The organism is Aeromonas sp. s5, assembly GCF_040907865.1.
GTDB lineage: Bacteria > Pseudomonadota > Gammaproteobacteria > Enterobacterales > Aeromonadaceae > Aeromonas > Aeromonas dhakensis.
Genome location: NZ_JBFOCO010000014.1, coordinates 54,927 through 109,660, shown reverse-complemented (window position 1 = coordinate 109,660; position 54,734 = coordinate 54,927). Strand labels below are relative to the sequence as shown.

The following is a 54,734-nucleotide window of genomic DNA, read 5'->3' as shown; positions in this document are numbered from 1 at the left end:
AGGGGACGGCTGTGGTCGTAAGCTTGCGTGACTGTCGTCATATCCTTATGTTTCCCATCGTCTTTTTAGTTATTGTTCCCCATCCTTGCAGGGGACACGCTCACTACCGAGGGTATGCTTTTGCATCCCGACCTGTAAATCGCACAATTCGCAACACTGTCTTGCAGCTTTTTGGTGCAGCAAGGCGAGGGTGGGCACCGCGCCCGGGGCGAATGACAACCAAGGTGTGCCGGCTGGCCGCCAGTGCCCGGCCACCGGATTGCTGGAGATATCATGACGAAGACCAAGGTGCTGCTCTCCTGGAGCAGCGGCAAGGACAGCGCCTGGGCGCTGCACACATTGCGGCAGGATCCTGCCATCGAGGTGGTGGGGCTGTTCACCACCCTCAACCAGGCGTTCGAGCGGGTGGCCATGCACGGGGTGCGCAAGCAGTTGCTGCTGGCGCAGGCCGAGTGCGTGGGATTGCCGCTGACCACCATCGACCTGCCCTGGCCCTGCAGCAATGAGGATTACGCCCGCATCATGACCGACTTCATCGCCGACGTGGTGGCGCAAGGGATCCGCCACATGGCGTTCGGCGATCTCTTTCTCGAAGACGTGCGTGCCTATCGGGAGCGGCAGCTGGCGGGGACGGGGATCACGCCGTTGTTTCCGCTGTGGGGCAGCAAGACAGGCGAGCTGGCGCACCAGATGATGGCGGCAGGGCTCAGGGCCAGGATCAGCACCCTGGATCCGCGCAAGCTGCCTGCCACCCTCGGCGGGCATGAGTTTGATGCGGCCTTGCTGGCGGCGCTGCCCGACGGGGTGGACCCGTGCGGCGAGAACGGCGAGTTTCATACCCTGGCCTGGGATGGCCCCATGTTCCGCCAACCGCTGGCCATCCGGACCGGCGAGACGGTGGAGCGGGACGGCTTCGTCTTCACCGATCTGCTGCCCGCCACCACCTAGTCGCGGTTGGCCTCCCGCTCGCCCTTGTCGTCGTTGTAGCGCAGGGCGATCTCGTGGAACTGCTGGTGGATGGAGGCAAAGGCGTCCGTGATGTCGGGGTCGAAGTGGTTGCCCCGCCCCGCCAGTATGATGGGCACCACCTCCTGGTGGGACATGGCGGCCTTGTAGCAGCGCTTGCTGATGAGGGCGTCGTACACGTCGGCCAGCGCCATCAGCCGGGCCGAGAGGGGGATCTCGTCGCCGATCAGACCGTAGGGATAACCGGTGCCGTCCCACTTCTCGTGGTGGTAGCAGGCGATCTCCTTGGCCAGCCGCAGGAATTCCACCTCCACCCCGAGCGCCTCCTCGGCGTGGACGATGGCCTCCTTGCCGAGGATGGAGTGGTGCTTCATCTGGGCAAACTCCTCTTCATCCAGCTTGCCGGGTTTGAGCAGGATGCGGTCCGGTACGCCGACCTTGCCGATGTCGTGCAGGGGGGCCGACTTGAACAGCAGATCTATGGTCTTGGGGGTCAGCTCGGCATGGAAGCGGGGGTGATCGCAGAGGGTCTCCGCCAGCAGCCGCACATAGTGCTGGGTACGCAATATGTGGTTGCCGGTCTCGTTGTCGCGGGTTTCGGCCAGCGAGGCGAGTGAGTGGATGGTGATGTTCTGGATCAGCTCGTTCTCCCGGGTGCGCCGCTCCACCTCCTGCTCCAGATAGGCGTTCTGATCGTGCAGCAGATCCCGCGCTGTTTTCAGCTCCAGGTGGTTTCTGACCCTGGCCAGCACGATGGCGGGGGAGATCGGCTTGTGGATGTAGTCGACGGCCCCGAGTGCCAGGCCGTGCGCCTCCGCGCTCTCCTCCACCTGGGCGGTCAGGAAGATCACCGGGATCTCCCGCGCCTGCGGCATCTCCTGCAGTGCCTGCATCACCTGGTAGCCATCCATCTGGGGCATCACCACGTCGAGCAGGATCAAGTCCACCCGGGGGCCGGTCGATAGGATCTCCAGCGCCCGCTGGCCGCTGATGGCTATCTTGACCCGATAGTGGGGGCTGAGCAGGGCGCTGAGCAGGGAGAGGTTCTCCGGCGTGTCGTCGACCACCAGCAGGGTGGGTTTGGTATCTGGATCCAGCAAGTTGAGCATGATGGTGCCCTCACTCTTGGTTGAACAGATCGGGTCTGAGGGCCCGGACTTGTTGCAGATGAGCCAGTGCATCGTCGAAACGAAAACGGCTCATGGCCTCACCGATGGCTGGCGCTCTCTCCCCCAGCAGGGGAGTGAGCCGGGCCTGATGGCGCTGAAACAGGGTGAAGGCTTCGGCATCATCCTCCAGCAGCAGCCCGGTGAGCCGGTTCAGCAGGGGAGCGGTATCGATCTTCTCCTGTTCTGGCTGCTCGGGTACTTCGTCTGGCAGCAACTGCAGCAGCCCCTGCGCCAGTTGTGCTTGCAGTTGCAGCCCCTGTTCTACCAGTGGCAGCAGAGCGGCAGCCTCGTCGCCCCGGGTGATGGCGTTTTCCAGTGTGGCCGCGATCTCCTGCAATGATTCGGCGCCCAGGGTGGCCGCTATTCCCTTGAGGGTATGGGCATGCCGGTGTGCCTCTTCCCGTTCGTCTGCCTGCAAAGCGGTCAGCAGGCTTGCCATGGGTTGCGTACCCTGCTGGGCGAAGCGCAGCAGCAGATCCTGATACCAGCCCCAGTTGTTCATCAGCCGCTGCAAGGCCCGCTCGGCATTGAGCCCGAGCTCGCACAGCTGTGGCAGCAACGACGATGCCGGGGGCGGTTGCGACGTTTTGAATCTGGCCCCGACCTCGCGGCTGAAGGAGGTTGCCCAGCGTTGCAGGGCGTCATAGAGCTTGTCGGGATCGATAGGCTTGGCGATGTGATCGTCCATGCCGGCGGCGAGGCAGCGCTCGCGATCGCCGGCCATGACGTTGGCGGTCATCGCCAGGATCGGAATGTGTTGCCCGGTTCCCTCCTGCTGGCGCAGTTGCCGGGTGGCGGCCAGCCCATCCATCACCGGCATTTGCATGTCCATCAGGATCAGGTCGTAGAGGGCCTTGGTCGCCATATCCAGGGCGATGGCACCATTGCTGGCCACGCTCACTTTGGCGCCGACCGCCTGCAGCAGCTCCAGCGCCACCTGTTGATTGAGCTCGTTGTCTTCCGCCAGCAGGATCCGCAGACCGTCGAAGCGATAGTGATGGGTCGCCTGATGCTTGAAGGAGAGGGTCGCGGCCTGTTGCCCGAACAGGCCGATGACGGTATCGAACAGCACGGAGGCGCAGACCGGCTTGACCAGTACCCGATCAAAACCGGCAGCATCGGCCTCGCGAAAGATCTCCTCGCGCCCGTAGCCGGTCACCATGACCCGGTAGGGGCGCCGGCCCGCACCTCGGGCGATGAGACGACGCCCCGTCTCGATGCCGTCCAGTCCCGGCATGCGCCAGTCCAGCAGCACCACCTCATAGGGGGTTCCCTGCTGCTCGGCATCCGCGATCATCTGCAGGGCTTGTTGGCCGGACTCTGCAGTGTCCACCACAAAGCTCATGCCGCGCAGCAGGGCGGCCAGTATGGTACGGGCACTGGCGCTGTCGTCGGCCACCAGCATGCGGCGGCCGCGTAGATCCAGGCTCGGCAGATAGCGGGATCTGCGCCTGCCGCGGCCGAGCCTGGCGGTGAACCAGAAGGTGCTGCCCTGGCCCGGCTCGCTCTGCACGCCCACCTCGCCCCCCATCAGGCCCGCCAGCTTGCGGCAAATGGCAAGGCCAAGCCCGGTGCCGCCGTACTTGCGGGTGGTGGAGCTGTCCGCCTGCTGGAAGGACTGGAACAGCCGCTGCTGCTGCTCCTGGCTCATGCCGATCCCGGTATCCTGCACCGAGCAGTGCAGCAGCACCTCCTGCGGCAGCTTCTCCAGACAGCGGACCTTGACCAGGATCTCTCCCTGCTCGGTGAACTTGACCGCGTTGTTGGCGTAGTTGATGAGGATCTGGCCGAGACGCAGGGGATCGCCATAGAGCAGGGTGTCGAGCTGGTGGTCGACCTCGAACAACAGCTCTATGCCCTTGGCTTCTGCCTTTTCACCCACCAGGGTGGCGAGGTTTTCCAGCACGTGGTCGAGATCGAACTCGATCCGTTCCAGATCCAGCTTGCCCGCCTCGATCTTCGAGAAATCCAGGATGTCGTTGATGATGCCGAGCAGGTGCTGCGCGGCACGCTGGATCTTGCTGACATAGTCGAGCTGCTGCGGATCGAGCCGGGTCTGCAGGGCGAGGTGGGACATGCCGAGGATGGCGTTCATGGGGGTGCGGATCTCGTGGCTCATGTTGGCGAGAAATTCGCTTTTGGCCCGGGTCGCGCTCTCCGCCAGTTCATAGGCCTGCTCCAGCTCCTGGTTCTTGGCCTGCATCACTGCAAACAGCTCTTCCCGAGTCGGTTCGGCGAACTGCTGCTGCATCTGTTGTTGCCGCCCGGCATCTGGCCAGTGCGGCAACCGGCAGACCAGGGCGAGGAGATTGTCGGCGTGCACCTCCAGCCGGATGCTGCCCGGATGCATGTCGGCAGGGGCGGGGGAGAGCGGGACATCGGCCGTGAGGGTGAGCCATAGCTCCTGCGCCTCTGGTTCCAGCCACAGCTGCAGTTGCAGTGGATCCGAGGTCGTCATCAGCTGGCGCACCAGCTCTGAGGTTGCCCCTGCCAGCGGGGCAACGAAGGTCGGCGATTTGTCGAGGCAGGTGAGCACCTGGATCACCTTGCGCCGGGCGGTGAGGGCCGCCGCAGGGCCGGACAACAGGGTTTCACCGATCAGTTGCCGCATCTACTTCTCCTCTGCCGGCAGCACGCGCAACACGATGCAGCTGGCATCGTCGGTGCTGCGGCCGCTGTGGGCGATGACCTGGTGGGCCAGCGTGGCGGGCTCGGCGGCAAGATCCAGTGCGCCGTCGCGCAGGTTGAGGGATTCGCTGATGCCGTCCGAGTAGAGCATCACCACGTCTCCGGCGACGAGGGGCTGGCGCTGCAGCAGGGGGGTGGGGAAACGCTCTCCCAGCACCCCGTCGCGGGAGATGCCGCGCCAGGGGTCGTGACCGCGCAGACAGATGCGAGTATTGCCGATGCCGGCATAGCTCAGCTCACCCCGCTCGCCGTTGACCAGCGCCACGCCGGCGGCGGCGCCCCGGGTACCGATGCAGCGCTGGTGCAGCAGTTGCAGCAGACGGGCGGGTTCCTGTTCACGGGTCTGCTGCAACGTCGCCTCCAATATCTGTACCAGCTGGTTGGCAGAGGCGCCGTGACCGCTCACGTCGATCAGGACCAGCGACACCCCCTCGGGCCCCGGCCGGATGAACGCCAGATCGCCGGAGACCCGCTCCGGGTAGCAGGGGCGGTTCTCGCTGGCCCATGCCAGGCCAAGGCCGGCATGCTGCTGCCCCGTGCACGAGAGGGGAGAAACCGGCCTTGGCTCCACGGGGGCCGCACCCAGCCACTTGCGGGCCTGTACCAGGGTACCCCCCTCCGGCGGGGTGCTGATGGTGAGTTCAGACATCATGCGCTGCACGCCGGGCAGACCCAGCCCCAGGGTACCCGAGGTGCTGTAGTGCTCTTGCATGGCTTGATGTATGTCGGGGATGCCGGGGCCCTGATCGCGGGCGATGATGTCGATGCAGGGGCGCCCTCTGGGATGGTGGAGGGTGAGGGTGATCTCCCCCCGTTCGGCATACTTCAGGATGTTGCTGCCAAGCTCGGAGACCACGGTGGAGAGCATGGTGCGATCCACCTCGGAGAGGTCGGCGATGAAGGGGAGGCGACGCACCGCCATCACCGTCAGGTGCAGATCGATGTCGTGACGCAATGGGTAGCGGGCCTGCTGGGTGCTCAGCTCCTGCTCCATGGTGCCTACTCCTCGCCCTTGAGGGTACGGGCATGGGCGAAGGCGTCGTCCATGTCGAGAAAGCAGCGCAGCGGACCCGGCTTGGCGTCGGCCAGTGCCAGGAAGGCGGCGATCCCCGCATTCAGCCCCACCAGCAGGCAGACGGCTCCCAGCAGGCGGCACACCTCGGCCAGTTTGCGAACCTGCCGAAACTCGTGGTGATCGAGCAGCATGACCCCGGAGAAGTCGAGCAGCACCGCGTGCTGGCGCCCCTGCACCAGCCGCAGGGAGAGTGCCTGCGTCAGTTGCTGCATGCCTTCGTCACCGAGGTCTGGCCGCATGCTGACGACGATGCAACCAGCCACGTCGGCGATGCCCAGATCGTTGTTGAGCAACATGGGCGGCGCTCCTAGAGGGTGGATCCGACCCGCTTGAGGGCTATCTCGAACGCATCCCGCAGGGTCGCAGTAGTACGGATGTCACCGACCGAGACACCCAGTTCCACCATGGTACGGGCGATGGCTGGCGAGACGCCGGAGATGATGGCCTCGCACCCCATGAACTGGGTGGCCTTGGTGATCTTGATCAGCTGATTGGCGACCCCGGTGTCCACGGTGGCGACCCCGGCGATGTCCAGCACGAAGACCCGGGCCCGGGTCTCGGCTATCTTGGTCAGCGACTTGTTCATCACGTCGGCGGTGCGCATGGAGTCGATGATCCCCACCAGCGGCAACAGCAGGATCCCGTCCCAGATGGGGGTCACCGGGGTCGACATCTCCTGCAGCGACTTGTGCAGCTCCTCGCGTACCCTGGCGGCCTCTTCGGCCTCCTCCATGGCGCGCTTGAGCTGGTGATGCTGCTCCACCTGAGCCGTGATGTCGGTGGCAAACTTGACGATCTTGCTGGGTTTGCCGGTCAGATCCAGCACCGGGTTGTAGGATCCCTGGATCCAGACCTCCTGCCCCTGCTTGCCGATCCGGCAGAACTCTCCCGCCAGGTATTCGCCGCGGCGCAGGGTCTCCCAGAAGGCGCCATAATCGGCCGACTGGGCATAATCAGGGTCAACCAGCAGCCTGTGGTGTTTGCCTTTCAGCTCATCCAGCTGATAACCCACGATCTCGAGAAAGCGCGGGTTGGCATCGAGAATGGTGCCATCCAGCGAGAACTCCACCTTGCCCATGACCCGGCTCAGGGCGTTGAGCTGCCCCTCGAAGTTGGCGTTGAGCTGTTTCTGCTCGGTCAGGTCCATGCTGTATTCGATGATCCGGCTCAGCGCGCCCTGCTCGTCCAGCAGGGGGCTACAACTGCCCCGCAGCCAGATGTCCCGGCCGTGCCGATCCAGCCGGTGAAACTCTCCCTCCTGCTCCCTGCCCGCCTTCAACGCCTCCCAGTGGGCGGTATGAGCAGGCGAGTCGAGCACGTCGTGCGGCAACAGCATGGCGTAATGCTGGCCCTTGAGCTCGCTTAGCTGATAGCCCATGATGGCGAGAAAACGCGGGTTGGCGTCCAGGATCTGCCCGTCAGGAGAGAGTTCGAGTCTGGCCATCAGCTGGTCGATGGCATCGAGCCTGGCCTGGGGTGAAGAGGGAGTCGCTGTGTTCGGGTGGGCAACGGCGGTGTGCACGTCCATGGCATCTCCAATAAAAGGCGCAATTGACTTGAATGTCACTAGAAAGCGTACAGCAGTTATAGCCCACCGGGGCGAGAGCGTGGGACAAGAAGTGCCGAAAGAACCTGTCTGCGGGTGGGCCCTGGGCCTGGGGGCTTCGTCATGAACCTCCTGTATCGCGACTACCCCCAGGGGGCACTCACGTCCCTTCACTGTCACGACGGCCCGCAGTTTTGCTACCTGCATCGGGGCGGCGGCGTGATCAGCAGTCAGGCGACAGGCGTGCTGCTGGTGGCGGGTCAGCTCTGTCTGATCCCGGCCGGACTTGCCCATGAGTTCAGGGTGCTGCGCCACTCCCAACTCAGTCTGGTCTATCTGGATGACCTGGATGGAGGAGGCGAGTTGACGACCCGCCAGGTGAGCCCGCTGCTGGCCGGCCTGTTCGAGCGGTTGGCAGACATGGCGGAGCCGGGCCTCAGGGATGCCTATCTGACGGTACTGGCAGCCGAACTGAGACAAACGCCGGCGGCGGCCGGATTCATGCTGAGCGCGACGTTGGACGTGCGGCTGCTGCGGGTGCTGGAGCGGGTCTGCAGGCGCCCTTCCATCGAATACGGGTTGGCGGAGCTGGCTGCCGATTCAGGTGCCTCGGTGCGCACCCTCAACCGGCTGTTCAGTCAGCAATTGGGCTGCAGCTTTCGACAATGGCGGCAACAGGTGGTGATGGGGCGAGCCCGCCAGTTGCAGCAACAGGGCCAGCCGCTGTCGCGGATAGCCCTTGAACTGGGGTACGGGGATTTCAGCGCCTTTTCTCACGCCTTCAATCGTTGCTTGCGGGAACCGACGGGGCCGTGAGACGGGAGCCGAGATCCCGGTCGGTCGGCTCCCCCGCCAGCAGGCAGGTCAGCTCATCGGTGTGACTCAGGCGCTCGCCCTGAAAGGTAAACAGGGCGCTCACCTTGCACTCGACCCGTGCGCCGTCGTGACGCCAGGCCCGCACCCGATGCAGGGAGTGCACCCGGTTTCCCTCTGCCAGCAGCGAAACAAAACGGATCTCGCAGCGGGCCAGGCTCTGGCGCAGGGCCAGCAGGTGTTGTTCGAAGGCGGCGCGATCCAGCCGCTGCTCATCCACCAGCTGGACATAGTCCGGGCAGAACCAGTGATCGAGTTCGGCCGGGGTGAAATCGGGGTCGCAGATGACCCGGTTGAGGCAGGCTTGCAGCCGTTGCTTGTAATCCATGATGGGCTCCTGAGTGGATGGGAGCGGCCAGTATGGGGCCTGTGGTCTGCTTCGGCCTTGGCGTCTACGCCATCCTGTTTGGCGATTGCGCCAAGATGGGGGCTTGCGGTAGTGATGCGTGCCACCTGGCCCTGTTTTGTGGCTGGTTTCACGGTTTTCGGTGGCGGCATGGGGCAGGATCGGCCCCCTGTTTCCTTCATGTGACGAGTCGTATCATGTCCGCATTGCCCCGTTTTGCCCTGCTTGCCTCCCTGGTTGCCGCCAGCCTGACCCTGCCTGCCGTGGCCGTCGAAGCTCCGGCCAGCCCTGTCGGTGTCACTGCGGTGACCCTGTCCCAGCAGGCGCCCATTCACTGGGTGTCGGTGGCGCAGATTGCCAGGAGCCTGGATGGGTTGCCGCCGATGGCGGTCGGTTTTGACATCGACGACACCCTGCTCTTCTCCAGCCCGGGGTTTTATCGCGGCAAGCAGGAGTTCTCCCCCAACGACGAGAGCTACCTGAAGAACCCCGCCTTCTGGGAGAAGATGAACAACGGTTGGGACGCCTTCAGCGTGCCGAAAGAGGTGGGCAAGGCGCTCATCGCCATGCACCTCCAGCGCGGCGATCACATCTATTTCGTTACCGGCCGTTCGGCCACCAGGACCGAGACCGTCAGCCAGACCCTGCAGCAGACCATGAACATTCCGGCCGACCAGCTCAACCCGGTGATCTTCGCCGGTGACCAGCCGGGCCAGAACACCAAGGTGCAGTGGCTCAAGGAGAAGCAGATGAAGGTCTTCTACGGCGATGCCGATGGCGACATCAAGGCCGCGCAGGAGATCGGTATTCGCGGCATCCGGCTGCTGCGCGCGGCCAACTCCACCTACCGGCCGCTGCCGCTGGCTGGCGCGTTAGGGGAGGAGGTGATCGTCAACTCCCAGTACTGATGTTCATCCCTGCATGAGAAAAGGGGCCGGATCCTGTCAGGATCCGGCCCCTTTTTTGGGTGTCTAGCGGGCGGCGAAGGTGTTGCAGCTGGCGGGCTTGCCGCTGTCAAAGCCGCGCTTGAACCAGGCGTAGCGCTGGGCCGAGCTGCCGTGGGTGAAGCTGTCCGGGATCACCCGGCCCTGGCTCTGCTGCTGCAGACGATCGTCGCCGATGGCCTGGGCGGCGTTGAGCGCCTCCTCCAGATCACCGGTTTCCAGCACCTGTTCCCGCTCCATGTAGTGGCCCCAGACACCGGCAAAACAGTCGGCCTGCAACTCGAGTTTGACCGATAGCTTGTTCTGCTCGGCCCGGCTCAGCCCCTGCTGCTGTTCACGCATCTTGCGCTCGATGCCGAGCAGGTTCTGCACGTGGTGGCCCACCTCGTGCGCCACCACGTAGCCCTGGGCGAAGTCGCCGTCGGCTCCCAGCTTGTCGCGCATCTCCTGATAGAAGGAGAGATCGATGTAGACGGTGCGATCCGCCGGGCAGTAGAAAGGCCCCATCACCGACTGACCCTGGCCGCAGCCGGTACGGGTTGCACCGCGATAGAGCACCAGTTTGGGGGCCTGATAGCGGTTGCCGCTCTGCTGGAAGATCTCGCCCCAGGCATCCTCGGTGGAGGCGAGCATCACCGAAGTGAACCTGGCGAGGGGATCCTTGGCCGGCTGAGACATCTCCTGACGCTGGGGCGGGGTCTGGGATGCCGGCTCGTTGAGCAGGGGGGAGAGATCCACCCCGTAATAGCCGGCCACCATGACCACCACCAGCAGGATCAGACGCCCCTTGCCGCCGATGGGGAGCCCGCCACCGCCCCCCTGCTGGCGTCTGTCTTCCACATTGTTGCTCTCGCGGCGATCTTGCCAGCGCATATGCTTGCTCCCCTGCTGTCCGGTGGCAGTAATGATAATGGCTGGCGGGACGGCTTGCCTAACGGGAGCAGGCCGGCGGTCGGGTTGCCGCCGGCGGGCAAGAAGGTTTATTCGGCCCAGGGCATCTCGGGCAGGGAGTCCAGAAACTGGCCGTAGCGCTCGAGGTTGAAGGGGCCCTGATCCGCTTCCATCGCCATCAGCTCGGCCCCCAGGGCGCAGGCGATATACTGCAGCGCCTCCTCGCGCGGGGTGCCCTTCATCACCAGCCGCATCAGGGTAGCCTTGACCTGCAGCGGGTGGCCGTCGCTGAGCTGGTTGTCGACCATCTCCAGCAGGGTTTGCTCGTCGAAGAACTCGGTGGGTTCGCTCATGTGCTGTGCCTCGTCATGTCATAAGGGATGCCAGTATAGCGATATAGCTATTAACACATTGAAATATTTCGATAAAAACATTTCGGTATGGGCTGTTTTTGTTACTCATAATTAATGTGGGTTTGCGGTCTGCAAACGACAAGCATCATAAAATCGCATGGACGGATACCAATATGCCCACCATAGACTCGCTGTTATCCAAGCCCCAGAACCTGCCCAACGTGCCCGAAGTCATGCGCGAACTGGTGCAGACCTTCAATGAGAAAGAACCGGATATCCTGTTGATTGCCAAGAAGATCAACAAGGATCCGGTGATCTCCGCCAAGCTGCTGCGGCTGGCCAACTCCGCCAAGTTTGGTGGCAGTCGCCAGGTCGCCACCGTCAACGAGGCCGTGGTGCGGCTCGGGGTCGACGTGGTGCGCAACATGGTGTTCGCCTGCGGCCTGACCGGCTCCATCGGTGCCGTGCCCGGCATCGAGCTCAAGCATTTCTGGGGCAAGGTGTTCGACGTGGCCGAACTGGCCAGGCGGCTGGCCAAGCTCAAGGGCATGAAGGGGGAAGAGGTGTTCACCTGCGCCCTGCTCTACGACATGGGGCGGCTCATCATGCACGTGGGGCTGCCGGAGAACATGGTGAACCACATCAAGGATCTGGAACCCAGCAAGGGACGCGCCAAGGCCGAGGAGCTGGTGGTTGGCTTCAACTACGCCCAGGCCGGGGCCGAGATGGCCAGGCGCTGGCAATTCCCCCTGAGCATCTGCCATGCGGTTGAGTACCACTACAACCCCTTGCTGGCCAAGGAGTTCTCTGCCGAGGCTGCGATCATCCATCTGGCCATCGTGTTGGCGGCCCAGTCCGATGTGGGGGAGGCGGCACCACCCGAGTGGCCAACCCAGGTGGCCGAGCGGCTCGGCCTCTCGTGGCCAGATTGCGCCGCCGTGTTCGTCGCGCTGCGCGAGCAGGGCAACGGCTATGCCGGCTTGCTGGCGGCCTGACGCTACCCATTTCATCTAACAGGGCCGCACCGCGGCCCTTTTTCATGGTGACGGCCTTGCCAATGAGCGGTTGCGGGGGCAGTCTTGGGGCCTGTCTCTTCTAAGCGAGCCCTTGCCATGATCCTCTCCGAGCGCCTGGAACTGCGTGAACTGGCGGTTGCCGATGCCCCCTTCATTCTCGAACTGCTCAACGATCCCGACTTTCACCGCTACATCGGCGAGCGGGGTATCCGCACCCTGCAGGATGCTGAAAACTACATCCAGCAGGGGCCGGCGGTCAGCTATGCCCGTCACGGTCACGGTCTCTACCTGGTGGCAAGGCGCAGCGACGGCGCCAAGCTCGGCATCTGCGGCCTGATCAAGCGCGATACCCTGCCTTGTGAAGACATAGGCTACGCCTTCCTGCCCGCCTGGCGCGGTCAGGGTTATGGCATCGAAGCGGCGCAGGCGGTGCTGCAGGATGGTCGGGAGCGGCTCGGCATCGAGCGAGTGGTAGCCATCGTCACCCCGGGCAACGCGCGTTCGGTGGCGCTGCTGGCCAAGCTGGGGTTGGTGCAGAGCCGGTTGGTCAAACTGGCCGAGGATGCGGATGAGTGTCTGTTGCTAGAGGCTGAAGGGGTAGAGGCTTGCCCGATCTGAGGGGCTGCGGCATGGCTGGCAGGATATCAGCAGAGCCGGGGGAGTGAGGCAAAGAGGCCGCCGTGAGTTGCGGCCTGTCTGCATCGGGCGCTGCCGGTGGGCAGGCAGGATCAGTTGAGCTCTTCGATGGAGAACTCGCCGGCAATGCCGTCACAGGAGACGGCGAAGCCGCCGCTGAAACGGGTGCTGAACTGGATCAGAAACGCATCATAGTCGTGCTCTTGCACGGGCAGGTTGATGGGCTTGCTGCGACGCAGGGGTTTGCGAGTTTGTACGCTTTTCATCATGGTATTTCTCTATATAAATTAAGTGTTTGCTCCTTGTATTGGCAAATGTCAGGTCGATGGGCGCGGCCAGCCGTAGGCTGACGGGCGCGCAGGAATACCCAGCCCGGTTCAGGGGCGTCTGCACTTTCAAGGAATGCGCCAAGGACCACGCGGATGCATGATGCTACTTGGGAGTGGGCAGATCGGGTCTGCACCGTGAGAGCCGGGCAACGCAGGCAGACAGCCTGAACGGTTCTCAGGGCGAGTAAATCAGAAGAAGGTTATGCGGGTACTGACAGGATTCATCGTGAGGTGAAGCATTGCAGGGCAAACATAAACAGGGCTGATTAACTAGCCGGCGCGCATTCTCTCCTCGATATGCGTAAAAAGCAAACAGTTATTTGCAGTTTTTCCTTCAAGGCCGTCTGGCGGCCACAAAAAGGGCTCCCTAAGGAGCCCTTTTTTCATCATCCGTTGATCTCAGCCGATGGCTCAGTAGTCGCCGCAGGCCTTCTTGGCAGCGGTGATCATGGGGGTGATGGTCATGCCCTGTACCACGATGGAGAACATCACCACCGAGTAGGTCATCACCAGGATGACCTGCCGCAGGTCGACGCCGTGCTCCGGCAGCATCATGACGCCGGACGGCAGTGCCAGCGCCATCGCCATGGCCAGACCGCCGCGCAGACCGCCCCAGGTGAGGATCCGCACCGAGAACTTGTTGTAGCTGCGGAACTTGCGGAAGGCCACATAGGGCAGCGACACGCTGATGAAGCGTGCGGCGAGGCAGAGCGGCACCGCGATGACCAGCAGGATCCAGTCTTGCCAGGCCAGATCCAGCAGCACCAGCGCCAGACCGATCAGCAGGAACAGCAGGGCGTTGAGGAACTGGTCCATCAACTCCCAGAAGTGATCCAGGTGATGGCTGCTCTGTTCGGAGAAGCCGCTGTGACGGGTCCAGTTGCCGATCATGATGCCGGTCACCACCATGGCCAGAGCGCCGGAGACGCCGATCATGTTGGCGAAGGCGAAGCCGGCGGTCGGGATGCAGAGGGTCAGCAGCAGCTCCAGCGAGCCGTCATCGGTGGCGCTGATCATCACGTGAGCGATGAGACCCAGCACGGCACCGAACAGGATGCCGCCGAGGGCCTCATGCAGGAACAGGCCGGCCACGCTGCCGAAGGTGGGCTCGACGCCGCCAAAGGCCACGGCAAACACGGTGGCGAAGATGACGAGGCCAACACCGTCGTTGAACAGCGACTCCCCCTCGATCTGGATGGCGATCTGGGGTGGTGCCTTCATCTTCTTGACGATGGCCAGCACGGCGATGGGGTCGGTGGGGGAGATCAGGGCACCGAACAACATGCAGTAGACCAGCGGCACGTCCCAACCCAGCAGCTTGGCGATGAACCAGAAGCCATAGCCGATGAGGAAGGTGGAGAGCAGGGTCGCCAATATGGCCAGAATGGTGATTTCCCACTTCTGGCTGCGCAGGGCTTTCAGGTTGATCCCGAGACCACCGGCGAACAGCAGGAAGCCCAGGATCCCCTTCAGCAGGAAATTCTGGAAGTCGATGCTCTCCATGGTCTTGACGGCCAGGGGTTCCAGATTGAACCAGCCCAGCTTACCGAACAGCACCATCAGCGCGGAGATCAGCATGGAGCCCGCAGTGATGGCGATGGTGGTCTGGATCTTCACAACATACTGATTGGCAAAGGCGATAAAGATCGCCAACGCTGCCAGGAAGCAGAGTGTGTAGTAGACGCTCATAGTTATTTTTCTCTTTAGTAAACAGCAAGCACGTATCCCTATTGAGGACGGGCATAGGGTACTCTTGGGTCACATGTTACTCATTACCCATTTGTGAGTATATAGAGCGCCAATATAGACAGATAGACGGCTAGATTTCCATTTGATTTGTTTGCTGTTAGGATGCTGTTTACGCAGTTGCATGGATGTAAGAGGAACGAGCGGTGTCGAACAAAAAGTCGGATGTGACAAACAAGCTGGAAGCCTGCCTCAGGGAGCGGATCCTGATCATCGACGGGGCCATGGGCACCATGATCCAGGGCTACAAGCTCGGTGAGGCGGACTACCGGGGGGAGCGGTTTGCCGACTGGCATACCGACATCAAGGGCAACAACGATCTGCTGGTGCTGAGTCGCCCCTCTGTCATTCGCGAGATCCACGATCAGTACTGTGCCGCCGGCGCCGACATCCTCGAGACCAACACCTTCAACGCCACCCGCATCGCCATGGCCGACTACGAGATGGAAGATCTCTCGGCCGAGATCAACCGCGAGGCGGCCCGGCTGGCCCGCGCCGTGGCGGATGAGTGGACGGCGAAAGAGCCCCACAAGCCGCGCTTCGTGGCAGGCGTCCTGGGGCCCACCAACCGCACCGCCTCCATCTCGCCGGACGTGAACGACCCCGGCAAGCGCAACGTTACCTATGACCAGCTGGTGGCCGCCTACACCGAATCGACCCATGCCCTCATTGAGGGCGGTGCCGACATCATCCTGATCGAGACCATCTTCGATACCCTCAACGCCAAGGCGGCCGCCTTCGCGGTGGACCTGGTGTTCGAGGAGTTGGGCTACAGCTTGCCGGTGATGATCTCCGGCACCATCACGGACGCCTCCGGCCGTACCCTCTCCGGCCAGACCACCGAAGCCTTCTATCATTCGCTGCGCCACGTCAGACCCGTCTCCTTCGGTCTCAACTGCGCGCTGGGGCCCGACGAGCTGCGCCAATACGTGGAGGAGCTCTCCCGCATCAGCGAAACCTTCGTGAGTGCCCACCCCAACGCCGGGTTGCCCAATGCGTTTGGCGAGTACGACCTCGATGCCGCCGAGATGGCGGAGCATATCCGCGAGTGGGCCCAAAGCGGCTTTCTCAACCTGGTGGGCGGCTGCTGCGGCACCACCCCGGCCCACATCCGCGCCATGGCGGACGCCGTGGCGGGTATCAAGCCGCGGGTCCTGCCGGACCTGCCGGTGGCTTGCCGTCTGTCGGGCCTGGAGCCCCTCATCATCACCCCTGAATCCATGTTCGTGAACGTGGGTGAGCGCACCAACGTCACCGGCTCGGCCAAGTTCAAGCGGCTCATCAAGGAGGGTCTCTATGACGAGGCCCTGGATGTCGCCAAGCAGCAGGTGGAGAACGGCGCCCAGATCATCGACATCAACATGGACGAGGGGATGCTGGACGCCGAGGCGGCCATGGTGCGCTTCTTGAACCTCATCGCCGGCGAGCCGGACATCGCCCGGGTGCCGGTGATGATCGACTCCTCCAAGTGGGAAGTGCTGGAGGCCGGTCTCAAGTGCGTGCAGGGCAAGCCGGTGGTCAACTCCATCTCCATGAAGGAGGGGGTGGACAAGTTCATCGAGCAGGCGAAACTGCTGCGCCGCTACGGCGCCGCCGTCATCGTGATGGCGTTCGACGAGGTGGGGCAGGCCGATACCCGCGCCCGCAAGTTCGAAATCTGTCAGCGCGCCTACCGCATCCTGGTGGATCAGGTGGGCTTCCCGCCGGAAGACATCATCTTCGACCCCAACATCTTCGCGGTGGCGACCGGCATCGACGAGCACAACAACTACGCGGTGGACTTCATCGACGCGGTGAAGGACATCAAGGAGAACCTGCCCCACGCCATGATCTCCGGCGGCGTCTCCAACGTCTCCTTCTCGTTTAGGGGCAACGAGCCGGTGCGCGAGGCGATCCACGCCGTCTTCCTCTACCACGCCATCAAGAACGGCATGGACATGGGGATCGTCAACGCCGGCCAGCTCGCCATCTATGAAGACATCCCGGCCGAGCTGAAAGAGAAGGTCGAGGCGGTGGTGCTCAACCTCAATGACAACGCCACCGAGGAGCTGCTGGCCATCGCCGAGAAGTATCGCGGTGCCGGCGCCCAGGCCGAGGATCCGCGGGAGCAGGAGTGGCGCAGCTGGCCGGTGGGCAAGCGGCTCGAACACGCCCTGGTGAAAGGCATCACCGACTTTATCGAGGAGGACACCGAAGAGGCGCGCGCCGGGGCCGAGCGGCCGCTGCACGTCATCGAGGGGCCGCTGATGGACGGCATGAATGTGGTGGGCGATCTGTTCGGCGCCGGCAAGATGTTCCTGCCCCAGGTGGTGAAGTCGGCCCGGGTGATGAAGCGGGCGGTGGCCTACCTGCAACCCTACATCGAGGCGGAGAAGTCCGGCGGCTCCAGCAACGGCAAGATCGTGCTGGCCACCGTCAAGGGCGACGTGCACGACATCGGCAAGAACATCGTCGGCGTGGTGCTGCAGTGCAACAACTTCGAGATCATCGATCTCGGGGTCATGGTGCCTTGCGAGACCATCCTCAAGACGGCGCGGGAGGTGGGGGCTGACATTATAGGTCTGTCGGGCCTCATCACCCCGTCGCTGGACGAGATGGTGCATGTGGCGAAAGAGATGGAGCGCCAGGGCTTCAAGCTGCCGCTCTTGATCGGCGGTGCCACCACCTCCAAGGCGCACACCGCGGTGAAGATAGAGCAGAACTACTCCGAGCCCGTGGTCTATGTCTCCAACGCCTCCCGCGCGGTGGGGGTGGCCCAGAGCCTGTTGAGCGAGGATCTCAAGGAGGCGTTTGTCGCCCGCATCGACAAGGAGTACGAGATCGCCCGCGAGCAGCACGCCCGCAAGCAGCCGCGCTCGCGCCCCATCACGCTGGCGGAAGCCCGCGCCAACCGCCATCAGCTGGACTGGGTGGGGTATGAGCCACCGGCGCCCCGGGAGCTCGGCGTACAGAAGTTCGAGAATGTGCCCATCTCGGTGCTACGCCCCTACATCGACTGGACGCCGTTTTTCCTCAGCTGGGAGCTGGCGGGCAAGTTCCCCCGCATCCTGGAAGATGAAGTGGTGGGGGAGGAGGCAACGCGCCTCTTTGCCGACGCCAACGCCATGCTGGATCAGCTGGAAAAGGATCAGAGCGTGCGCTGCGCCGGCATCGTCGGCCTGTTCCCCGCCAACGCCGTGGGGGACTGCATCGAGGTCTACACCGACGAGTCGCGCACTGAAGTGAAAAAAGTGCTGCACCACCTGCGCCAGCAGAGCGAGAAGCAGGGCTTTCCCAACTACTGTCTGGCGGACTATGTGGCGCCGAAGGAGAGCGGCAAGCCCGACTGGATCGGCGCCTTTGCGGTGACCGGCGGCATCGGTGAAGAAGCCATCGCCAAGGCCTACAAGGCGGATCACGACGACTACAACGCCATCCTCATTCAGGCGGTGTGCGACCGTCTGGCAGAGGCCTTTGCCGAGTACCTGCATGAACAGGTGCGCAAAGTGCACTGGGGCTATGCCCCGGACGAGGCGCTCTCCAACGAGGAGCTGATCCGCGAGAATTACCAGGGCATCCGCCCGGCCCCCGGCTACCCGGCCTGCCCGGAGCACACCGAGAAGGGGAGCATCTGGGAGCTGCTGGACGTGGAACAGGCCATCGGCATGCAGCTCACCGAGTCCTACGCCATGTGGCCGGGGGCGGCGGTGTCGGGCTGGTACTTCTCCCACCCCGACAGCAAGTACTTCGCGGTGGCCCAGATCCAGCGGGACCAGGTGGAGGACTACGCCGTGCGCAAAGGGATGACCCTGGCAGAGGCCGAACGCTGGCTGGGGCCGAACCTGCACTGAGGCGTCGGCCTGATTGATCCTCGCTGAAGGAGGCGGCATCCAGACCCGGGAGACAGACCAGTCTGGTGCCGTCGTTTGACAAGCGGGTGACAGCGGGATGGCAGCGCACGTTTCTGTGTGGTTTGTCTTGTTGTCAGGAGAAACAATTGGCGTTGTCTTGGCGCTGTGGCACTTTATACTCTCCCGCCCCATCCTGCCCAGGCACTGCCTTCTAGCGGAATTGTCATGAAGATCGCCATTTTATCCCGTGAGCCGAAAAACTACTCCACCCGCCGTCTGGTCGAGGTGGCGCAGGCGCGCGGTCATCAGGTCGAGGTGCTCGACACCCTGCGCTGTTACATGAACATCGCCTCCCACAACCCCTCCATCCATTACGAAGGACGGGAGCTGGAGAGCTATGATGCGGTGATCCCGCGCATCGGGGCCAGCATCACCTTCTACGGCACCGCCGTGCTGCGCCAGTTCGAGATGATGAACACCATGGCGCTCAACAGCTCGGTGGCCATCTCCCGCTCCCGCGACAAGCTGCGGGCCATGCAACTGCTCTCCCGCCACGGCATCGGCCTGCCGGTGACCGGCTATGCCCACAGCACCCACGACGTGCCCGACCTCATCACCATGGTGGGCGGTGCGCCCCTGGTGGTGAAGCTGCTGGAGGGAACCCAGGGGATCGGCGTGGTGCTGTGCGAAACCCAGAAGGCCGCCGAGAGCGTGATCGAGGCCTTCATCCAGACCAACAACAACATCCTGGTGCAGGAGTACATCCGCGAGGCCAACGGCGCCGACATCCGCTGTCTGGTGGTCAACGGCAAGGTGGTGGCGGCCATGCGTCGCCAGGCCCAGCCGGGGGAGTTTCGCTCAAATCTGCATCGGGGCGGCACCGCCGAGGCGATCAAGATAAGCCCGGAAGAGCGGGCCACCGCGGTGCAGGCCGCCAAGATCATGGGGCTGGACGTAGCCGGGGTGGATATCCTGCGCAGTGCCCGCGGCCCGCTGGTGCTGGAGGTCAACTCCTCCCCCGGCCTGCAAGGGGTGGAAGCGGCCTCCGGCAAGGACGTGGCCGGCAAGATCATCGAGTTTCTCGAGCTCAAGGCGAGTCGCAAGCACAAGCCGGCGGAGTGACGCCAGGCTTGCCGCCAACGCATTGCAAACAGGGCGCCTTCGGGCGCCCTGTTGCTATCTGGCTGGTGGGCAGCGGTCTTGCCGAGGAGTGTCTGTTGTCTCCCTTCTCCCCTTGCGGGAGAAGGGCCGGGGATGAGGGGGCTATGCCTTCGTGGGTTCGCTGGTGATCATCACCAATCGGGCACTGAAGATGCCCTCTTCCAGCCGGGTCTCTATCTGCCAGCCCAGCTTCTCGCAGATGCGCTGGATGATGGTGAGGCCGCAGCCGTAGCCGAGGATCTGATCCGGCGCGGCGGCAGTGGGGTTGCTGATGGTGAGCAGGGGGCCGGCCAGCTCGATGTCGATGTGCCCCTCGGCGTAGCTGAGGGCATTCTTCAGCAGGTTGCCGAGCGCAATGGCGAGCAGGGAGAGGGGGGCCAGTGCCTCGCTCTCATCGTCCAGCTGTAGCCGGATATCCAGCTCCTCCCGCTGCAGCAGCGGGGCAAGACGGGCCAGCTCCCGGCGTATGAGCGGCGCCACCTGCTGGGGCGGGCGCTCCACCTCGTCCTTGCGGCCCAGCAGCAGAAAGGTCTCGGTGAGTAGCGCCATCTCATCGGCGGCAGCGCGGATGCGGGTGGTGGCGCGGGCGGCGGGGGCGGGCAGATCGCTCACCTTGCCGAGCAGGGCGGCCGAGCCCTGGATCACCATGTTGGGGGTGCGCAGCTCGTGACTGGCGAAGCGGCTGAACTCCTGCTCGCGGGCAAACACGGCAGCCACCTCCTGCTTGCCGGCCAGCAGTGCCAGCTCTATGTCCCTGAGCTCCTGCCAGGGGGCATCGGGCACGAAGTCCGCCTGATCCGGGGTGAGGTGAGCAACCCGCTGTTGCAGCCGTTGCAGCGGCCGGGTGATGTGGCGCACCAGCCAGATGCCGAAGCCGATGCAGCCGAGCAGCAGGGTCAGCCCGATCAGCCGGGTCGCCAGGTGCAGCTGATCCTCGTAGGGATCCAGGTAGTCGTCGGCGTCGTCGTTGAACACCAGGTAGAGCAGCCCCTCACCGGACGGGTGGGGCCGCACCAGGAAGTGCTTGTCCTCGTCCCCCAGCACGTGTTCGTAGAAGCCAGGACTCCGGTAGGGTTTGAGCCAGACCGGCAGGCGGCCGGCCTCGGTCCAGTAGCTGGAGAACTGGCGCGGACTGGGGGCGGGGGCCGCCATGCCGAGCCGCAACCAGTCGTCGCTGTAGCGGGTCACCTCCGCCTCCAGCCAGTGACGCAGGCTGAGTTCCTCCATCTTGTCCTCGGCCACCACCATCAGCAGGCTGATGATGATCAGCAGCAGCAGGCCGGCACCGCTCAGGGTGAGGATCAGGCGACGGCGCAGGCTGGGCAGGCTCATGACGGCCTCCCTGTGGGCAGGTTCAGGCAGCGCTGGCGGCCCATCATGGGGTCACCAGTCGATAGCCCTGGCCGTGCAGGGTTTCCAGCATGGGGGCAGGGAAGGGCTTGTCGAGGGCGTTGCGCAGGGCATAGATGTGGCTGCGCAGGGCGTCGGAGTCCGGCTCCTCGTCGCCCCAGACGGTGTCGAGCACCTCCTGGCGGGTGACCAGAGCGGGGGCCCGGCGGGCCAGCAGGGTGAGGATCTGGAACGGGATCTTGCCGAGCTTGAGCTCCACCCCGGCCCGGGTGGCGCGGCCGCTGGCGGGATCCAGGGTCAGCTCGCCCACGCACAGCGCTCCCATGTCGCTGCGGGGGCCGCGCAGGGCCAGCGCCTGCAGCCGCACTTCCAGCTCCTCCATGGCGAACGGCTTGACCAGGTAGTCGTCGCCGCCGGCCTTGAAGCCCGCCAGCTTGTCATCCAGGCTGTCGCGGGCGGTGAGAAACAGCACTGGGGTTGGGATCCCCTGCTCCCGCAGGCGGGCCACCGTGCTGAGACCGTCGAGGCGCGGCATCATGACGTCCATGATGATGACGTCGAAGCGCTGCTCGGCCAGCAACTGCAGGGCCGCCTGGCCGTGGTAGGCGCAGTCCAGCCGGTGGCCAGCCAGCTCCAGATAATCCATGATGGTTTCCGCGACCTGGGGATTGTCTTCCACCACCAGTATTTTCATGCTTTGATCTCCTGGTTCCGACCGCCATTTCACGGTCATCTCACACCGGATGAGGCATCCTGTGTGGCAGTGTAACCCCGAGGATCCCCGATGAAGAAGTCTCTCTGCACTCTCCTGCTGCTGATCTTGCTGCCATTCGGCGCTGCGCAGTCGGCGGAGTTCAAATTGACCGGCCGCACCACCTGGCAGCTGGGCCAGCTGATGGTCAACGGCATCCCCTTTGTGCTCGACGAACAGACCCGTTTCAAGGACGGGCTGAGAGAGGACGATCTCGGCGGTACCTGGGTCGACCTGGAAGGGGTGGTCGAGGGCGAACTGCGGCTTATTCGGGAGGTCGAGAAGCTGGAGGAGGATGACGAGATGGATCTGGAAGGGCCGGTGGAGCAGGGGCGGATCTGGGGTTATGTCACCTCGGACGACAGTCTGGCTCCGTTCGAAGGACGCTGGCTGGAGCTGGAGTGCAAGTTTGACGGCATGCGCCTGAGCCGCTGCCGAGAGGATGACTGAGTCAGGCCGGCGTGGCCATGGCGGAAAAATGGTACAGCTGGGTCCATAGTTAAACCTCGCACGGTTTGACCATGGGCCTTTTGCTATGACACGTACTTCCCTCCTGCTGCTGGCACTGCCGCTCTGCGCTTTGGCCGCCGATGGCGAACTCTGGCTGGTGGAGCTGGAACACAACGATGGCCTGCGCCTGCAGTTTCAGGGGGCTGAGGTGGAGCTGGGGAGCGCCCCGGTCTGGCGGCTTGGTGAGCCGTGGCAGCACCCCTTGCGGCCGGGTGATCACCTGGCCCTGCAGGTGACTGATGGGGTGGCTACCCGGATTGAGCTGTTGGCGGCCGGATCTCCGGCGATATCAGGCCGTTGGCAGCGGGCAGAGGATCGTCTGCGATCCTTCGATGGTCGGCACCTGGTGCTGGCTACACTCGGCACCTTTTCGCTCGACCGCAATGTGCGTTGGATCAACGGTTCGGCTACCGACTTGCACGAGGGTAGTGCGCTGGTGCTGCTGCGTTCTGCAGATGGAATTTTACGTGAGATAACCATAATTAATCCGGAAGAGTAATTCAGGAACTTCTTATTTAATAAACGCCGTCATGTCCTAGATTGATATTAAATTATCCCACCAGAACAATTATGATTAATCCCTCAATAAAGTTACCGCTCTAATTATTTTCCCGCCTTATATATATTTTGTTTGTCATGGATGAATTTTGGTGGTTTATTTTGTCTGTGGCGGGGCTCATTGGAGTTCATGCCTGTCAAAATGAAAGGTGTTATTTCTGCATAATAAAAACTATCGTCTGTCTGAAAGAGGAATAAATGATGAATAAAATAATAACAGCCAATCTGGCGCTGTTGGCATCTTCATTGATGCTCGTCCAGGCCCAGGCGGCTGAGCCAGTCTATCCTGACCAGGTCAAATGGTTCGGTCTGGGGGAGGGGGTCTGTGCCAGCGACTATCGCCCCCTTACCCGTGATGAAGCCATGAGCATCAAGGGCAATCTGGTCAGCCGTATGGGACAGTGGCAGATTACCGGGCTGGCCAATCGCTGGGTGATCATGGGACCTGGATATAATGGAGAAATAAAACAGGGAACGGCGGGTGAAACATGGTGTTACCCCAACTCCCCTATCTCTGGAGAAATTCCTTCCCTCTCCGCATGGAATATTCCGGCAGGTGATGAAGTCGATGTTCAATGGCGAATGGTGCATGACAAAGATTATTTCATCAAACCTGTGAGTTATCTTGCCCACTATTTGGGATACGCCTGGGTGGGCGGGAATCATAGCCCCTATGTCGGGGAAGATATGGATGTGACCAGGCTCAGCGATGGCTGGTTGATAAAGGGAAATAATGATGGTGGTTGCTCTGGATACCGTTGTGGGGAGAAAAGTTCCATCAAGGTGAGCAACTTCTCGTACACGCTGGAGCCGGATTCCTTCAGTCATGGCCAGGTTACCGAGAGTGGCAAACAGCTGATCAAGACCATCACCGCCAATGCGACCAACTACACGGATCTGCCTCAGCAGGTGGTAGTTACCCTTAAGTATGACAAGGCCACCAACTGGTCCAAGACGGATACCTACAGTCTCAGCGAGAAGGTCGGCATCAAGAAGACGTTCCAGATCCCGCAGGTTTCCAGCACTGAATACTCGGTCGAGATTTCTTCAACCCAGAGCTGGGCCGAGCAGAAGGGGGGAGCGACCACCGAGACCGTGTCGGTCGAGGCTCGTCCCACTGTGCCACCCCACTCCAGCGTGCCGGTGCGCGTCGCTCTCTACAAGTCCAACATCTCCTACCCCTATGAGTTCAAGGCCGAGGTGAATTATGACCTGACCATGAAGGGGTTCCTGCGCTGGGGAGGCAATGCCTGGTACACCCATCCGACCAATCGTCCGACCTGGGAACATACCTTTGCCGTTGGCCCGTTCCGCGACAAGGCCAGCAGCATCCGTTATCAGTGGGACAAACGCTACATCCCGGGTGAAGTGAAGTGGTGGGACTGGAACTGGACCATCGGCGAGTATGGCCTGTCGACCATGCAGAGCAACCTTGGCCGCGTGTTGCGTCCGACCCGTTCGGCCGTGACCGGCGACTTCTATGCCGAAAGCCAGTTTGCCGGCGATATCGAGATTGGGCAGCCCCAGACTCGCGCCGCAGCGGCTGTTCAGCAACGAAGCGCTTCTGCCGAAGGGGTGGCTCTCACCGCCCTGGAACTGGATCAGGGCACGCTCGCCAGCGAAGGCTTTGGCAATGTGACCCTGACCATAGCACCGACTCATTAATAGATCTGGCTGACTACTAATGGAGGGGACTGCCCTTTTATTGACTCCCTAATATTTTGTTCCTGTAGAAGGGGGCCATTGTGGTCCCTTTCTCCATTCTCTATGATGCCGCTTTCTTTTTTCACAGGAACAGCGAGATGTCTTCCCAACTGCTTGGATCCCTGGGGGGATTGCTCCCCTTCAGTGCCTACTTTCTGTTAGCGATAACACTGCTGGCGATCTTCGTTCGCCTTTATACATGGCTGACTCCACACCATGAATTCGCCCTGATTCGAGCTGGCAATCCGGCGGCCGCTACTGCCTTTGGTGGGGCTCTCATCGGCTTTGCCCTGCCGCTTTCCAGCGCTATCAGTCACTCCCTCTCCCTGAGTGATTGCGCCATCTGGGGGGCGATCGCCCTGCTGGTACAGGTTGCCGCATTTTGGCTGATGAGACTGTGGCTTATTGACCTGAGTGAGAGGATCTCCCGCGGGGAGATGGCTGGCGCCATTCTGGTGGCTTCCGCATCCCTGTCGGTGGGGCTGCTCAATGCCGCTTGTATGACCTATTGAGAGGGGCCAATGAAAAATAGCAACAAGCGTAGTAGTCGAGTCGCACTGGTAATGATGGTGCCTACAGCCTCTTTTTGGCTACAAGGATGTAATGAGCGTCCTGAACTAGCCTATGTCTACTCTTCGGCCGAGGCATGTGCCGTAGCCCCAGGCAACGATCCGGCTCGGTGCCTGGTCGCTTTTGATGAAGCTCGCAGTCGCCATTTGCTGCGGGCACCCCGTTATCCTGACCGGGCCGAGTGTGAGGTGGACTTCGGCGTGGGAGGCTGTGAGGACAACGTACCACGTATGAGAGGGTTTCTAGCCAGCGGTGTCGCTCTGGGAACAGACCCCATCCCTGGGATCCCGACCCAGCCGCTCTATCAGCGTATTGATGAACCCTACGCTCTGCGTACGGCTCAGGGAACACGTCTGCCTGCTGGTAGCGCTCTTGTTAGGGTCTGCAAGAGTGCAATTGCGCTGGAGCCGGCCCTGCAGGTGCGGCGGGGAGGCTTCGGGGGAGAGGCTGCCCGACGGGCAAACTACTGTCAGAGCAATGGGGGTTAAACATGGAGCGCATTGCCCTGCCCGAGCGCCCGGACTGGCGTGAGCGAGCCGCAGATCTTGGCTTCGAGTTTCATACCTTCGATGGCGAGCCCTACTGGGACGAAAGCGCCTGCTACCGTTTTAGCTTGCGGCAGATAGAAGAGGGTCTGGAGACGCCCACCGAGGAATTGCATCAGATGGCTCTCTCGCTGGTATCGAAGATAGTCGTCAGCGAGGAGTTGCTGACCCGGCTCGATATACCAGAATACTGTTGGCCTGCTCTTGAGGAATCTTGGCGACGTCAGGATCCCCATATTTATGGCCGACTGGATCTCGCCTATGACGGACATGGGCCCGCCAAGCTGTTGGAACTTAACTACGATACTCCTACCTCCCTTTATGAGTCTGGTTTTTTCCAGTGGATCTGGCTGGAAGATCAGGTGCGTCGGGGGGTGTTGCCGACCGGGGTCGATCAGTTCAATTCTTTGCAGGAGAAGCTGCACAGCGCTTTCGCGGCGTATAGCAATGGTAGGCCCCTGCACTTCACCTGCGTAGGTGAGAATCTAGAGGACAAGGGAAACCTCGACTACCTCATCGATATCGCTCTACAAACAGGTTGTGATGCCCGTTTTGTCGATCTGGAGGATATCGGTGAGGTGCGGGGGCAACTGGTGGATCTCGGCAACGAGCCCATCCACGAGATTTTCAAACTTTACCCTTGGGAGTTTATGGTGCGCGAACCGTTTGGCCAGACTCTGCTCACCAGCCAGACCCGCTTTATCGAACCAGCCTGGAAAATGATCCTCTCCAACAAGGGGGTACTACCTCTGTTGTGGCAGGATTTCCCCGACCACCCCAATTTACTCCCCGCTTTTTTTGACGAACAACCCACCAGTCTGATGGCGCCGGGCTGGGTGCGTAAACCCCTCTACTCCAGAGAAGGAGCCAATATTGAGCTGGTGGATCATGATGGAGCGTGCTTGCACGAGCCCGGCCCTTACGATGATTCGGGCTATGTGCGCCAAGCCTTCCACCCCTTGCCTTGTTTTGCCGGCAGTTACACCTTGGTCGGCAGTTGGGTGGTGGGCAATGAAGCCGCAGGCATAGGCATCCGTGAGGACGCCACCTTGATCACGAAGGACAGTTCCCGCTTCCTGCCCCATATCATCCTCGACTAGGTGATTTGTTCCATTGCGAGAACACTGGTCGGGCTTGTTAAAGGCTTGTGCTTTCCATTTCCCCACTTATACTGGCGCCATCTTGTCGGAGTGCTGACCGTCGAACGACGCTAAGCTGAGACCGTTAATTCGGGATCCGTGGAACCTGATCAGGTTAAGACCTGCGAAGGGAAACAAGGGTAACTTGCGGGTTACCGCGCCGGGGAAGGAGCATCTTCCCGCCAGCCAGAGGCAGACCGCATCTGACTGGTACAGGCGCACAGGGGGAGGCTGTCCCGTCCGGTTGTCCATCAGGCGCCGGGTTTCCAGACTAGGGAAACACCGGGATAGCAGAACTGGGAAGATCCATGCCCGACTCACTCCCCCGAGCACATCCCGCCGCAAGTTCATCTTCTCCTCGAACTCCAGACAAGCAAACACCCATAACTTCAACCAGTTAATGTGAGTTTTGCTATGTCTACCAATGTTTCTGATACCACCAAATCCAGCCGCCGCGAGCAGCGCTCCAGCGCCCAGACCTTTATCGACAACCTCAAGGGGATGGCTCACCCCAACTCCCGCCGCATCTTTATTGAAGGTTCTCGCCCCGACATCCGGGTGCCCCTGCGTGAAATCCAGCTGGCCGATACCTTCGTCGGCGGCACCAAGGAAGCCCCCCAGTTCGAGCCCAACGAGCCGGTGCCGGTCTACGACACTTCGGGTCCCTATGGGGAAGAGGCCGCCCCCATCGACGTGCGCCGCGGCCTGCCGCGCCTGCGCGAGGAGTGGGTGCTGGAGCGCGCTGACACCGAGGCGCTGGAAGGGCTGAGCTCCACCTTCACCCAGGAGCGCCTGGCCGACGAGGGGCTGGATCACCTGCGGTTCGAACACCTGCCGAGCGCTCGCCGCGCCAAGCCGGGCCGCCGGGTCACCCAGCTGCACTACGCCCGCGCCGGCATCGTCACCCCCGAGATGGAATTTATCGCCCTGCGCGAGAACATGGGCCGCGAGCGGGTTCGCTCAGAACTCTTGCGCACCCAGCATCCGGGTCAGGGCTTTGGCGCCAGACTGCCCCAGAACATCACCCCTGAGTTCGTGCGCGATGAAGTGGCCGCCGGCCGCGCCATCATCCCCAGCAACATCAACCACCCGGAAGCGGAGCCCATGATCATCGGCCGCAACTTCCTGGTGAAGATCAACGCCAACATCGGCAACTCGGCGGTCACCTCCAGCATCGAGGAGGAAGTGGAGAAGCTGGTGTGGTCGACCCGCTGGGGCGCCGACACCGTGATGGATCTCTCCACCGGCCGCTACATCCACGAGACCCGCGAGTGGATCCTGCGCAACAGCCCGGTGCCCATCGGTACCGTGCCCATCTACCAGGCGCTGGAGAAGACGGGCGGCATCGCCGAGGATCTCACCTGGGAGCTGTTCCGCGACACCCTGCTCGAACAAGCCGAGCAGGGGGTGGACTACTTCACCATCCATGCCGGCGTCTTGCTGCGCTTCGTGCCCATGACCGCCAAGCGCCTCACCGGCATCGTCTCCCGCGGCGGCAGCATCATGGCCAAGTGGTGCCTCTCCCACCACAAGGAGAACTTCCTCTACGAGCACTTCCGCGAGATCTGCGAGATCTGCGCCGCCTACGACGTCAGCCTGTCGCTGGGTGACGGCCTGCGTCCGGGCTCCGTCTATGACGCCAACGACGAGGCCCAGTTCGCCGAGCTGCGCACCCTGGGCGAGCTCACCAAAATTGCCTGGGAATACGACGTGCAGGTGATGATCGAGGGCCCCGGCCACGTGCCCATGCACATGATCGAGCGCAACATGACCGAGCAGCTTGAGCACTGCCACGAGGCCCCCTTCTATACCCTGGGCCCGCTCACCACCGATATCGCCCCGGGCTACGATCACTTCACCTCCGGCATCGGCGCCGCGCTTATCGGCTGGTACGGCTGCGCCATGCTCTGCTACGTGACCCCCAAGGAGCACCTGGGCCTGCCGAACAAGGAGGACGTGAAGCAGGGGCTCATCACCTACAAGATCGCCGCCCACGCAGCTGACCTTGCCAAGGGCCACCCGGGCGCCCAGATCCGCGACAACGCCATGTCCAAGGCGCGCTTCGAGTTCCGCTGGGAGGATCAGTTCAATCTGGCGCTGGATCCCGACACCGCCCGTGCCTATCACGACGAGACCCTGCCCCAGGAGTCCGGCAAGGTGGCCCACTTCTGCTCCATGTGCGGGCCCAAGTTCTGCTCCATGAAGATCACCCAGGACGTGCGCGACTACGCCGCCAAGCTGGAAGCCGTAGAGATCAAGCTGGTCGGTATGGATGGCCAGCAGGAGCGGGTCGTGGCCGAGGTGGAGAGCGGCATGGCGCGGATGGCGGAAACCTTCAAGGAGACCGGCGGCGAGATCTACCACCAGGCGGCGACCCTGAAGCAGGCCGCAGGGGAGGAGGCGTGAGCAGCGAGCACGGGGCTGTCAGCCCCGCCGACCTGTCCGCGGTGACGCAGGCCCGCCCCGTGGTCTGGACCATAGCTGGTTCAGACTCCGGCGGCGGGGCCGGCATTCAGGCCGATCTGCATACGATGCACGACCTTGGCGTGCACGGCTGCTCCGTCATCTCCGCCATCACAGCCCAGAACTCGGTGGCGGTGAAGATGGTCGACCCCGTGCTGATGCAGACCTTCACCGCCCAGATCGACGCCTTGGGGCTGGATCTGCCGCCCGCCGCCATCAAAATCGGCCTGCTGCCGACCCGGCTGCACGTGGAGGTGCTGGCCCGCAGGTTGTCGACCGTCGAGGCTCCCTTCGTGGTCTACGACCCGGTGGCCATCGCCAGCACCGGTACCCCCATGGCGGAGCCCGGCATGCTGGTGGCGGTGCGCGAGCACCTGCTGCCGCGCCTCTCCTTGATCACCCCCAACGGCCCCGAGCTGGAAGCCCTGACCGGCCTGCCCGCCACCAGCCCCGAGCTGGTGCGCCTCGCCGCACGGCGCCTGCGCGAACTCGGCGCCCGCGCCGTGCTGGTCAAGGGGGGGCATCTGGAGTGGGGCGGGGATCTCTGCCTGGACTACTACCAGGATGAGACCCGCGAATTCTGGCTGGCCGCGCCGCGCCTGAATACCCGCCACGGCCATGGCACCGGCTGCTGTTACGCCAGCGCCATCGCCGCCGTGGTGGCGCAGGATTATCCGGTGGAGGACGCCATCACCCTGGCGCGCGCCTACCTGCAACAGGGGTTGGCGGCGGCGCAGGGAGTGGGGGCAGGCCCGGGACCCATCGCCCATCTCGGCTGGCCCGCCGATCTGGCCCACTTCCCCCGTGCCGTATTGGTAGGATCAAAGCTCGATCGCCGTTTCGGCCTTTATGAGACAAGCGGTGCCCGCCTGCCGCAGGGCTCCTTTGCGCCGACCGAACAGAGCCTCGGCCTCTATCCGGTGGTGGATTCGGTCAAGTGGCTCAAGCGCCTGCTGGGGGCCGGGGTCAAGACCATACAGCTACGCATCAAGGACCTGCCCGCTGCCCAGGTGGCACCGGCCATTCGTGATGCTGTGGCACTCGGTCGTCGTCATGGGGCGCGGCTCTTTATCAATGACTACTGGCAGCAGGCCATCGAGGCGGGCGCCTGGGGCGTACACCTGGGGCAGGAAGACATGGAGACCGCCGATCTCGCCGCCATTCAGGGGGCGGGGCTTCGCCTTGGCATCTCCACCCACGGCTACTTCGAGCTGATGCGCGCCCGCGAGCTGGCCCCCTCCTATATGGCGCTGGGTCATATCTTCCCGACCAACACCAAGGCCATGCCTTCGCGCCCCCAGGGGCTGGAGCGGCTGTACCGCTACCGCGCCCTGATGTGCGACTGGCCGACGGTCGCCATCGGCGGCATCAGCGAGGAGCGGGTGGCAGCGGTCAAGGGGAGCGGGGTCGGCAGCATTGCGCTGGTCTCGGCCATCACGGCGAGCGACGACTGGCAGGGGGCGACCGAGCGGCTGCTCGCCGCCGTAGGCGCGGGGGACGAGCCACGTTCGGCCACCGTGCTGCGGGAGGTGGACCATGCGCTCTGATGCCGCATCTCTCAGTGACAAAGAGTATCTCAGATACGGCCGCCAGCTGATGCTGGCGGAAGTGGGGGAGGCGGGTCAGGCGCGGCTGAAAGGCAAATCCGTGTTGATCGTCGGCCTCGGCGGGCTCGGCTCACCGCTCGCTCTCTATCTGGCCGGAGCCGGTGTGGGCTCCTTGTGGCTCGCCGATGGCGATACGGTGGATTCCAGCAATCTACCGCGCCAGATCCTGTTCGATAGCGAGGCCGTCAATCACTCCAAGGCGGAGCTGGCCCGCGAACGCTTGGCCGCCCACAACCCGCTGGTGGAGCTGATCGCCATCAATCAGCGGCTCGATGCCGCCAGCCTGCCCGGGTTTGTGGAAGAGGTGGATCTGGTTGTCGACTGCTGCGACAACCTGGCCACCCGCCAGGCCATCAACGCCGCCTGCGTGGCTCAGGGCAAGCCCTGGATCTCCGCCGCCGCGGTGGGCTGGCAGGGGCAGCTTATGGCACGAGTAAACAGCGATCACGCCTGCTACGCCTGCCTCTATCCGCAGGATACGAAAGTCAGTCAGAGCTGCGAGACCAGCGGCGTCACCGGCCCGCTGGTCGGGGTGATGGGCACCCTGCAGGCGCTGGAGGCGCTGAAACTGCTGCTCGGTCTGCCGAGCCCGGTCGCCGGCACATTGCGCCGTTTCGATGCGCTGGCCCATCAGTGGCAGACCCTCACGCTGGCCCCCGATCCCGACTGCCCGGTTTGCGGGCAGCGCCGATGCCCGACACACGATAAGGAAATCACCCCATGACCTTGACCATTCGACTCAACGATAAAGCCCAGCCGCTGGCGGCAGGGCAGAGCGTGGCCGACCTGCTGGCCGCCCAGGGCGTCCATCCCCAGGGGGTGGCGGTGGCCCTTAACGGCGCCGTGCTGCCCCGTGGCCGCTGGGCCGAAACCCGTCTCAATGACGGGGACGAACTCCACCTCTTCACCGCCATTGCGGGAGGCTGACATGCTCAAGATTGCCGATCACACCTTCTCCTCGCGCCTCTTCACCGGCACCGGCAAGTTTGCCCGCCCGGATTTGATGGCCGCCGCCATCGAGGCCAGCGGCTCCCAGCTCGTCACCATGGCCATCAAGCGGCTCGAACCGGGCAAGGCTCACGACGATATCCTGAGCCCCTTGCTGCAACTCGGGGTCAAGCTCTTGCCCAACACCTCCGGCGCCAAGACTGCCGCCGAGGCGGTGTTTGCCGCCCACCTGGCCCGCGAGGCGCTGGGGACGAACTGGTTGAAGCTGGAGATCCACCCCGATCCTCGTTACCTCTTGCCTGATCCCATCGAGACGCTGAAAGCCGCCGAGCAGCTGGTGAAAGAGGGCTTTGTGGTGCTGCCTTACTGCGGCGCCGACCCCGTGCTGTGCAAACGGCTGGAAGAGGTGGGCTGCGCCGCCGTGATGCCGCTCGGCGCGCCCATCGGTTCCAATCAGGGGCTGGTGACCCGGGAGTTTCTCTCCATCATCGTCGAGCAGGCCAATGTGCCTGTGGTGGTGGATGCGGGGATCGGTGCGCCTAGCCACGCGGCCGCCGCCTTTGAGCTGGGCGCTGATGCTGTGCTGGTCAACACCGCCATTGCCGTGAGCGGCGACCCGGTCGCCATGGGCCGCGCCTTCGCGTTGGCCTGTGAGGCAGGACGTAGCGCCTATAAGGCGGGCCTGGGGGCGCGCGGCGTGCAGGCCCAGGCCTCCAGCCCGCTCACCGATTTTCTGGGGGCGTTATGAACCATGAAATAGGGGCGGCCATGAACACTTCCCCTTTGCACCAAGCACAGCCAGAGGATTGCCCCCCTCTCGGCTCTTCACAAAATAAGGGAGAGGGGCTGGGGGTGAGGGCTCAGGGGGAAATCGGATCAGAGACCGCTCCCTCCTTCCTCAACCGCTGGCAGGAGCTTGAGTGGGACGATATCGGCATGCAGATCCGCGCCAAAACTGCCGCCGATGTGGCACGCGCCCTGAGCACCCCGCGCCGTACCCTGGCCGATTTTATGGCGCTGATCTCGCCAGCTGCCGAGGCATTTTTGCCGCAGATGGCAGCCGAGGCCGAGCGGCTGACCCGCCAGCGTTTTGGCAACACCATCGGCTTCTATGTGCCGCTCTATCTGTCGAATCTGTGCGCCAACGACTGCACCTACTGCGGCTTCTCCATGAGCAACCGCTTGAAGCGCAAGACCTTGAATAACGAGGAGATTGAGCGCGAGTGTCTCGCCATCAAGGCGCGCGGTTTTGACAGCGTGCTGCTGGTGACCGGCGAGCACGAGCACAAGGTGGGGCTCGCCTATTTTCGGCAGGTGATGCCCATCATTCGCCGCCACTTCAGCACGGTGGCGATGGAGGTACAGCCCCTCTCGCAAGACGAATACGCCGAGCTGAAAACCCTCGGCCTCGATTCGGTCATGGTCTATCAGGAGACCTACCACGCTCCCACCTACGCCCGCCACCACCTGCGCGGCAACAAGCGGGACATCGCATGGCGGCTCGCCACGCCGGACCGACTGGGCCGTGCCGGCATCGACAAGATAGGGCTGGGGGCGCTGATCGGTCTCTCCTCGGACTGGCGTGCCGACAGCTATTTTGTCGCCGAGCATCTGAGCTGGCTTGAGCGCCACCACTGGCAGAGCCGTTATTCGCTCTCCTTCCCGCGCCTGCGACCCTGCACCGGCGGGCTGGAGCCTGCCGTGGTCATGTCGGATCGCCAGCTGGCCCAGCTTATCTGCGCCTGGCGCCTCTTCTCGCCGACGCTGGACTTGTCCCTCTCCACCCGCGAGTCGGCCACCTTTCGCAACGGCGCGGTGCGCCTTGGCATCACCCAGATGTCGGCCGAGTCGCGCACCCAGCCGGGGGGCTATGCCGAGGGGGATGCAGAGGAACTGGAGCAGTTCGCCATCCACGACGACCGCCCGGTGGGGGAAGTGGCCGCCGCCGTGCGGCAGGCAGGGTTGCAGCCGGTGTTCAAGGATTGGGAACCCTTCCTGGGCCGATAGGGGCGGCCACGCCCCTTTGCCGGTGGCATCCCGACGTCCAGCCAGACTCCGTGCCTGTGGCAAGCAGGCACGGCTGCGCCGTGCAATCGTAGGGTCGATTAGCCGGTAGGAGTAATCGTCCGTTCCGAGGTATGGCGTTGGCGGCAGGGGCCGTTGTGTGGTGGCACGGCTTTGCCGTGCAGGACGCGAGGCTGTCGCCTCGAAGGGGTTTCGCCCGCCCTTCGGGCTTGGGCGAGTAACTTTTCTTTGCGTGGCCAAAGAAAAGTCACCAAAAGAAAGGCCACCCCCGCTTATTCGCCCGACTTCGTCGGGTTCCTTCGGCTCACCCGCTTGTCCGACGGCACGCGCCGACGGGCCATCCATGGCCCGGCGCCGCTCGCTCGACATCCTGTCTCGCGGCCTGGACAAGCGGGCTCGCCTCAGCGAATAAGAGGGGGACTAAGCCCTTATTTACCCCAACGTTCAGTGTGGGATGTATGGATATGGTATGCACTTCTGTTATGGAGTTATTGGTAGTTCAGTTTTAAATCTTCTCTAATTTCTTTTCTTATTGCAGATAAAACTGGACCTACGCCTCCTATTACAACCATTGCTTGCTCTGGTTTTACAGTCTCTTGACTTTCTTCAGCCATGTTACGCATTCTGTTAATACAGCCCATCAATTCCCCTATTGAAGTCATAACATTTGAATCTTCGTTAAAGAAGATGGCCTTTTGAGAACAATACTTATAAAGCTCTTCAAACTTTCGTGATGCATCACAAAGGGTGTTTATATCCTTGGTCTTAGAGTCAATAAACATAGGTACAACATACTGCTCCAATGTGATCTTGACATCAGCAGCCATTGAATATGCTTCAGAAAGTACATCGATCCGTTTGGCATGATTTGAATTTATTATGTAGGTCATTCTCTCCAAATCTGTGTGTAAGTTAGCTAAACTAGACTGATAGTTTGCTTCTATCTGTTTAAGTCTAAGTGAAAGTTCCTCACTTGATCTTCTTGCTGCATCAGCTTTTTGCTGTGACAATATGACCCCCAAGAGTGCAATTAGTGCAGAAATTATACTTGCTATTGCGGCTATAACTGCTGATTCCATTTTGGTAAAGTCCTCATAAATTTAGCTGTGCAGAGCATTGGTTGTAACACTCTGATATAAGGTGTATTTTTATGTCTAGCGAAATGCTATTCAGGACATTTACTTATACACTTTCTGCTTTCTGGCTAGGTTGTAACTCCTCTTAGCATTTTTTAAATAATCACAGTGCTCCATTATTTTTCTGATAAATTCTTCTACTAGCTCAATAGAGTAATAGTGTAGTTCTGGGTTTGCATTCTTGTAATGAAACTTGTTGTTACATGACTTCCACGAATTCTTGAATGCGACAGCATCGAAACAATTTTTATTTATTAGTGGAATTCCTGTTTTCTTGTCATGCGATAAATGCTTTTTAAGAATTTCTTCATCATATCTATCTTGTAGGCGAGAATTTATTTCATTGATTGCATCCTTCTGTAAGAACGGATGGGTCTTTTCTCTGTCGGTTGGTTTTTCTATTATTAGTGCTTGTCTAAGGGCTTCAATGCCATCCTCCGCTCTGGTTAACGCAATAGTATTTCCTTGAGCATCATCGGTAGCAAATATTAGCTTTACATTAAGTGGGATGGCAAACTCAATATCATTGCTTTGATTTACCTCATTTTCGATAGATGTTGCTAATTCTAGGATGTCATCAGCTATGTCACCATAAGTCGACTTCATTATAGATATGGGTGGTGATTTAAACTCACCAACTAAAGAAATCATGCCAGTGTGGCTGTTATTTATAAATGAGACCTCAGTAAAACTTTCGAATTGCGACGTGTAGTTAAGAACTCCAGACTGAAATACTCTGGAGATAATTCCTTGTATCTCAGGCATAAGCAGATGAACAGCCTGGTCTCTAAAATAAGCAACCTGCTCTATGTTCTTTCTTATTTTAGAGTTGGCAGGGTAATATCTTTCTAAGCACTCCCGTAAGGATATTGTTTCTTTGAATCCTTTAGCCTTGGTTCTAAAGATAGATTTTTCACCATCTCGTTCTATTAGTGCAGCTTTTAAAAATTGTTCCCACGCTGTGCAAAAACACATTGAGAAAGCATCCATCTTGTTCTCTAAGGATGGCCTGTTGTATAACTCCAAGGCAAGGAGCATGTTGTCTTTTGATTTTGCTAATAGTGCTTTGGCTAATTTTGACCTGCAGTTGTGACCTAATCCCCTCCTATTTTTGGATTGGGATAGTAATTTGGAAAACTCTACTTCTGATATATTTTGGCAGTTAGATGCATCATATAAACCATCAGGAGTTTCACTGATGAAATCTGCGAGTTGCCCTTTTATCCAATAAGTTCTGAATGTTGTTGCTTTCCATCCTGTCGCAGAAAGAACGTCTTCTAGGGAGAAAGAAACTCCATTTTTCTCTTTTTCTTGAAGAAACAGGAACAAAGAAGATAGGGACTTACTTATTTTCATAAACACCCCGATTTAATAATTATCTATGTATTCAAGATGATCTTGTGGCAGTGTAGCTTTAACGATTCGTAAGCTGAAGCATTTGAACCTTTTAATGTGAGGTGGTGCACCTTCCAGATCATCTATGCGAAATGATGGAATGTGGATTCTGAGGTATTCTCCCTTTTTATTGGGGGCTGGCCTTCGATCTGTAGGGCTGAGATCTAAATTACGATGTTCATCGCTCACCTCAGATAAGCCTGTAGGGTTATCTCCGTTAAGAAAATTCGGCTGCGGTAACAAGGGCATAAATATGCGCATCAAGGGGCTGGTCATGTAGGAATATGCGATTTCTTGCCAAACACTCAAAGGTGGCCCCGGCGGCGATGGCAACGGCTTCGCTGGCGGTGTTGCCGACCCCCATCACGATCTCCAGCCGAAATAGGCCTAACCGTTCAAAGCCAAATTCACGCAGCAGGGCGACCGCCTGTCGGGCGATGCCGCAGCCTTGGCGGGATTGCCGCACCCAGTAACCGATATTGCCGTAGCGATGATGGGGCGATAGCTGGTTGATACCGGCGCCACCCAAGAGCTGGCCGGTAGTGGCGCAGAAGATGCCCATATCAAAGGCGCGTCCCGCCGCACAATCCTGATCGCAGCTGGCAAACCAGGCCAGCACCTGCTCCCGGTTGAACGAGGTAGTGCACCAGCTCATCCAGATGCCGACCGTCTCGATGGATTCGTGGGCCGCACGGACAAATTCATCGGCATCGCTCGCTTCGAAGGGGCGGATGATGAGACTGGCGTTGGCAAGGGGCTGGAATGTCATTGGCTGTCCTGCGTTGTCAGAGAGTAACGGCGCCCTCCAGAGGGGCGGTTTGGTCGCTGGCCAAACCGGGTGTCGTCCTGAGAAAAGCAGCCGGCCACCTTGGGAGCTGGGGGACAACACGATCCTGTTGAAGCTTGAGTAAACCTACCCTAACGGAATCGGGTGGAGCCTTGCCACCCTTTTGTGGACCCAGCTTCGCCAGTCTCTGTCGCCCGGTGGTGGTGGGCGCATCGACCCCGCAGGGGTTTGTCTCTAGCATAAGGAGGATGCGGGGCAGGGGCTCCGCCATGCGGGTGGTGGTTGATGCCCGTTTACGGACTTCTGGCGGAGAGAAAAGATGAAACTGCGTTCCTTGTTGATGGTGGGGGCCCTGATGCTGGGCGGTTGTGCGGTCAATCCCTACGGTGGCACTCAGGCACCGGTGAGCGAGCCGGACCTGCCAGTGAGCCAGCCGGACAAACCGGTAACCAAGCCGGATGCTGGGGCGCCGCTGCCCAAACCGGTGGCACCGACCGGGCTGGCGCTGGCCATGGCCGATGCGTTTGTGCAGGCCCCCGAGGTGCGCGAGCTGGCGCAAACCGGTCAGCCGGTGCTGCTGCTCACTCCGCCCCAGAACGGCACCGGCGAGCCGGTGGATACCCGCGCCATGGCGGCAGCCATGAGCAAGCGCATCCAGAGCAAGAGCGGTTTTCGCTTTGTCGACCCGGGTCAGGTGGCCGCCATCACTGGCCAGCTTGAGTATCAGCAGGGCAGGATGAACCCTGCCTCCCTGGTGCGGCTCGGTCGCCAGACCGGCGCCGGTTACATGCTCTACGGGGATCTGGTGGCCGAGGGCAGCCGCTATCGGCTGTCGATGACCCTGATGGAGCTGCGCAGCGGCGAGCTGCTCTGGAGCGGCAGTCGCTCCGCCAGCCACTGAGGATGCCGAAGGGCTGACAAGTTTGTCAGCCCTTCACGCTTTGGACGGTGCCAGCAGGTTGAGGTAATCGAGCAGTGAGAAAGGGTGCGCAAAGCCCGTCAGCTTGGCCAGCCTGTCCAGCTCTGTCTGTCCAACTTGCTGTAACTGTGCCTGCTGAGCCGGCGTGAGTGTCGTGGATCTTGCCTTGATCAGGGCATCGAGCAAGGCGCGGTCTCCGGCGACTGCCTGATGGAACGCCTTGATCGTCAGTGCCTCTACCTCTGCTGCTGTGCAGCGTTCCATGCTCTTCTCATGCAGGTAGACAAGCACCGTCACCTGCTGCTCTCTTTCCAGCAACCAGAAGCGGTCCTCTTTGGGAGGCAACGCGGGTTTGTGGCGGGCCTTGCTTGCCTCACAACGCGCAAACGCCGGATCCAGATCGTGCAACGACAGGGCCATGGCACTCTGGCTTGTGGTCAGCAACAGACACAGTGCACCCAAGGCCGGGCTGAGAAGCTTGGGTTTGGCCTTGCCCTTGGTGGTGAGTGGCGACAGCGGCCTCATACCTGCTTTTTCAGAAAATAGGTGATGTGCCCCGGCGGCATGTCCGGCAGTTCGCCAAAGACCTGGTAACCCTGCTTCTGGTAGAAGGGCAGCGCCTGGAAGCTGGTGGTTTCCAGATGGAAGTTGCTGATGCCCTTGCTTCGGGCGTACTGCTCCATGGTGGCAAGCAATCGGCCGCCCCAGCCATCCTGGCGGATGCGCTCGTCAATCCAGAGCCAGTCCACGTGCAGCCAACCCCACTTGAGGTCGGCGGTGATGCCGCCGTGCACCTTGCCCGCGTCATCCTTGATAAAACTGGCGATGTGCTCGCGCAGGTGGGTGCCGGCCTGGCTGATGTTGTAGCCCGACAGGCCGATGCGCAGCGCGTCGACATCCTGCTCGGCAGGGGGTTGGGGCGGGGTCAGGTGCATGGTCTCTCCAGAGCCGGGTAAAGGGCCTCTATCAATAACCGTTCAGACTCAATCTGGTCAAGCTATTGCCCCTTCCCGGCGTCACAGCTGCGGGAAGTAGCAGGCGGCCATGTCGACCGGGTGATCTGGGCTGCCGGGCAGGTAGAAGTGCCAGCCCGCATCGGTGAAGGCGCGCAGCTCGCTCTCCACGAACTTGAGGGCGAGGCTGAGGGCCTGCAGGGCATCGACGCCATAGATGAAGGTCTTGTTGCCAAGGCCGTCCAGCTTCACCTTGCAGCGCCAGTCGCCGCCGGCGGACTTGGGATCCGGCTCGGGGGCTCCGATGGCAATCTTCACGGTCAGCTGTTCTCCCTCGATGCTGATGGCATCGAAGCGCGCTTTCACTATGGCTCTCTTCATCTGGACGATCCTTTTCCGGGGCCGGCGTCTGCCTGGCCGGGCTGATGGGGGGGAGTCGGCAGGAAGGGCAGACTCAGGAAGGTCAGCCTAATGGATGCGGGCGCCACAGACAACGGGCGCAGCGGCGCCTTGTGAGGTGGCTTGAAGATCCATGATTGCTGCTCTTTTGATCAGCGGGCGGCGGGGCAAGCGCTATTTTCCCGTATTGCTTGATGCGCATCCATGAATGGCCGGATTCGCTGCTGGTTCGGCGCCGCCCCCGGCACGATAATTGGGGCAGGCGGCCAGCCCGGCGTGCGCCTCTCGTCCCCCGGATCCAAGGAAACCGCATGGCACTTTCGGTCGAGCAATTATATGAAGTGATGGCCCAGCTGCCCGATCCCGTCTTCATCCTGAGCGAAGACGGCTACTACATCGAATACATCGGCGGGGTGGAGCAGCAATCCTATCAGGATGGCAACCCGCTGGCGGGCAAGCGACTGGCCGATGTGCTGCCCGCGGACATGACCTGCTGGGTGATGGATCAGGTGACCCTGGCGCTGGATTCGGGTCAGGTGCAGGTGGTGGAGTACGAGCTGGCGGCGGTGGAGGTGGAGGGGATCGACGCCTCGGTCGGACCGCAGGGGATGCAGCGCTTCGAGGGCAAGATTGCGCCGCTGCCCTCTCGCTACGACGGCAAGCGGGCGGTGGCCTGGGTGACCCGCAACATTACTCGCCAGCACGAGCTGCAGCAGCGGCTCAAGCTGCAGAGCGAAACCGACCAGCTGACCGGCCTCTACAACCGCCGCTATTTCTTCGAGCACTGCCGGCAGCGGCGGGAGAGAGAGGCTCCCTGCAGTCTGGTGATGCTGGACATAGACCACTTCAAGCAGATCAACGATCGCTTCGGCCATCAGCAGGGCGACCGGGCGCTGCAGCGCTTCTGCGACTGCGTGGCCGCCCAGCTGCGGGCGGACGATCTGTTCGTGCGCAGCGGCGGCGAGGAGTTTCTGATCCTGCTGCCCGGCATGAGTGAAATGGATCTGCAGGCGCTGGCGGAGCGGATCCGGGCCGCCGTGGCGGCGCTGCCGGCGGATCCGGTGGCCTTTACCGTCAGTCTGGGCACCACCCTGGTGCAGCCGGGGGAGGAGATCAACCAGGCGCTGGCCCGCGCCGACGAGTGGCTCTATCGGGCCAAGCGGGCGGGTCGCAACCGGGTCGCTCACTGCCCTGCGGGTGGCCGTCGCAAGGGGGCAAAACAGGGGAAGCCAACCCCCTGATATATGGCGGCAGGGCCAGCACCAATATATTGGCGGCGGTCGGGGCTATTCATTGCATAATTGACTGATATTACCGGGCTGATACCGTTAATATTAACGGGCCACTCTCTGGCCTTATTCAAGTTGTTGAGCAACTCATCGAGGTTTTGTCGTTATGTTATCAGACGGAGCTGAATTGATTATCTTGAGGCCAAAATGACACATCTTATTTCCTTTTGAAACAAGCTGATTCAAACAGTCATGAATTATTAACCTTGACCTTTATGGCGATTTCAACGATGGTAGCGTGGCATCCCCGTTTCCTCTTGGTGATCATGTTGATCGCAGGCGGGCTTGTTTTTTCTACGATCCGGTCGATATGCCACGGCATGTCGCCACGCCTAATTACACGGGCCAATAAAATATAAGATGACAGATTAATAAGGTGTATATCGCAATGAGTGTTGCTATTGCTGAGAAGAGTAATTCCGCATCAAAGTTGAAATGGGAGAAAAGTGATTCGGTATGGACTATGGGCTTATATGCCACTGCAGTCGGTGCCGGTACACTGTTTCTCCCAATTACCGTTGGCAGTAATTCGCCGGTTATTTTGCTGTTTATATTATTGATGGCATTTCCGCTTTCTTATTATTCCCATCGGGCATTGAGTCGTTTCGTATTATCCAGCTCCCACCGGGAAGGGGATATTACCCACGTGGTGGAAGAGCACTTCGGTGCGCGGGCAGGCAAGCTGCTGATGCTGGTCTACCTGATGGCCTTCTACCCCATCATTCTGGTCTACAGCATCTCCATCACCAACGCGATCCAGAGCTTTGTGGTGCACCAGCTGGGCAATGCCGAGATCCCGCGCGGCCTGCTGGTGCTGGGGGTGATGCTGGGGCTGCACCTGGTGCTGCTGGCGGGCAAGCAGATCGTGGTGTCAGCCATCAGCGTGCTGGCCCTGCCCATGGTTGCCTTCCTCATCGGCCTCTCCATCTATCTGCTGCCCCAGTGGAGCCTCTCCTATTTCAGCGAGAGTCAGGGGGTGGACTGGCGTGACCCGGCGTTCTGGAAATCCCTCTGGCTGATCGTGCCGGTGATGGTGTTCTCGTTCAGCCACGCCCCCATCATCTCCTCCTTCAGCGCGGCGCAGAAGAAGCGCTGTCAGGCGAGCGCCGACCAGCGCGCCAAGCGGATCATCAAGTGCAGCAGCCTGCTGATTTGCGGCAGCGTGCTGTTCTTCGTGGTGAGCTGCGTGATGAGCCTGAGTCAGGCCGAGATGGCGCAGGCCCGCATCGACAATATTTCGGTGCTGTCGGCGCTGGCGAACAAGTTCTCCAATCCGTTGATCGCCTACGTGGGGCCGCTTATCGCCATTCTGGCCATGTCCAAATCCTTCCTCGGCACCTCCATGGGGGTGAGCGAGGGGACGGTGAGCATGGTGAACGGTGCCTGCCGGGGGCTGGGGCTGTCGCTGCGTGAAGCGACCATAGCGCGGGTCTCGTCGGTCATTCTGTTCGTGGTGACCGGGGTGATTACCTACCTCAACCCGAACGTGCTGGAGATCATCGAGAAGGTGAGCGGGCCGCTCATCGCGGTGATCCTGTTCCTGCTGCCGGCCTGCTCCATCTATCGTCTGCCTGCCCTCCAGCGTTATCGCGGGGCGAGCACCCTCTTCGTGCTGGTGATCGGGCTGCTGGCCATCTCGGCCCTTATCTACGATCTGCTGTAACGGCGGATCCCGCACAAGTCAAAAAGGGCGACCATCTGGTCGCCCTTTTTCTTGGTGTTGCCGTTAGCCAAGCAGGGTGGAGACGCTCTGGCCGGCCATCAGCAGGCCGATGGCCAGGGCGCTGAACCAGACCAGGGTGGCGCTCACCAGCAGGTAGCCGCTGGCGACGAACAGGCCGTCGCGCTGCAGCATGCCGATGGCCAGCAGCAGGATGGCCCAGGCCGGCATGGCGTTGGTGAAGGGGATGGCCCCGAGCGGCAGCATCAGCAGCAGGGCCGCCAGCATGATCAGCAGGCCGTTGCAGCGGTTGATGGTGCTGCTGCCGGTCAGCAACAGCAGACGCGGGCGGATGAAGCGGTCGATGCGGGCCAGCAGATCCGCCCCCTTGTGCAGGGTCGGCTTGAGCTGATCGGCGGCGAAGCGGCGCTCCATCAGGATGGCGGGCAGCCAGGGCACCCGGTTGAGGGTGATGCCGATGCCGATAAACAGGATCAACAGGCCAAAGGGGGTGCTGACGCCGGGGATGGAGACCGGCAGCAGGAAGGGGACGGTGAGCAGCACGCAAAACAGCAGCATGCCCTGTTCGCCGACTAGGGCCAGCATCTGGCGCAGGCTGATATGGCTATCCTCGATGGCGTGGGCGGTGGCCCGCAGGGTGTCGGAGAGCTTGTTCTGGGGGTCGTTGAGTTGCGCGGCAACCATTCCCTGTGTCCTTCTGGTGAGTGGCACCGGCCCACCATGAGCCGGTTGCCGGCCAGCATACGGGGCAGAGGTTAATCGGGGATGAATAACGGGCGGGACGGCCGAGTGTGATCCTTGCGGCGAAAACGGCGCGATACAGGCTGGGTTTAGGATAGGGGCCAGGGGGCTCTGATATGCTTGACGGGCACTGGTGCAGCGCACGGAGGAGCCGTGATGAAACGAGCAGGGATCATGATGATGGGGCTGTTGTTGCCGCTGGGGCAGGCCTGGAGCGTAGAGGGGGAGGCCACCCCCGGCTGGCAGGTGACGCCGTTCTTCGGCTACAGCTCGGCCATCGACTTCGAGGCCAACGACGACCCCCAACCGACGCCCGTCGCCACCCGGCTGGAGTCCTTGCAGGGGGAGCGCTCCGGCAGCTGGGGCCTGTTCATCAGCAGGGAGGTGGATGACCCCGGCATGATAGAGCTGCTCTACAGCCACCAGTCCACCCACCTCTCCCCCGATCAGCCGGAGCGGTTGACGGTGGATACCCTCCACTTCGCCGGGGCGCTCACCCTGTCGGACAACCTGATGGCCCCCTATATCGGCGCCGGGATCGGGGCGACCCGCTTTGCCGCCTACGACAGCGACGTCGCCCCCTCCATGTCGCTGGCGCTCGGGGTGCAGCCGCGCCTGACCGAGCATCTGGCGCTGCGGGCCGAGGTGCGCGGTTATGGCGCCCTGGTCAACGACAACAGCCAGTTTCTCTGCAACCCGGATCAGTGCGTGTTCAAGGTGCGCGGCGAGCTGGTGACCCAGTGGCAGGCCAATATCGGCCTGACCCTGCGCTTTTGAGCCTGATGCACCGCAGCGCCCTGCCGCCCCTGCCCCGTACACTGCCTTCGTTGTCGACCCCGCGGCTGCTGTTGCGGGCGTTTGAGGCCAAAGACAGCGCCGATCTGTTCGCCATCTACGGGGATCCCCTGGTGATGCGCTTCGTCGGCGAGCCACCGTTTCCCTCCCTCGCCACCGTGGCGCAGATGCTGGCGAGCGTGGAGCGGTTGCTGGCTGCCGGCGAGTCGCTGGAGTGGGGGGTGGTGGTGCGCGACCGCAGCCGCCTGATCGGCACCTGCGGCCTGCACAGCTTTGCGGGCGAGGCTGGTCTGCGCCAGGCGGAGGTGGGCTGCATGCTGGCTCGCAGACATTGGGGAGAGGGATGGATGACAGAGGCGCTGACGGCCCTGATCGCCTATGCCCGCCAGCTCGGCCTTGCCACGCTGGTGGCGGATATCGAGCCGGACAATCTGCCCAGCCAGCGGCTGTTTGAGCGGCTGGGCTTTGTCTGGCAGCAGGATGGCTGCTACCGCCTGGCGCTGGGCGAGGGGATCACAGCAGACCGCGGGTGAGGCGGCTGAGGGGCTCGTTGACGTCGAACAGCTTGAACTGCACTGCGCTGGCGCCCATGGCGAGCACCCGTTGCTCGTGCATGGTGGCGTAGGCGAGGGCGCTCGCCTCATCCTCGAACAGATAGATGCCACCCGCCTCGCCGGTGCGCGGGTTTTCGGTCCAGATCTTGGAGATGAAGCCCGGCTCCCTGGTGATGGACTCGGCCAGCGGCATGGCCGCGCTCGTGAGGGCCGGCCCCATCAGCTCGGCGGGGAAGTTGAAATGGATCTGCAGCAGGCTGGGCATGGTGCACCTCTCGTGGGTGTTGATTGACGGAATCCGCATCATAGGAAGCCGGCAACTTGGCTGCAAGAAGGCACATTTTCGTGGCATAGTTACCGCAAAGTAACCACTCGCGAGCCATCCCTTGTCCTCACTGCCCTGTCCCGCCTACCGGGTGCTGCGCCTGCTGGCCGGCAAATGGAAACCGGCCATCCTGTTTCATCTGCGCGCGCAGACCCTGCGCTTTGGCGACCTGCGTCGCAGCCTGCCCGAGGTGAGCCAGAAGGTGCTCACCGCCCAGCTCAAGGAGCTGGAGAGCGACGGCGTCATCATCCGCACCCTCTACCCGGACGTGCCGCCCCGGGTGGAGTACAGCCTGAGCCCGCTCGGGGTCGCCCTGATCCCCCTGCTCCAGCAGATGCACGACTTCGCGCTGAGCCACGGCGATCTGCTGGCGCAGAGCGAAGCGGGGGCAGCCCGCGCCGACCCCCATCTCGGCGAGCCCGGTTAATCCTGCGCCGGCCAGACCATCACCCACTCGGCGCAGCCGGTGTGGGGATCCACGGCGTCGGCCGCCACCTGAAATCCTTGCGAGCGATAGAAGTCGCACGCAGTCCGGTTCTGCTGATAGACCTGCAGCCGCAGGGTCGGCAACTGCCCCTTGGCGTGCTCGAGCAGGGCCTTGCCCAGCCCTTTCCCCTGCTGCGCAGGGGCCACGAAGAGGGCGGCCAGGGAGCCCTCGTGCAGGGAGTAAAAGCCAAGCAGCTGGTCACCCAGGCAGAGCACCTGGCTGTCGGCGGCGGGCAGGTAGATCTCCCGCATCGGCGCCAGGTTGGCGTGCCAGTAAGCGGGCTCGATGAAGTGGTGGGCCTGCAGGGAGGCCTCCAGCCAGATGGCGAGGACGGCCTCGGTGTCAGCCGGGGTGAAGGGGCGTATCTGCATGAGTGTCTCGTCTGGATTCGTCAAATGAGGGGCATGGTAGCAGCACAGGCTCTGCCGTCACCCGCCAGCGGGCAAAAGTGGTGCCCTCGTAACAAAAAAGGCGACCCTCAGGTCGCCTGTTGCCGTTAGCCGGCGTAGGGGAGGGAGGAGTGGTGCAGCACGATGCGTATCTTGCCGTCGTCCCCCTTCTTGAAGCCCCAGGTCTTGTCGACCGTGGTCTGCTTGTTGTCCCGGTCGGTCAGGTGCACCTTGCCCATGGTGAGGGCCATGTCGCCGTTGATGTAGACGGCGGCATTGCTGTAGTCGTAGCTCTGCCAGTTCTTGAGGGCGAAGCCGCTGTCGGCGGGATAGGCCTTGTTGTTGCCGACGAAGTAGGCCAGCGCCCCCTCCCGGTTGATGCGAAAGGTCTGCTCGCCGCCGGCCAGGGTCGGCTTGAACAGTACCGGCCCCTGAGCGTAGCCGTAGGCGCTGTCGAGCACGGCGCCGGCGGTGGCCCTGGCCTTGTCGATGCCGCCGCTGCGGTAGTCGTCGCTGATCTGGATCAGGGCCTTGCCCCAGGCATCCTGGGCGGCCTTGATCTCGGCTTCGGTGATGTTGTTGTTGGCGATTTCGGCGGCGCTAAGAGAGCCGCTGGCGGCGAGCAGAACGAGGACAAGGCCAGCTTGCTTGGTAAACAGGGTCTTGGTGAACAACGTCATGGGATGATGACTCCTGGGTTCGCGTTTAAGGAGTCCCGGAGTTTATCTATCCGCGATGAATAAAAATTGAACCCATCATTCAGCCTCGAGTGGGGAGGGATCTGCCTCCCTCCCATCCTCTATTCCCTCAGCGGGCCCGCAGCAGCCAGCGACTGGCCGGGATCGCCGCCAACAGCCGATAGCCGAGCAGGGTGAGCGCCAGCAGCGCCGGCACCTTCAGCAGCTCCCACCACAGCTGCTTGCCCTGCGGGCCGAAGATCATCAGCCACACCACCAGCATCATGTGCAGACAGTAGAGGCCCAGCACCTTGGGGGCCTGGCGTTCGAGCCAGCTGCCCCGGCCCCAGCCGGGGTTGGCCAGCAGCAGGCCGAACAGCCCCAGCGCCCAGGGGAGCGAACCCAGCAGGAAGTCGTGGCGGTTGAGGGGCACGTTGGCAAAGTGCAGCAGCCCTGCGGCCTCTAGGGCGTAGAGCCCCATCCCCGCCATCATCAGCAGGGCGCAGCGCCTGGCGTCCGGCTGCCAGGCACGCAGGCGCAGCTCGGCGCCGAGAGCCACGAACAGCAGCGAGAAGAAGGGGCCGTTGCGGGTCAGTAGGGCCCATTCACCCCCCAGCAGAGTTGGTCCATAGGAGCCGCCGAGCAGGGCCAGCCCGTAGAGCAGGACGCCCAGCAGCAGGGCCAGCCGGGCCTGCTGGCAGAGCGCCAGGATCAGCACCGCCAGCATCAGGGCGGGCAGGAACCAGAGGTGGATCATGCCGCCCACCCACCAGGCGTTGAGCGGATCCCCCAGCTGCATCTGCCACTGGCCTGCCATGGCCGGCAGGTAGCCCTCGCTCACCGCCGCGAGGGGGTTGAAGGGGATCAACAGGTAGAGCAGGCTCCACGCCAGCCAGAGCCCCAGCAGCGGGCGGCAGTAGCGCAGCGCCACCGTCAGCGGGTGGCCTGCGGCGAGGGCGGGTTGCAGAAAGTAGCCGGCACAGAGGAAGAACAGCGGCACCGCGAAGCGGCAGAGCTGGTTGATGACGCCACCGAGCCAGAAGTAGAGGGTGCCGTCCCACAGGGTGGGGTCGAAGGGGTTGCTGAAGGGGGATAGGTGAATGGTCATCACCGCCAGGATAGCCACCACTCGTCCGCATTCGATGCTGGAGATGCGCATGCTGCCTCTTGCCGCTGGGATTGAGGGCGCACCCTATCAGCCGCAGGTGCTCCCTATCCAGCCGCCAGGCCGGCAACTGTGAGCCCCATCGGCGTCCGGTTACCCTTTGTTACCCGAGGTGTGGGCAAGGTTACCGCCGCCGAGAGACAGATCCCGTTTTGTCGTCGGTAAATGCGCTAGAGCAGGGCCACCAGCACGGTGACCAGGGCGCCCAGCAGCAGCAGGGAGATGCCGCGCGCGGCCGGGCCGTGCAGCTTGTTCCACATCAGCAGGCTGGTGAGGGCCAGCAGTAGCATGGCCAGCGCCGCCAGATCCCCCACCAGCTGCCATGGCAGGCCGGTGCCCATTCCGCGGTGCAGCCGGTTGAGGCTGGCGGCGAAGTTGGCCTGCTGCAGTTCGGTGCGCACCAGCAATGTGCCTTCCACATAGCTGGCGGCCACGCTTTCGCTCAGGGTGACGCCGCGCATCTCCCAGCGGGCCGGCAGGGTGAGCGGGCCGTCGGGGGTGGGCAGGGTCTGGGATGGGGTGAGCTGGACGCGCCCCTCCTCGAACCCTGCTGCATAGCGTTGTTGCAGCAGGCTTTTCAGCTCATCCGGGCTGGTCAGCGGCGCGCTCAGCACTATCTCTTCGCTGGATTTGTCGGTGTGGGGGCCGGGCAGCGGCAGCACGGCCCTATGTTGCAGCCAGAGGCCGGTGAGGCCGTAGAGCAGCATCAGGGTGAGGGTGGCAAAGCCGGCCCAGGCGTGGATGCGGCGCACCCACTTGTTGTTGTGCAGGGGGAGTTTTCTGCGTCTCATTGCTCGGTGCTTCATAAAAATCTGGCCAGCAGGAGCTGGCCAGAGGGATCGGGAAAAGGGAGGGATCAGAAGCGGTAGGCGGCGCTCAGATGCAGTTGACGGGGTGTGCCCGGCATGATCTGGGAGGCGCTGGTGGCGCTGACGAAGTAGTCGTGATCGGTCAGGTTCTCCACGCTCAGCTGGGCTTCCCACTGCTGCCAGCGGTAGCCGGCCCGGGCGTCGAAGCGGGCGTAACCGGGCAGGGTGGTGGTGTTGGCGTTGTCGGCGAAGCGATCGCCCACCGCGGTCACCCCGGTCTCACCGAACCAGCCCTGCTTGCCGCTCTGATAGCCGGCGAACAGCTCGCCGTTCTGGCGAGAGACGTTCATCGGCCGCTTGCCTTGCAGATCGGCGTCCGCCTTGACCTGCTCGGCATCCTGGATGGCGATGCCGCCGCGCAGGTAGAGCTCGTCGGTCAGCTGGGCGCGGGCACTCAGCTCGATCCCCTCGGTGCGCTGCAGGCCGGTGAGGATCACCTTGGTGGGATCCAGCGGATCCTTGCTGCGCTTGTTGTACATCTCCAGCCGGTAGAGGGAGAGGGTGGTCGCCAGGCGGCCATCCAGCCAGTCGCTCTTCACGCCGCCCTCGTACAGCCGGGTGTGCTGGGGATCCAGGTTGTTGTTCTTGTCGCCCGGGGTGATGCCGATAAGCTCCCCGCCCACCGGGGTGAAGGTCTTGCTGTAGGAGACGTAGAAGGCGTGCTCCTCGATCGGGTTCCACACCAGGCCCAGGCGCGGGCTCAGGCTGGTGACCGAGACGGTCTCCTCCTTGTTGAGGTCGTTGCGGCGGCTGGTGACGGTGAAGTCGTCGCGGCGCAGACCCGCCAGCAGGTGCCAGTCGCCCAGACTGAGCTGATCCTGCACATAGAGGCCGTAGCCGCGCACCTTGTGGTTGGCGTCGCTGGAGAGCTTCATGGCGCCATCGTAGGTGGGCAGGGAGCCCGGATCATAGAGGTTGCCGGCCGGGATCGCGGTGGCGTTCTGGTAGAGCTTGGGGGTGCGCTCCTGCCAGTTCTGCTCGAAGCCCACCAGCAGGCGGTGCTCGACGGGGCCGGTCTGCAGCTGGCCTTCGACCTCGGTGTTGCTGATCAGGCTGTTGGCCTTGAGATCCTGTTGCCAGCGGGCGCGGGTCACCTTGTCACCCTTGACGCTGGTGACATAGGTGTTGTCGAACTGGCTGTCGAGGCTGGTGTAGCCCAGCTGCTGGCGCAGTTGCCACTGATCGTTGATGTCCCAGCTGAGGCGCGAACGGGTGGACTGGGCCACATCGTCGATGAAGTCGCGGCGGGTATCGCTGTACACATACTCCTTCGGCACGTCGGCCGGGCGGCCGTTGACGCCGGGGATGCCGCGATCCGGGGTGCGGTCGTGCTCGTTGCGCTCGTACTGCAGCAGCCAGTTCAGCTTGTCGTTGATCTCCCAGTTGACGGAGGGGGCCAGCAGGGTGCGCTTGCTGGTCACGCCGTTGCGAAAGCTGTCCTTGTCTTCCTGGGCCAGGTTGAGGCGCACCTGCACCTGCTCACCCGCTTCACCGTTGAGATCGGCAGCCAGTCGGCGGCTGTCGAAGCTGCCGACCTGGGCGCTGACGCTGGACTCCAGCCCCTTCTGCGGCTTCTTGCTGACCCGGTTGACGATGCCGCCTGTGCTGCCACGGCCATAGAGCACCGCCGCCGGCCCCTTGAGCACTTCGACCCGCTCGGTGTTGCCAAGGTCGCGGGTGTACTGCATGTCGTCGCGAAAACCGTCCAGATAGAAGTCGTTGCTGGCGCTGAAGCCGCGGATGTTGACGCCGTCGAAGCGGGTGTCACCGCTGGCGTTGACGCCGGGGATGCCGGTCAGGGCCTCGCTCAGGGTGGGCTGGCCGAAGGCGGTCAGCTCGCTCGCCTTGACGCTGTCGATGGCCTGCGGCACCAGCTTGGCCGGGGTGTTGGTGCGGGTCGCGGTGGCGACCTCTTCATGTTGGCTGCGTTTGCCGACCACTGTCATGGTCTCGTCTTCGGCGTGTGCGCCGGCGCTCAGGGCCAGCAGGGCGACACTCAGCAGAGTGCGCGGGTGGTGAGGTGTGTGCATGTTGCGTGTTGACTCTTGAAGAAGCGACCTGATGGTCTGAACTTGTTGATTTATTTGTAATTATTTTGTTCTCTCTCATTTGAGAGGATGCTAATGATATTGATTTTCATTAGCTGTGCAATAGAAACATGTTTTGACGATGGGGCTGGGTATCGGATGACTCGCCTTGCCGGCAGGGGGCCCTGTCGGCAAGGTAACGGGAGGAGAGAAGAAGGGGGATGAGGGGCTCAGTGGTCGGCGGTGGCGGGGGCGATCCCGGCCAGCTGTTTGCCCAGCACCAGCCGCGGCGCCGGGTCGGTCTGTAGCGGGATATCCTGCAGCGGGGTGCCCTGCAGGTTGCGGTGGATGATGTTGGCCGCCATCCGGCCGAGGGCCTGATAGCTGCTGATGGTGCCGATGGTGCAGCCGTGCTCCACATAGAGCTCGGCGCTGCAGATGGTGGGGATGCCCGCCTCGTTGAGGGCGGCCAGCAGCTCGGGGGCGATGGAGAGCAGGTAGCTGTCGGCGGCGAGAAACACGATGCTCTCTTTGGCGTCGCGCTGCAGCCGCTTGAGCTCGTTGGCCAGTCGCCGCTTGTCCGGCGCGATGCGCCAGGTGGTGAGTTCCCACTGGTAGCGCCGGGCCTCGCGCAGCAGCATCTCGCCGGTCAGCAGGGTGTTCTGCTCGCGCGGGTTGAACGGCAGCAGCAGCCCCTTGCTGGCGGGCAGATAGCGGCGGGCGTTGGCGAGCTGCAGCGCCATCGGCACCATGTTGCTGGTGCCGGCCACCATCCGGTTTTCCGTCTTGTCGTCGGACAGGAAGCCGGCCCCGACGGGGTCGGACACTATGCTGAAAATCAGCGGCTTGCGGTTGCCCACCAAGCTCTTGACCATGGCCGTGGCGGTGGTGCCGAAGCAGTAGATGTAGTCGTAGTCGGCGAGGGAAGGCAGCAGCTGCTGGCGCAGCAGGGTGGCCAGCGCGGTTCTGTCCTGATTGGCGTTGAAGGTGACGAAGGTGGGGTGATGGCCGAGCCGGTTCAGCTCGTCGCGAAAGCCGCGCTCGGCGTCCGTTTCGCCGCGCCACAGCACCATGGCGATGGTCAGCGCCTGAACGGGCAAGGCGCAGAGCAGGCAGCAGCAGATGAGCAGGCGTAGCGGCATGATGATCTCCTCGTCTTGGCTCTGTTGAGCCTAGATCATGGAGGGCCGGGCGCGTCGGGGCGGACAAAAAAGAGCGCGCCGGCATCAGCCGGCGCGCGCAGAGCAGAGGGGCCCGACTTAGAAGTCGTAGCGGGCCGCCAGCTGGAAGTCATCCTTGACGTTGAGCTTGCCGCTCTCTTTGCTGTCGAGGTTGTTGATGCGGTACTCGCCGATGACGCGCAGGTTCTTGTTGAACTTGTACTGGGCGCCCAGGGTGTAGTAGTCGATGGAGTCGTAGTCAGCCTTGCCGTCCTGCTCTACCTTCTGCTTGTTCCACAGCGCCATCAGGCCGAAGCCGTTCTCGAAGTTGTAGCCGAGCGCCCCTTCCCAGCCGGTGTGATCCTTGCCGGTGGCCAGGAAGTCGGTGCCGTCCGCATAGCTCAGGGCGGCGTAGACTGCCTTGTTGTCGTACTTGGCGGAGAGCAGCCACAGCTTGGCATCCTCTTCCCCGTTCTTGTCGCGGATACCCACGTTGTAGGCGGTACCCAGCGCCAGATTGAACGGGAAGGTGTAGGCCACGGCGGCGCCGTAGGCAGCATCGCTGTCCTTGCTGGTGGTCTCTTCGGTGTCACCGCCGTCGAACTTGTAGCTGGTATCGATCTGGAAGCCGTTGAACAGACCTGAGTACTTCAGCACGGAACCGGCGCGGTTGGTGGCGAAGGTGTCGGTCTTGGCGCCGAGGGCCTCGTTGCCGTAGCCGTCGGAGAGGGAAACGTCAGTCCAGTCGGCCAGGAAGCCCGGAGCACCCTTCTGGCGACCGAAGGTGATGTTGCCCCAGTCGGCGCCGACACCGGCGAACGCCAGACGGGTGCGCAGGTTGTCGGAGTTCTCGCTGATGGTTTTCTCGCTGTCGTTGATGTACATCTGCACTTCGTACTGGGCCAGCGCCTTCAGTTGGCTGTTGATCTGGCTGTCGACCTTGGCGCCGAAGCGGACGAACTGGTTGGCGCCCTGCTTGTCGCTGTACTCCTGGGTGCCGTTCGGATGGGTGCTGTCGACCCCTTCCTTCTTGTCACCGAAGAACTGGCCGGCGTAGATGCGGCCGTACAGATCCAGGGTGGTGGTGTCATTCTTGTAAACTTCAACGGCGTGAGCCTGGAAGGCCGCGGTGAGAGCCAGTGCCACTACAGTCAGCTTTTTCATCTTAATCCCTTGTGTTGCAAGCTTTGTTGTAAAAGACGGGGGCCATGCTAGGCAGGGGGGATGACAGCGGGGTGACACTCTCGTGAAGTGTCGGTGGCGGTTTGATGTCAAATTGGTGAAAGGGCCGTGTTTTGTGTGACGAACCGCCACTTTTGCGCGCAAAGGTTTGCCCTTGTGGTAGAATGCCGCCCGTTTTCGAGCTCCAAAGGTTGGATATGCGATGAGACGTGAACTGGCAATCGAGTTTTCCCGAGTGACGGAAGCGGCTGCACTGGCTGGCTACAAGTGGCTCGGACGTGGTGACAAGAATATCGCCGATGGGGCGGCCGTTGCGGCCATGCGCCATATCCTCAATCAGATCCAGATCGATGGTGAGATTGTGATCGGCGAGGGTGAAATTGACGAAGCCCCCATGCTCTACATCGGCGAGAAGGTGGGCACCGGCATGGGCGACGCGGTGGACATCGCGGTCGATCCCATCGAGGGTACCCGCATGACCGCCATGGGTCAGGCCAATGCCCTGGCCGTGCTGGCCGTTGGCGACAAGGGCTCCTTCCTCAAGGCCCCCGACATGTACATGGAGAAGCTGATCGTGGGTCCCAAGGCCAAGGGTGCCATCGACCTCGATCAGGCCCTCGAGCTGAACCTCAAGGCCGTGGCCAAGGCGCTCGGCAAGCCGCTCTCCCGCCTGACCGTGATCACTCTGGCCAAGCCGCGTCACGACAAGGCGATCAAGGAGATGCAGGGGCTGGGGGTGCGGGTGTTCGCCATTCCCGACGGCGACGTGGCTGCCTCCATCCTCACCTGTCTGCCGGACAGCGAAGTGGACATGTTGTACGGCATCGGCGGCGCACCGGAAGGGGTGATCTCGGCGGCGGTGATCCGCGCGCTGGACGGCGACATGCAGGCCCGCCTGGTGCCCCGTCATCAGGTCAAGGGCGACAGCCCGGAAGTGCGTGCGCTGGGCGAGCAGGAAATTGCCCGCTGCGAGGCGCTCGGCATCGACGTGAGCAAGGTGCTCAAGCTGGAAGACCTGGCCAAGAATGACAACGTCATCTTCTCGGCCACCGGCATCACCAAGGGTGATCTGCTGGACGGCATCACCAGCGACGGCGTCATGGCGACCACCGAGACCCTGCTGATCCGTGGCAAGTCGCGGACCATCCGTCGCATCAAGTCGATCCATTTCCTGGACCGCAAAGACAGCGTGGTGCGCGATATCATCCTGTAAGCTGGATGCGCGTGGGGTAACCCCCATGGTACCGTCTGAAAAGCCCGACACTGTCGGGCTTTTTGTTGTCTGTTGGCAAGGGCACTATTTCATGGCGGGGCCGGGATAACAGTGAGGAAAATCCCCGCCCTTTGCTACACTGGCGCACCCTGCCGAGGAAAGCATTACATGGAATGCCGTCAAGGTTGCGGTGCCTGCTGCATCGCCCCCAGTATCAGCAGCGCCATTCCCGGCATGCCCGACGGCAAACCGGCCGGCGTGCCCTGCGTGCAGCTCGATGCGCGGCTGGGTTGCAAGATCTTCGGCCAGCCAGAGCGGCCGGCGGTGTGCGGCGGCTTTCGTCCCATGCAGGACGTGTGCGGCTACCACCGGGAAGAGGCTATCTGGCTTATCGGTGAGCTGGAGCGACTGACGGCCTGAGTCTCACCCTCTTCCTCAGGGAGAGGGTGGTTGCTGGTTTCCCCTCATCCCCGACCCTTCTCCCGCGAGGGGAGAAGGGAGGGCCGCCATCTAGAGCAATCCCAATAATCCCAACAAAAAGAGGCCGCAACTGCGGCCTCTTTTTGTTTCGCGACGAACTGGCGTCAGACGTCGGCCAGTTGCAATGCCTGGCGGTAGTATTCGTTGGCCTTGTTGGTGAGGCGGCGCTTGTCCATCACCTGACCGAGGGCGTGGTAGACGGCGGCGTTCGGCGCCTTCGCGACCTCCTGCTCCAGTAGACGCTGGGCCTCGTCCAGCTGACCGGCCAGCAGGTAAACCTGGGCCAGCGCCGCGTCGACGCCCGGCTGATCCTGGATCTTCTGCAGCAGGGTCAGCAGGGGCTGGTAGCTGTCGAGCTTAAGCTTGGGCAGG

At 62.2% G+C, this 54,734-nt stretch carries 56 protein-coding genes and 1 riboswitch (2 of these 57 cut by a window edge); of the genes, 27 read left to right on the top strand and 29 right to left on the bottom strand.

Going from position 1 to position 54,734, the window contains the following annotated elements; genetic code table 11:
- Positions 1-41, bottom strand: the beginning of a protein-coding gene (locus tag AB5Y94_RS09865; protein ID WP_005308131.1) for an MFS transporter. The gene continues 1,276 nt to the left of window position 1, outside the view; 41 of the gene's 1,317 nt are visible here — the first part of the coding sequence; it begins with the start codon at positions 39-41; its stop codon lies off the left edge, out of view.
- 232 nt (positions 42-273) lie between these two features.
- Here AB5Y94_RS09865 and AB5Y94_RS09860 point away from each other — a divergent pair, with 232 nt between their 5' ends.
- Entirely contained in the window at positions 274-948 is a 675-nt protein-coding gene (locus AB5Y94_RS09860) for an adenine nucleotide alpha hydrolase (protein ID WP_201882110.1), read from the top strand.
- Here AB5Y94_RS09860 and AB5Y94_RS09855 read toward each other — a convergent pair.
- Genes AB5Y94_RS09855 through AB5Y94_RS09835 form a run of 5 tightly spaced genes read right to left on the bottom strand, consistent with a single transcriptional unit; the run spans position 945 to position 7,426 of the window.
- Positions 945-2,147 carry an HD-GYP domain-containing protein gene (locus AB5Y94_RS09855; RefSeq protein WP_019840512.1) on the bottom strand — a complete coding sequence of 401 codons (1,203 nt, stop codon included), beginning with the start codon at positions 2,145-2,147 and terminating at the stop codon, positions 945-947. The genes AB5Y94_RS09860 and AB5Y94_RS09855 overlap by 4 nt on opposite strands.
- Positions 2,086-4,746 (bottom strand): response regulator, encoded by a 2,661-nt coding sequence (locus AB5Y94_RS09850; protein WP_201882109.1) that lies wholly within the window; start codon positions 4,744-4,746, stop codon positions 2,086-2,088. Before AB5Y94_RS09850 ends, AB5Y94_RS09855 begins: the two co-directional genes overlap by 62 nt.
- Positions 4,747-5,817 (bottom strand): ATP-binding SpoIIE family protein phosphatase, encoded by a 1,071-nt coding sequence (locus AB5Y94_RS09845; protein WP_043170671.1) that lies wholly within the window; start codon positions 5,815-5,817, stop codon positions 4,747-4,749.
- A 5-nt stretch (positions 5,818-5,822) separates the two neighbouring features.
- A complete protein-coding gene (locus AB5Y94_RS09840; protein WP_043170672.1) occupies positions 5,823-6,194 on the bottom strand; it encodes an anti-anti-sigma regulatory factor in 372 nt (123 codons plus the stop codon).
- Between the two features lie 11 nt (positions 6,195-6,205).
- Positions 6,206-7,426, bottom strand: a complete 1,221-nt coding sequence (locus AB5Y94_RS09835; protein WP_026141943.1) for a PAS domain-containing protein — start codon at positions 7,424-7,426, stop codon at positions 6,206-6,208.
- A gap of 141 nt (positions 7,427-7,567) precedes the next feature.
- Between AB5Y94_RS09835 and AB5Y94_RS09830 the strand changes: the two genes are divergently transcribed.
- On the top strand, positions 7,568-8,260 hold the full coding sequence (locus tag AB5Y94_RS09830) for an AraC family transcriptional regulator (protein WP_139726135.1): 693 nt from the start codon (positions 7,568-7,570) through the stop codon (positions 8,258-8,260).
- Here the strand turns inward: AB5Y94_RS09830 and AB5Y94_RS09825 are convergent.
- A complete protein-coding gene (locus AB5Y94_RS09825) occupies positions 8,226-8,645 on the bottom strand; it encodes a nuclear transport factor 2 family protein (RefSeq protein WP_139726134.1) in 420 nt (139 codons plus the stop codon). The two genes, AB5Y94_RS09830 and AB5Y94_RS09825, sit on opposite strands and share 35 nt — an antisense overlap.
- A gap of 215 nt (positions 8,646-8,860) precedes the next feature.
- Here AB5Y94_RS09825 and aphA point away from each other — a divergent pair, with 215 nt between their 5' ends.
- Entirely contained in the window at positions 8,861-9,571 is a 711-nt protein-coding gene (gene aphA / locus AB5Y94_RS09820) for an acid phosphatase AphA (protein ID WP_024942699.1), read from the top strand.
- 63 nt (positions 9,572-9,634) lie between these two features.
- Here the strand turns inward: aphA and AB5Y94_RS09815 are convergent, their stop codons facing one another.
- Together AB5Y94_RS09815 and AB5Y94_RS09810 are read right to left on the bottom strand one after the other, a co-directional pair.
- Positions 9,635-10,480 carry a neutral zinc metallopeptidase gene (locus tag AB5Y94_RS09815; protein ID WP_054543934.1) on the bottom strand — a complete coding sequence of 282 codons (846 nt, stop codon included), beginning with the start codon at positions 10,478-10,480 and terminating at the stop codon, positions 9,635-9,637.
- A 107-nt stretch (positions 10,481-10,587) separates the two neighbouring features.
- Positions 10,588-10,851 (bottom strand): hypothetical protein, encoded by a 264-nt coding sequence (locus AB5Y94_RS09810; protein ID WP_005308154.1) that lies wholly within the window; start codon positions 10,849-10,851, stop codon positions 10,588-10,590.
- A gap of 173 nt (positions 10,852-11,024) precedes the next feature.
- Here AB5Y94_RS09810 and AB5Y94_RS09805 point away from each other — a divergent pair, with 173 nt between their 5' ends.
- Entirely contained in the window at positions 11,025-11,846 is an 822-nt protein-coding gene (locus AB5Y94_RS09805) for an HDOD domain-containing protein (RefSeq protein ID WP_368205424.1), read from the top strand.
- A 117-nt stretch (positions 11,847-11,963) separates the two neighbouring features.
- Positions 11,964-12,485, top strand: coding sequence for a GNAT family N-acetyltransferase (locus AB5Y94_RS09800; RefSeq protein WP_368205423.1), 522 nt, complete (start codon positions 11,964-11,966; stop codon positions 12,483-12,485).
- A 110-nt stretch (positions 12,486-12,595) separates the two neighbouring features.
- Here AB5Y94_RS09800 and AB5Y94_RS09795 read toward each other — a convergent pair whose 3' ends face one another.
- On the bottom strand, positions 12,596-12,769 hold the full coding sequence (locus tag AB5Y94_RS09795; protein WP_162518816.1) for a hypothetical protein: 174 nt from the start codon (positions 12,767-12,769) through the stop codon (positions 12,596-12,598).
- A gap of 474 nt (positions 12,770-13,243) precedes the next feature.
- Positions 13,244-14,521 (bottom strand): sodium:proton antiporter, encoded by a 1,278-nt coding sequence (locus tag AB5Y94_RS09790; protein ID WP_005308162.1) that lies wholly within the window; start codon positions 14,519-14,521, stop codon positions 13,244-13,246.
- 203 nt (positions 14,522-14,724) lie between these two features.
- Here AB5Y94_RS09790 and metH point away from each other — a divergent pair, with 203 nt between their 5' ends.
- Both metH and rimK read left to right on the top strand, forming a co-directional pair.
- Positions 14,725-18,408: a methionine synthase gene (gene metH / locus AB5Y94_RS09785; protein ID WP_368205422.1), complete on the top strand. Its 3,684-nt coding sequence runs from the start codon at positions 14,725-14,727 to the stop codon at positions 18,406-18,408.
- Positions 18,409-18,633: 225 nt separating this feature from the next.
- Positions 18,634-19,530: a 30S ribosomal protein S6--L-glutamate ligase gene (rimK, locus tag AB5Y94_RS09780; protein WP_005308166.1), complete on the top strand. Its 897-nt coding sequence runs from the start codon at positions 18,634-18,636 to the stop codon at positions 19,528-19,530.
- Positions 19,531-19,671: 141 nt separating this feature from the next.
- On the opposite strand, the gene AB5Y94_RS09775 is transcribed toward rimK, so the two are convergent.
- Together AB5Y94_RS09775 and AB5Y94_RS09770 are read right to left on the bottom strand one after the other, a co-directional pair.
- Positions 19,672-20,901 (bottom strand): sensor histidine kinase, encoded by a 1,230-nt coding sequence (locus AB5Y94_RS09775; RefSeq protein ID WP_368205421.1) that lies wholly within the window; start codon positions 20,899-20,901, stop codon positions 19,672-19,674.
- Positions 20,902-20,944: 43 nt separating this feature from the next.
- Positions 20,945-21,613: a response regulator transcription factor gene (locus tag AB5Y94_RS09770; protein WP_010635346.1), complete on the bottom strand. Its 669-nt coding sequence runs from the start codon at positions 21,611-21,613 to the stop codon at positions 20,945-20,947.
- 90 nt (positions 21,614-21,703) lie between these two features.
- Here AB5Y94_RS09770 and AB5Y94_RS09765 point away from each other — a divergent pair, with 90 nt between their 5' ends.
- The 12 genes from AB5Y94_RS09765 (at position 21,704) to thiH (ending at position 33,721) form a co-directional block, all read left to right on the top strand.
- Positions 21,704-22,120 (top strand): hypothetical protein, encoded by a 417-nt coding sequence (locus AB5Y94_RS09765; protein WP_010635345.1) that lies wholly within the window; start codon positions 21,704-21,706, stop codon positions 22,118-22,120.
- An 85-nt stretch (positions 22,121-22,205) separates the two neighbouring features.
- Complete coding sequence (locus AB5Y94_RS09760) at positions 22,206-22,679, top strand: hypothetical protein (protein ID WP_211049306.1); 474 nt, start codon at positions 22,206-22,208, stop codon at positions 22,677-22,679.
- 260 nt (positions 22,680-22,939) lie between these two features.
- A complete protein-coding gene (locus tag AB5Y94_RS09755) occupies positions 22,940-24,403 on the top strand; it encodes an aerolysin family beta-barrel pore-forming toxin (protein ID WP_368205420.1) in 1,464 nt (487 codons plus the stop codon).
- Positions 24,404-24,540: 137 nt separating this feature from the next.
- Positions 24,541-24,954 (top strand): DUF350 domain-containing protein, encoded by a 414-nt coding sequence (locus AB5Y94_RS09750; protein ID WP_267996367.1) that lies wholly within the window; start codon positions 24,541-24,543, stop codon positions 24,952-24,954.
- Between the two features lie 9 nt (positions 24,955-24,963).
- Complete coding sequence (locus AB5Y94_RS09745) at positions 24,964-25,500, top strand: DUF1190 domain-containing protein (RefSeq protein WP_368205419.1); 537 nt, start codon at positions 24,964-24,966, stop codon at positions 25,498-25,500.
- Positions 25,501-25,502: 2 nt separating this feature from the next.
- The gene (locus AB5Y94_RS09740) at positions 25,503-26,657 is read left to right on the top strand and encodes a glutathionylspermidine synthase family protein (RefSeq protein ID WP_368205418.1); all 1,155 of its coding nucleotides are present in this window, start codon (positions 25,503-25,505) and stop codon (positions 26,655-26,657) included.
- 76 nt (positions 26,658-26,733) lie between these two features.
- Positions 26,734-26,847: riboswitch (TPP riboswitch) on the top strand.
- A gap of 263 nt (positions 26,848-27,110) precedes the next feature.
- Positions 27,111-29,102, top strand: a complete 1,992-nt coding sequence (gene thiC / locus AB5Y94_RS09735) for a phosphomethylpyrimidine synthase ThiC (protein ID WP_368205417.1) — start codon at positions 27,111-27,113, stop codon at positions 29,100-29,102.
- The gene (thiE, locus tag AB5Y94_RS09730; RefSeq protein ID WP_368205416.1) at positions 29,099-30,706 is read left to right on the top strand and encodes a thiamine phosphate synthase; all 1,608 of its coding nucleotides are present in this window, start codon (positions 29,099-29,101) and stop codon (positions 30,704-30,706) included. The genes thiC and thiE overlap by 4 nt, the downstream gene beginning before the upstream one ends.
- Positions 30,696-31,490 carry a ThiF family adenylyltransferase gene (locus AB5Y94_RS09725; protein WP_368205415.1) on the top strand — a complete coding sequence of 265 codons (795 nt, stop codon included), beginning with the start codon at positions 30,696-30,698 and terminating at the stop codon, positions 31,488-31,490. The genes thiE and AB5Y94_RS09725 overlap by 11 nt, the downstream gene beginning before the upstream one ends.
- The gene (thiS, locus tag AB5Y94_RS09720) at positions 31,487-31,693 is read left to right on the top strand and encodes a sulfur carrier protein ThiS (protein WP_139409386.1); all 207 of its coding nucleotides are present in this window, start codon (positions 31,487-31,489) and stop codon (positions 31,691-31,693) included. The genes AB5Y94_RS09725 and thiS overlap by 4 nt, the downstream gene beginning before the upstream one ends.
- Before the next feature lies 1 nt (position 31,694).
- On the top strand, positions 31,695-32,462 hold the full coding sequence (locus AB5Y94_RS09715) for a thiazole synthase (RefSeq protein ID WP_043756985.1): 768 nt from the start codon (positions 31,695-31,697) through the stop codon (positions 32,460-32,462).
- Positions 32,463-32,584: 122 nt separating this feature from the next.
- Entirely contained in the window at positions 32,585-33,721 is a 1,137-nt protein-coding gene (thiH, locus tag AB5Y94_RS09710) for a 2-iminoacetate synthase ThiH (protein WP_368205449.1), read from the top strand.
- 506 nt (positions 33,722-34,227) lie between these two features.
- Here thiH and AB5Y94_RS09705 read toward each other — a convergent pair.
- The 3 genes from AB5Y94_RS09705 to AB5Y94_RS09695 form a co-directional block, all read right to left on the bottom strand.
- Positions 34,228-34,818, bottom strand: a complete 591-nt coding sequence (locus AB5Y94_RS09705) for a hypothetical protein (RefSeq protein ID WP_368205414.1) — start codon at positions 34,816-34,818, stop codon at positions 34,228-34,230.
- A gap of 99 nt (positions 34,819-34,917) precedes the next feature.
- On the bottom strand, positions 34,918-36,231 hold the full coding sequence (locus AB5Y94_RS09700) for a DUF3644 domain-containing protein (protein WP_043160883.1): 1,314 nt from the start codon (positions 36,229-36,231) through the stop codon (positions 34,918-34,920).
- Between the two features lie 256 nt (positions 36,232-36,487).
- The gene (locus tag AB5Y94_RS09695; protein WP_368205413.1) at positions 36,488-37,039 is read right to left on the bottom strand and encodes a GNAT family N-acetyltransferase; all 552 of its coding nucleotides are present in this window, start codon (positions 37,037-37,039) and stop codon (positions 36,488-36,490) included.
- 337 nt (positions 37,040-37,376) lie between these two features.
- On the opposite strand from AB5Y94_RS09695, the gene AB5Y94_RS09690 reads away from it, so the two are divergent.
- On the top strand, positions 37,377-37,958 hold the full coding sequence (locus AB5Y94_RS09690) for a penicillin-binding protein activator LpoB (protein WP_368205412.1): 582 nt from the start codon (positions 37,377-37,379) through the stop codon (positions 37,956-37,958).
- 33 nt (positions 37,959-37,991) lie between these two features.
- On the opposite strand, the gene AB5Y94_RS09685 is transcribed toward AB5Y94_RS09690, so the two are convergent.
- From AB5Y94_RS09685 to AB5Y94_RS09675, 3 genes are all read right to left on the bottom strand, one after another.
- On the bottom strand, positions 37,992-38,501 hold the full coding sequence (locus tag AB5Y94_RS09685) for a hypothetical protein (RefSeq protein ID WP_017786011.1): 510 nt from the start codon (positions 38,499-38,501) through the stop codon (positions 37,992-37,994).
- A complete protein-coding gene (locus tag AB5Y94_RS09680) occupies positions 38,498-38,911 on the bottom strand; it encodes a GNAT family N-acetyltransferase (protein ID WP_368205411.1) in 414 nt (137 codons plus the stop codon). The genes AB5Y94_RS09685 and AB5Y94_RS09680 overlap by 4 nt, the downstream gene beginning before the upstream one ends.
- A gap of 81 nt (positions 38,912-38,992) precedes the next feature.
- Positions 38,993-39,310 (bottom strand): hypothetical protein, encoded by a 318-nt coding sequence (locus AB5Y94_RS09675; RefSeq protein WP_005308203.1) that lies wholly within the window; start codon positions 39,308-39,310, stop codon positions 38,993-38,995.
- Between the two features lie 329 nt (positions 39,311-39,639).
- On the opposite strand from AB5Y94_RS09675, the gene AB5Y94_RS09670 reads away from it, so the two are divergent.
- Together AB5Y94_RS09670 and AB5Y94_RS09665 are read left to right on the top strand one after the other, a co-directional pair.
- Positions 39,640-40,569 carry a diguanylate cyclase gene (locus AB5Y94_RS09670; RefSeq protein ID WP_368205410.1) on the top strand — a complete coding sequence of 310 codons (930 nt, stop codon included), beginning with the start codon at positions 39,640-39,642 and terminating at the stop codon, positions 40,567-40,569.
- Positions 40,570-41,005: 436 nt separating this feature from the next.
- On the top strand, positions 41,006-42,280 hold the full coding sequence (locus tag AB5Y94_RS09665; RefSeq protein WP_368205409.1) for an amino acid permease: 1,275 nt from the start codon (positions 41,006-41,008) through the stop codon (positions 42,278-42,280).
- 63 nt (positions 42,281-42,343) lie between these two features.
- Here the strand turns inward: AB5Y94_RS09665 and AB5Y94_RS09660 are convergent, their stop codons facing one another.
- A complete protein-coding gene (locus AB5Y94_RS09660) occupies positions 42,344-42,982 on the bottom strand; it encodes an exopolysaccharide biosynthesis protein (RefSeq protein WP_019841017.1) in 639 nt (212 codons plus the stop codon).
- Between the two features lie 213 nt (positions 42,983-43,195).
- Here AB5Y94_RS09660 and AB5Y94_RS09655 point away from each other — a divergent pair, with 213 nt between their 5' ends.
- Together AB5Y94_RS09655 and AB5Y94_RS09650 are read left to right on the top strand one after the other, a co-directional pair.
- Positions 43,196-43,816: an outer membrane beta-barrel protein gene (locus AB5Y94_RS09655; RefSeq protein ID WP_024942172.1), complete on the top strand. Its 621-nt coding sequence runs from the start codon at positions 43,196-43,198 to the stop codon at positions 43,814-43,816.
- Positions 43,817-43,821: 5 nt separating this feature from the next.
- Complete coding sequence (locus AB5Y94_RS09650; protein WP_368205448.1) at positions 43,822-44,367, top strand: GNAT family N-acetyltransferase; 546 nt, start codon at positions 43,822-43,824, stop codon at positions 44,365-44,367.
- Here the strand turns inward: AB5Y94_RS09650 and AB5Y94_RS09645 are convergent.
- The gene (locus AB5Y94_RS09645) at positions 44,348-44,653 is read right to left on the bottom strand and encodes a monooxygenase (protein WP_017764631.1); all 306 of its coding nucleotides are present in this window, start codon (positions 44,651-44,653) and stop codon (positions 44,348-44,350) included. The genes AB5Y94_RS09650 and AB5Y94_RS09645 overlap by 20 nt on opposite strands.
- A 121-nt stretch (positions 44,654-44,774) precedes the next feature.
- Between AB5Y94_RS09645 and AB5Y94_RS09640 the strand changes: the two genes are divergently transcribed.
- Entirely contained in the window at positions 44,775-45,140 is a 366-nt protein-coding gene (locus AB5Y94_RS09640; protein ID WP_026141169.1) for a helix-turn-helix domain-containing protein, read from the top strand.
- Here the strand turns inward: AB5Y94_RS09640 and AB5Y94_RS09635 are convergent.
- The 7 genes from AB5Y94_RS09635 to AB5Y94_RS09605 form a co-directional block, all read right to left on the bottom strand.
- Entirely contained in the window at positions 45,137-45,571 is a 435-nt protein-coding gene (locus tag AB5Y94_RS09635) for an N-acetyltransferase (protein ID WP_017783676.1), read from the bottom strand. The genes AB5Y94_RS09640 and AB5Y94_RS09635 overlap by 4 nt on opposite strands.
- 125 nt (positions 45,572-45,696) lie before the next feature.
- Complete coding sequence (locus tag AB5Y94_RS09630) at positions 45,697-46,269, bottom strand: hypothetical protein (RefSeq protein ID WP_095591900.1); 573 nt, start codon at positions 46,267-46,269, stop codon at positions 45,697-45,699.
- A gap of 127 nt (positions 46,270-46,396) precedes the next feature.
- The gene (locus AB5Y94_RS09625) at positions 46,397-47,425 is read right to left on the bottom strand and encodes an acyltransferase family protein (RefSeq protein ID WP_336291729.1); all 1,029 of its coding nucleotides are present in this window, start codon (positions 47,423-47,425) and stop codon (positions 46,397-46,399) included.
- A 176-nt stretch (positions 47,426-47,601) separates the two neighbouring features.
- The gene (locus AB5Y94_RS09620) at positions 47,602-48,222 is read right to left on the bottom strand and encodes a PepSY-associated TM helix domain-containing protein (protein WP_167385287.1); all 621 of its coding nucleotides are present in this window, start codon (positions 48,220-48,222) and stop codon (positions 47,602-47,604) included.
- A 65-nt stretch (positions 48,223-48,287) separates the two neighbouring features.
- The gene (locus tag AB5Y94_RS09615; protein ID WP_095591903.1) at positions 48,288-50,330 is read right to left on the bottom strand and encodes a TonB-dependent siderophore receptor; all 2,043 of its coding nucleotides are present in this window, start codon (positions 50,328-50,330) and stop codon (positions 48,288-48,290) included.
- 227 nt (positions 50,331-50,557) lie between these two features.
- Positions 50,558-51,469, bottom strand: a complete 912-nt coding sequence (locus tag AB5Y94_RS09610) for an ABC transporter substrate-binding protein (RefSeq protein ID WP_201899811.1) — start codon at positions 51,467-51,469, stop codon at positions 50,558-50,560.
- 117 nt (positions 51,470-51,586) lie between these two features.
- Entirely contained in the window at positions 51,587-52,651 is a 1,065-nt protein-coding gene (locus tag AB5Y94_RS09605) for a porin (protein ID WP_279463023.1), read from the bottom strand.
- Between the two features lie 220 nt (positions 52,652-52,871).
- On the opposite strand from AB5Y94_RS09605, the gene glpX reads away from it, so the two are divergent.
- Positions 52,872-53,882: a class II fructose-bisphosphatase gene (gene glpX / locus AB5Y94_RS09600; RefSeq protein WP_005308234.1), complete on the top strand. Its 1,011-nt coding sequence runs from the start codon at positions 52,872-52,874 to the stop codon at positions 53,880-53,882.
- A 168-nt stretch (positions 53,883-54,050) separates the two neighbouring features.
- On the top strand, positions 54,051-54,302 hold the full coding sequence (locus tag AB5Y94_RS09595) for a YkgJ family cysteine cluster protein (RefSeq protein ID WP_017408866.1): 252 nt from the start codon (positions 54,051-54,053) through the stop codon (positions 54,300-54,302).
- A gap of 164 nt (positions 54,303-54,466) precedes the next feature.
- On the opposite strand, the gene AB5Y94_RS09590 is transcribed toward AB5Y94_RS09595, so the two are convergent.
- A protein-coding gene (locus AB5Y94_RS09590) for a heme biosynthesis HemY N-terminal domain-containing protein (protein ID WP_208200281.1) crosses the window boundary here: on the bottom strand, positions 54,467-54,734 show its final stretch. Its footprint extends 896 nt past the window's final position; the window shows 268 of its 1,164 coding nt (coding positions 897-1,164); the start codon falls outside the window, past its right edge; its stop codon occupies positions 54,467-54,469.

Coding starts and splice junctions, on each gene's coding strand:
- AB5Y94_RS09860 (WP_201882110.1), top strand. CDS start 274: ATGACGAAGACCAAGGTGCTGCTCTCCTGGAGCAGCGGCAAGGACAGC.
- AB5Y94_RS09855 (WP_019840512.1), bottom strand. CDS start 2,147: ATGCACTGGCTCATCTGCAACAAGTCCGGGCCCTCAGACCCGATCTGT.
- AB5Y94_RS09850 (WP_201882109.1), bottom strand. CDS start 4,746: ATGCGGCAACTGATCGGTGAAACCCTGTTGTCCGGCCCTGCGGCGGCC.
- AB5Y94_RS09845 (WP_043170671.1), bottom strand. CDS start 5,817: ATGGAGCAGGAGCTGAGCACCCAGCAGGCCCGCTACCCATTGCGTCAC.
- AB5Y94_RS09840 (WP_043170672.1), bottom strand. CDS start 6,194: ATGTTGCTCAACAACGATCTGGGCATCGCCGACGTGGCTGGTTGCATC.
- AB5Y94_RS09835 (WP_026141943.1), bottom strand. CDS start 7,426: ATGGACGTGCACACCGCCGTTGCCCACCCGAACACAGCGACTCCCTCT.
- AB5Y94_RS09830 (WP_139726135.1), top strand. CDS start 7,568: ATGAACCTCCTGTATCGCGACTACCCCCAGGGGGCACTCACGTCCCTT.
- AB5Y94_RS09825 (WP_139726134.1), bottom strand. CDS start 8,645: ATGGATTACAAGCAACGGCTGCAAGCCTGCCTCAACCGGGTCATCTGC.
- aphA (WP_024942699.1), top strand. CDS start 8,861: ATGTCCGCATTGCCCCGTTTTGCCCTGCTTGCCTCCCTGGTTGCCGCC.
- AB5Y94_RS09815 (WP_054543934.1), bottom strand. CDS start 10,480: ATGCGCTGGCAAGATCGCCGCGAGAGCAACAATGTGGAAGACAGACGC.
- AB5Y94_RS09810 (WP_005308154.1), bottom strand. CDS start 10,851: ATGAGCGAACCCACCGAGTTCTTCGACGAGCAAACCCTGCTGGAGATG.
- AB5Y94_RS09805 (WP_368205424.1), top strand. CDS start 11,025: ATGCCCACCATAGACTCGCTGTTATCCAAGCCCCAGAACCTGCCCAAC.
- AB5Y94_RS09800 (WP_368205423.1), top strand. CDS start 11,964: ATGATCCTCTCCGAGCGCCTGGAACTGCGTGAACTGGCGGTTGCCGAT.
- AB5Y94_RS09795 (WP_162518816.1), bottom strand. CDS start 12,769: ATGAAAAGCGTACAAACTCGCAAACCCCTGCGTCGCAGCAAGCCCATC.
- AB5Y94_RS09790 (WP_005308162.1), bottom strand. CDS start 14,521: ATGAGCGTCTACTACACACTCTGCTTCCTGGCAGCGTTGGCGATCTTT.
- rimK (WP_005308166.1), top strand. CDS start 18,634: ATGAAGATCGCCATTTTATCCCGTGAGCCGAAAAACTACTCCACCCGC.
- AB5Y94_RS09775 (WP_368205421.1), bottom strand. CDS start 20,901: ATGAGCCTGCCCAGCCTGCGCCGTCGCCTGATCCTCACCCTGAGCGGT.
- AB5Y94_RS09770 (WP_010635346.1), bottom strand. CDS start 21,613: ATGAAAATACTGGTGGTGGAAGACAATCCCCAGGTCGCGGAAACCATC.
- AB5Y94_RS09765 (WP_010635345.1), top strand. CDS start 21,704: ATGAAGAAGTCTCTCTGCACTCTCCTGCTGCTGATCTTGCTGCCATTC.
- AB5Y94_RS09760 (WP_211049306.1), top strand. CDS start 22,206: ATGACACGTACTTCCCTCCTGCTGCTGGCACTGCCGCTCTGCGCTTTG.
- AB5Y94_RS09755 (WP_368205420.1), top strand. CDS start 22,940: ATGAATAAAATAATAACAGCCAATCTGGCGCTGTTGGCATCTTCATTG.
- AB5Y94_RS09750 (WP_267996367.1), top strand. CDS start 24,541: ATGTCTTCCCAACTGCTTGGATCCCTGGGGGGATTGCTCCCCTTCAGT.
- AB5Y94_RS09745 (WP_368205419.1), top strand. CDS start 24,964: ATGAAAAATAGCAACAAGCGTAGTAGTCGAGTCGCACTGGTAATGATG.
- AB5Y94_RS09740 (WP_368205418.1), top strand. CDS start 25,503: ATGGAGCGCATTGCCCTGCCCGAGCGCCCGGACTGGCGTGAGCGAGCC.
- thiC (WP_368205417.1), top strand. CDS start 27,111: ATGTCTACCAATGTTTCTGATACCACCAAATCCAGCCGCCGCGAGCAG.
- AB5Y94_RS09725 (WP_368205415.1), top strand. CDS start 30,696: ATGCGCTCTGATGCCGCATCTCTCAGTGACAAAGAGTATCTCAGATAC.
- thiS (WP_139409386.1), top strand. CDS start 31,487: ATGACCTTGACCATTCGACTCAACGATAAAGCCCAGCCGCTGGCGGCA.
- AB5Y94_RS09715 (WP_043756985.1), top strand. CDS start 31,695: ATGCTCAAGATTGCCGATCACACCTTCTCCTCGCGCCTCTTCACCGGC.
- AB5Y94_RS09705 (WP_368205414.1), bottom strand. CDS start 34,818: ATGGAATCAGCAGTTATAGCCGCAATAGCAAGTATAATTTCTGCACTA.
- AB5Y94_RS09700 (WP_043160883.1), bottom strand. CDS start 36,231: ATGAAAATAAGTAAGTCCCTATCTTCTTTGTTCCTGTTTCTTCAAGAA.
- AB5Y94_RS09695 (WP_368205413.1), bottom strand. CDS start 37,039: ATGACATTCCAGCCCCTTGCCAACGCCAGTCTCATCATCCGCCCCTTC.
- AB5Y94_RS09690 (WP_368205412.1), top strand. CDS start 37,377: ATGAAACTGCGTTCCTTGTTGATGGTGGGGGCCCTGATGCTGGGCGGT.
- AB5Y94_RS09685 (WP_017786011.1), bottom strand. CDS start 38,501: ATGAGGCCGCTGTCGCCACTCACCACCAAGGGCAAGGCCAAACCCAAG.
- AB5Y94_RS09680 (WP_368205411.1), bottom strand. CDS start 38,911: ATGCACCTGACCCCGCCCCAACCCCCTGCCGAGCAGGATGTCGACGCG.
- AB5Y94_RS09675 (WP_005308203.1), bottom strand. CDS start 39,310: ATGAAGAGAGCCATAGTGAAAGCGCGCTTCGATGCCATCAGCATCGAG.
- AB5Y94_RS09670 (WP_368205410.1), top strand. CDS start 39,640: ATGGCACTTTCGGTCGAGCAATTATATGAAGTGATGGCCCAGCTGCCC.
- AB5Y94_RS09665 (WP_368205409.1), top strand. CDS start 41,006: ATGAGTGTTGCTATTGCTGAGAAGAGTAATTCCGCATCAAAGTTGAAA.
- AB5Y94_RS09660 (WP_019841017.1), bottom strand. CDS start 42,982: ATGGTTGCCGCGCAACTCAACGACCCCCAGAACAAGCTCTCCGACACC.
- AB5Y94_RS09655 (WP_024942172.1), top strand. CDS start 43,196: ATGAAACGAGCAGGGATCATGATGATGGGGCTGTTGTTGCCGCTGGGG.
- AB5Y94_RS09650 (WP_368205448.1), top strand. CDS start 43,822: ATGCACCGCAGCGCCCTGCCGCCCCTGCCCCGTACACTGCCTTCGTTG.
- AB5Y94_RS09645 (WP_017764631.1), bottom strand. CDS start 44,653: ATGCCCAGCCTGCTGCAGATCCATTTCAACTTCCCCGCCGAGCTGATG.
- AB5Y94_RS09635 (WP_017783676.1), bottom strand. CDS start 45,571: ATGCAGATACGCCCCTTCACCCCGGCTGACACCGAGGCCGTCCTCGCC.
- AB5Y94_RS09630 (WP_095591900.1), bottom strand. CDS start 46,269: ATGACGTTGTTCACCAAGACCCTGTTTACCAAGCAAGCTGGCCTTGTC.
- AB5Y94_RS09625 (WP_336291729.1), bottom strand. CDS start 47,425: ATGCGCATCTCCAGCATCGAATGCGGACGAGTGGTGGCTATCCTGGCG.
- AB5Y94_RS09620 (WP_167385287.1), bottom strand. CDS start 48,222: ATGAGACGCAGAAAACTCCCCCTGCACAACAACAAGTGGGTGCGCCGC.
- AB5Y94_RS09615 (WP_095591903.1), bottom strand. CDS start 50,330: ATGCACACACCTCACCACCCGCGCACTCTGCTGAGTGTCGCCCTGCTG.
- AB5Y94_RS09610 (WP_201899811.1), bottom strand. CDS start 51,469: ATGCCGCTACGCCTGCTCATCTGCTGCTGCCTGCTCTGCGCCTTGCCC.
- AB5Y94_RS09605 (WP_279463023.1), bottom strand. CDS start 52,651: ATGAAAAAGCTGACTGTAGTGGCACTGGCTCTCACCGCGGCCTTCCAG.
- glpX (WP_005308234.1), top strand. CDS start 52,872: ATGAGACGTGAACTGGCAATCGAGTTTTCCCGAGTGACGGAAGCGGCT.
- AB5Y94_RS09595 (WP_017408866.1), top strand. CDS start 54,051: ATGGAATGCCGTCAAGGTTGCGGTGCCTGCTGCATCGCCCCCAGTATC.